This is a genomic window from Armatimonadota bacterium, from assembly GCA_031459765.1.
Taxonomy (GTDB): domain Bacteria; phylum Sysuimicrobiota; class Sysuimicrobiia; order Sysuimicrobiales; family Kaftiobacteriaceae; genus Kaftiobacterium; species Kaftiobacterium secundum.
In genome coordinates, this window is record JAVKHY010000009.1 from 56306 (window position 1) to 96762 (window position 40457).

The 40457-nt window shown below is 68.5% G+C and carries 38 protein-coding genes and 1 tRNA gene (1 of these 39 cut by a window edge); 9 read left to right on the top strand and 30 right to left on the bottom strand.

The window, feature by feature from the left end; all coding sequences use genetic code 11:
• The 5 genes from QN141_10595 to QN141_10615 form a co-directional block, all read left to right on the top strand.
• Positions 1-1530 carry the 3' portion of a BTAD domain-containing putative transcriptional regulator gene (locus QN141_10595; GenBank protein ID MDR7558925.1) on the top strand. The gene continues 585 nt to the left of window position 1, outside the view, so the window shows 1530 of its 2115 coding nt (coding positions 586-2115); its start codon lies off the left edge, out of view; its stop codon occupies positions 1528-1530.
• Between the two features lie 71 nt (positions 1531-1601).
• Positions 1602-1784, top strand: coding sequence for a hypothetical protein (locus QN141_10600; GenBank protein MDR7558926.1), 183 nt, complete (start codon positions 1602-1604; stop codon positions 1782-1784).
• 23 nt (positions 1785-1807) lie between these two features.
• Complete coding sequence (locus QN141_10605) at positions 1808-2581, top strand: rhodanese-like domain-containing protein (GenBank protein MDR7558927.1); 774 nt, start codon at positions 1808-1810, stop codon at positions 2579-2581.
• Between the two features lie 317 nt (positions 2582-2898).
• Positions 2899-3183: an AbrB/MazE/SpoVT family DNA-binding domain-containing protein gene (locus tag QN141_10610; protein ID MDR7558928.1), complete on the top strand. Its 285-nt coding sequence runs from the start codon at positions 2899-2901 to the stop codon at positions 3181-3183.
• On the top strand, positions 3167-3601 hold the full coding sequence (locus tag QN141_10615) for a PIN domain-containing protein (GenBank protein ID MDR7558929.1): 435 nt from the start codon (positions 3167-3169) through the stop codon (positions 3599-3601). The genes QN141_10610 and QN141_10615 overlap by 17 nt, the downstream gene beginning before the upstream one ends.
• A gap of 227 nt (positions 3602-3828) precedes the next feature.
• Here QN141_10615 and QN141_10620 read toward each other — a convergent pair.
• The 27 genes from QN141_10620 to QN141_10750 all read right to left on the bottom strand — a co-directional run bounded on the left by QN141_10620 (position 3829) and on the right by QN141_10750 (position 32507).
• A tRNA-Leu gene (locus tag QN141_10620) sits at positions 3829-3912 on the bottom strand.
• 23 nt (positions 3913-3935) lie between these two features.
• Positions 3936-4157, bottom strand: a complete 222-nt coding sequence (secG, locus tag QN141_10625; protein MDR7558930.1) for a preprotein translocase subunit SecG — start codon at positions 4155-4157, stop codon at positions 3936-3938.
• Positions 4158-4179: 22 nt separating this feature from the next.
• Entirely contained in the window at positions 4180-8622 is a 4443-nt protein-coding gene (gene gltB / locus QN141_10630; protein ID MDR7558931.1) for a glutamate synthase large subunit, read from the bottom strand.
• Positions 8623-8924: 302 nt separating this feature from the next.
• The gene (locus QN141_10635; protein ID MDR7558932.1) at positions 8925-9587 is read right to left on the bottom strand and encodes a histidine phosphatase family protein; all 663 of its coding nucleotides are present in this window, start codon (positions 9585-9587) and stop codon (positions 8925-8927) included.
• The gene (gene serA / locus QN141_10640) at positions 9584-11158 is read right to left on the bottom strand and encodes a phosphoglycerate dehydrogenase (GenBank protein MDR7558933.1); all 1575 of its coding nucleotides are present in this window, start codon (positions 11156-11158) and stop codon (positions 9584-9586) included. The genes QN141_10635 and serA overlap by 4 nt, the downstream gene beginning before the upstream one ends.
• A complete protein-coding gene (locus QN141_10645) occupies positions 11155-12318 on the bottom strand; it encodes an alanine--glyoxylate aminotransferase family protein (protein MDR7558934.1) in 1164 nt (387 codons plus the stop codon). The genes serA and QN141_10645 overlap by 4 nt, the downstream gene beginning before the upstream one ends.
• Positions 12319-12417: 99 nt before the next feature.
• Positions 12418-13176, bottom strand: a complete 759-nt coding sequence (gene tpiA / locus QN141_10650) for a triose-phosphate isomerase (GenBank protein ID MDR7558935.1) — start codon at positions 13174-13176, stop codon at positions 12418-12420.
• A gap of 11 nt (positions 13177-13187) precedes the next feature.
• Positions 13188-14369 (bottom strand): phosphoglycerate kinase, encoded by a 1182-nt coding sequence (locus QN141_10655; protein MDR7558936.1) that lies wholly within the window; start codon positions 14367-14369, stop codon positions 13188-13190.
• Positions 14366-15379, bottom strand: a complete 1014-nt coding sequence (gap, locus tag QN141_10660) for a type I glyceraldehyde-3-phosphate dehydrogenase (GenBank protein ID MDR7558937.1) — start codon at positions 15377-15379, stop codon at positions 14366-14368. The genes QN141_10655 and gap overlap by 4 nt, the downstream gene beginning before the upstream one ends.
• A 51-nt stretch (positions 15380-15430) precedes the next feature.
• Positions 15431-15808 carry a small basic family protein gene (locus tag QN141_10665; GenBank protein MDR7558938.1) on the bottom strand — a complete coding sequence of 126 codons (378 nt, stop codon included), beginning with the start codon at positions 15806-15808 and terminating at the stop codon, positions 15431-15433.
• A gap of 31 nt (positions 15809-15839) precedes the next feature.
• Complete coding sequence (locus tag QN141_10670) at positions 15840-16598, bottom strand: DUF881 domain-containing protein (protein ID MDR7558939.1); 759 nt, start codon at positions 16596-16598, stop codon at positions 15840-15842.
• A gap of 83 nt (positions 16599-16681) precedes the next feature.
• Positions 16682-17323 (bottom strand): V-type ATP synthase subunit D, encoded by a 642-nt coding sequence (locus QN141_10675; GenBank protein MDR7558940.1) that lies wholly within the window; start codon positions 17321-17323, stop codon positions 16682-16684.
• A 2-nt stretch (positions 17324-17325) separates the two neighbouring features.
• Complete coding sequence (locus QN141_10680; GenBank protein MDR7558941.1) at positions 17326-18738, bottom strand: V-type ATP synthase subunit B; 1413 nt, start codon at positions 18736-18738, stop codon at positions 17326-17328.
• Between the two features lie 3 nt (positions 18739-18741).
• Positions 18742-20514, bottom strand: coding sequence for a V-type ATP synthase subunit A (locus QN141_10685; protein ID MDR7558942.1), 1773 nt, complete (start codon positions 20512-20514; stop codon positions 18742-18744).
• Positions 20515-20524: 10 nt separating this feature from the next.
• Positions 20525-20845: a V-type ATP synthase subunit F gene (locus QN141_10690; protein MDR7558943.1), complete on the bottom strand. Its 321-nt coding sequence runs from the start codon at positions 20843-20845 to the stop codon at positions 20525-20527.
• A gap of 1 nt (position 20846) precedes the next feature.
• The gene (locus QN141_10695) at positions 20847-21875 is read right to left on the bottom strand and encodes a V-type ATPase subunit (GenBank protein ID MDR7558944.1); all 1029 of its coding nucleotides are present in this window, start codon (positions 21873-21875) and stop codon (positions 20847-20849) included.
• Complete coding sequence (locus QN141_10700) at positions 21876-22457, bottom strand: V-type ATP synthase subunit E (GenBank protein ID MDR7558945.1); 582 nt, start codon at positions 22455-22457, stop codon at positions 21876-21878.
• A 3-nt stretch (positions 22458-22460) separates the two neighbouring features.
• Positions 22461-22787, bottom strand: a complete 327-nt coding sequence (locus QN141_10705; GenBank protein ID MDR7558946.1) for a F0F1 ATP synthase subunit C — start codon at positions 22785-22787, stop codon at positions 22461-22463.
• Positions 22788-22864: 77 nt separating this feature from the next.
• Entirely contained in the window at positions 22865-24847 is a 1983-nt protein-coding gene (locus tag QN141_10710) for a V-type ATPase 116kDa subunit family protein (protein MDR7558947.1), read from the bottom strand.
• Positions 24848-24869: 22 nt separating this feature from the next.
• Complete coding sequence (locus tag QN141_10715; protein MDR7558948.1) at positions 24870-25223, bottom strand: V-type ATPase subunit subunit G family protein; 354 nt, start codon at positions 25221-25223, stop codon at positions 24870-24872.
• 124 nt (positions 25224-25347) lie between these two features.
• A complete protein-coding gene (locus QN141_10720) occupies positions 25348-26784 on the bottom strand; it encodes an NADH-quinone oxidoreductase subunit N (protein MDR7558949.1) in 1437 nt (478 codons plus the stop codon).
• 3 nt (positions 26785-26787) lie between these two features.
• Positions 26788-28281 carry an NADH-quinone oxidoreductase subunit M gene (locus tag QN141_10725; GenBank protein ID MDR7558950.1) on the bottom strand — a complete coding sequence of 498 codons (1494 nt, stop codon included), beginning with the start codon at positions 28279-28281 and terminating at the stop codon, positions 26788-26790.
• The gene (gene nuoL / locus QN141_10730; GenBank protein MDR7558951.1) at positions 28281-30218 is read right to left on the bottom strand and encodes an NADH-quinone oxidoreductase subunit L; all 1938 of its coding nucleotides are present in this window, start codon (positions 30216-30218) and stop codon (positions 28281-28283) included. Before nuoL ends, QN141_10725 begins: the two co-directional genes overlap by 1 nt.
• 2 nt (positions 30219-30220) lie before the next feature.
• A complete protein-coding gene (gene nuoK, locus QN141_10735; protein ID MDR7558952.1) occupies positions 30221-30532 on the bottom strand; it encodes an NADH-quinone oxidoreductase subunit NuoK in 312 nt (103 codons plus the stop codon).
• Complete coding sequence (locus QN141_10740) at positions 30529-31020, bottom strand: NADH-quinone oxidoreductase subunit J (GenBank protein MDR7558953.1); 492 nt, start codon at positions 31018-31020, stop codon at positions 30529-30531. Before QN141_10740 ends, nuoK begins: the two co-directional genes overlap by 4 nt.
• Positions 31020-32186, bottom strand: coding sequence for a complex I subunit 1 family protein (locus QN141_10745; GenBank protein MDR7558954.1), 1167 nt, complete (start codon positions 32184-32186; stop codon positions 31020-31022). The genes QN141_10740 and QN141_10745 overlap by 1 nt, the downstream gene beginning before the upstream one ends.
• Before the next feature lie 3 nt (positions 32187-32189).
• Positions 32190-32507 carry an NADH-quinone oxidoreductase subunit A gene (locus QN141_10750; protein MDR7558955.1) on the bottom strand — a complete coding sequence of 106 codons (318 nt, stop codon included), beginning with the start codon at positions 32505-32507 and terminating at the stop codon, positions 32190-32192.
• Between the two features lie 167 nt (positions 32508-32674).
• On the opposite strand from QN141_10750, the gene QN141_10755 reads away from it, so the two are divergent.
• The 4 genes from QN141_10755 to QN141_10770 all read left to right on the top strand — a co-directional run bounded on the left by QN141_10755 (position 32675) and on the right by QN141_10770 (position 34368).
• Positions 32675-33223 (top strand): Uma2 family endonuclease, encoded by a 549-nt coding sequence (locus QN141_10755; GenBank protein MDR7558956.1) that lies wholly within the window; start codon positions 32675-32677, stop codon positions 33221-33223.
• 207 nt (positions 33224-33430) lie between these two features.
• Positions 33431-33598 (top strand): hypothetical protein, encoded by a 168-nt coding sequence (locus QN141_10760; protein ID MDR7558957.1) that lies wholly within the window; start codon positions 33431-33433, stop codon positions 33596-33598.
• Positions 33595-33864 (top strand): hypothetical protein, encoded by a 270-nt coding sequence (locus QN141_10765; protein MDR7558958.1) that lies wholly within the window; start codon positions 33595-33597, stop codon positions 33862-33864. Before QN141_10760 ends, QN141_10765 begins: the two co-directional genes overlap by 4 nt.
• A gap of 219 nt (positions 33865-34083) precedes the next feature.
• A complete protein-coding gene (locus QN141_10770; GenBank protein ID MDR7558959.1) occupies positions 34084-34368 on the top strand; it encodes a hypothetical protein in 285 nt (94 codons plus the stop codon).
• Between the two features lie 992 nt (positions 34369-35360).
• On the opposite strand, the gene QN141_10775 is transcribed toward QN141_10770, so the two are convergent.
• From QN141_10775 to QN141_10785, 3 genes are all read right to left on the bottom strand, one after another.
• Positions 35361-36623 (bottom strand): RHS repeat-associated core domain-containing protein, encoded by a 1263-nt coding sequence (locus tag QN141_10775; protein MDR7558960.1) that lies wholly within the window; start codon positions 36621-36623, stop codon positions 35361-35363.
• A gap of 316 nt (positions 36624-36939) precedes the next feature.
• Positions 36940-37587, bottom strand: coding sequence for a hypothetical protein (locus QN141_10780; protein ID MDR7558961.1), 648 nt, complete (start codon positions 37585-37587; stop codon positions 36940-36942).
• 43 nt (positions 37588-37630) lie between these two features.
• Positions 37631-40457, bottom strand: a 2827-nt coding sequence (locus QN141_10785) for an RHS repeat-associated core domain-containing protein (protein ID MDR7558962.1), incomplete at its 5' end; no start/stop codon positions are given.

Genomic DNA, 40457 nt, shown 5'->3' on the forward strand with positions numbered 1-40457 from the left:
GATCTGCAGCTCACGAACCACGCAGGCAGCGTCGCCCTGCTGGCCCACGACCCCTCTGAAGCGGCTCGGTTGTACCAGCGAACGCTGGCGTCGTGGCGCGAAGGCGAAACGCAGGAACCCCGCATCCTGGCGCTGCTCGGTCTCGCCCGCGCGGCGCGGGCGCAGGGGAATCCGACGGAAGCGGAGAGCCTGCTCAATGCGGCATCCTCGAGTGCAGAGCGCTGCCGTTTTGGGAAGCTCCTTCCTGAAATCCGACTGGAACAGATCAGTGTACTGTACGCGCGGGGGGAGGCGGCCCACGCCGCAACCCTGCTCCCCGCCGTCCGTGAGGCGTTCTCCGAGTGGGGAACGCTTCCGGGGCTGGCGCGGGTTGCGCTCTGGGAGGCTCAACTGACCGCACCGCCGCCGGATGATCTCCTCCACATCGCCGTCACGCAGGCGGCCCAGGCGAAAGACGACCTGATCCCGTTCCTGGCGACGGAGGCCGCCTGGACCGCACCGCTGCTGCTCACGGCGCTCGGGCGAGGCGTTGAGCCGCACGCCGCGGAGAGCCTGCTGGTCGCGCTGGGGTCGGATGCGGTGGACGCCCTGGTGCGGGCGCTCGCCGATCCGCAGTTGCGGCTCCGGGCCATCGGCCTCCTCGGGGCGATCGGTGACCCGCGGGCGCGGCGGCCTCTGCTCCAGCTCGCCCGCAAGGACCCGCAGGTGCGGACGCTCTGCGAACAGGCGGTGGCCAGATTGCGCCCACCGGAACCGGTGACCCTTCGAATCTCACTCCTGGGCCGGTTCGAAATCCTGAGGAACGGCCGCCCCATCCCGGAGGCCGCGTGGAAGACCCACAAGGTGAAGGCCCTGCTGGAGTTCCTGCTTCTCCACCGCAGCCGGCTCGTCTCCCGTGACGAGATCATCGAAGCCCTGTGGCCGGAAGCCGACCCGCGGGCCGGTGACGTCCGCCTCAAAGGGGCCGTGAAGACGCTCCGCCAGACCCTGGAACCGCTCCTCGAGGGCCCGCAGTCGAGCTTCATCGTGCGCCGCGGATCCCTCCTCCGGTTCGAGAGCGCCGGGCGCTGCTGGATCGATGTCGACGAGTACGACCGGATGCGTGCCGAGGCCCAGGGCCACGAGGCGGCCGGGCGTCTGGCCGAGGCGGTGACCGCGCTCGAGCGGGCCGCCGCGCTGTATCGCGGCGATCTGCTGGAAGAGGAGCGGTACGCGGACTGGCCGGCCGCCGAGCGCGAGCGCCGCCGGGAGATCCAGATCGCGGTCCTGGAGACCCTGGCCGATCTGCACGCCCGACGGCGGGACTACCGCCGGGCGCTGGAGGCGATCGGGCAGGTGCTGGCCCTGGACCGCCTGCGCGAACCGGCCTACCGCCACTTCATGCGGTACGCCCTCGCCCGGGGCGACCGCCAGGCGGCGATCCGCGCCTACCTGACCTGCGAACAGCTCCTCCGGGAAGAATTGGGCGTCGGCCCGCAGCCCGAGACCGTCGCCCTCTACGAACAGGCCCGCGCCCTGACCCCGGCCTGAGGCATTTCACCCCAGTTTCACCGCCGTCTCCTATGTTCTCCCCGACCGGGTGGATTCCGGCGGAGGCGGCCATGGCAGGGGAGATTCAGTCCGCGTCGTTTGTCGTCCGGCTCAGGGTGGACCCCTCAGAACGCCGGCGCTGGTGGGGGGAAGCCCAGCATGTCGAGACCGGCGAGCGGATCGCCTTCCGCGACCAGGGGAAGCTCCTGGAGTTCCTGCAGCGGCACCTGCGGAAGCTGGAGGACACCCAATGAGTCGTCACGCGGAGGTGAGGAAGATGCGGTGGATTGCCGCAGTGTGCGCCACGATCGTCGGGATCGCCCTGACCGTGGGCGGGTTCGCCGGCGCCCAAACCGTCGCCACCATCATGGCGGCGAAGCTCCTGGAGCCGAACCAGAAGACGGTGGAGGTGTCGACCGAGGAACTCATCAGGATCCTCGCCGACGGGAGCGCCGTCGTCTTCGACGCGCGCCCGCACCTGGAATGGGCCATCAGCCACATTCCGGGCGCCAACAACGCGGCCCCCAAGCCGGGGGTCCCGATGTCCCAGTACGTGTCCGACGTCAACGAGATCCTGCGGGCCGTCAACGGCGACAAGACCCGCCCGATCGTCCTCTACTGCAACGGACCCTTCTGCGGCAAGAGCAAGCGGCTCGGGGAGGAGCTCCTGGCGGCCGGGTTCACCAACGTCCGGCGGTACCAGCTCGGGGCGCCGACCTGGCGGGCGCTGGTCGGCTACATGGAGATCGAGCTCAACGGCGTGCTCTACGCCTACCGGAACGACAAGACCGCGGTGTTTGTGGATGCCCGGTCTCCCGAGGAGTTCAAGACGGGGTCCCTCCCCGGAGCCAAGAACATCCCCCTGGCCGAGGTGAAGGCGGCGAAGGACGACGGTCGCCTGCCGATGGAGGACCACAACACGCGGATCATCGTCTTCGGAAAGGACAGCGCGCAGGCGCGGCCTGTGGCCGAGGCCATCGCCAGAGAAGCCTTCCACAACGTCACGTACTTCGTGGGGACGTTCAGCACGCTGCGGTCGGTAATCAAGTAGTACAACACCGCGGGGGGAGTCGCGGCAGCGGCTCCCCTGCGCGACTGTCCGCTCTAACGGCGCCGCGACCCGCTCACGTTGGGTCACCGTCGACCTGAGGAGGAATCCGAGGTTATCGGCTTTGGTGCCGGGAACCCGTCTCCGGTTCCATCCAACGTCCACCGCCTCACGCTCGGCCGCCTGTCATCCCCAGGAGTTCGCAGGAGAAAGGTACGCGTGGCCTCCCTGACGATCTCCCGAATCAGCCGTTCACCCCGGCTGGCTTTCGCCTGCCACTATCCCTTGAACAAGGAGATCATCCTTGCTAAAGTAAGGATATGGCAAAAGTCACATCCAAGCTTCAGGTCACCGTCCCCAAAACGGTCGCCAAGCACTTCGGGATCCGACCCGGAGACGAAATCGAGTGGGTGATCGCCGGAGACGCCATCCGCGTCCTGCCCGCCCGGACCCATCAGCCTTCCCGCGACCCTGCGGAGCGGCTTCGCCTCTTCGACCTGGCGACGGCGCGCCAGCGGAACCGCAACGCCTCGCTCCGGCTCAAGCCTGCACGCCAGCGGGGCTGGACCCGCCAGGACCTCTACGCCCGTGCCCGCCCTCGTTGACACGAACGTCCTCGTCTATCGCTTCGATCCACGGTTCCCTCGCAAGCAGCGGATCGCGACAGAGATCCTGAGGCGCGGGATTGCCGAGGACACGATCCGCGTGCCCCACCAGGCGATCGTCGAGTTCGTCGCAGCGGTCACGCGACCCCTCGCGCGCGGGAAGCCGCTCCTTTCCATCATGGATGCCACTCGTGAGGCCGAGGAGATGCTCGCTCAGTTTACCGTCCTTTACCCCGATGGGGCTCTCCTGAGAACGGCCCTCCGCGGGGCTGTCGCCTACCAGTTGCCCTGGTTTGATGCCCACCTCTGGGCCTATGCTGAACACTTTGGCCTCTCTGAACTCCTCTCGGAGGATTTCCAACACGATCGTCTGTACGGCAGCGTCCGAGCAATCAACCCATTCCTCCAGAAGCGCTGACGCCCCGGGCCGGGTTCATCGCATGGAAGCCGCAGCCGGCAAGGAAGTCGCCCAGGGTGGGCACAGCCGCGCCGGCTGAGATCCGCGGTGGGACAATCGTGGTTACAGCGGCCGGTCCGGAAGGGAGGCCTAAGGGTCAGGTCGCTTCCGAGAGATTGTGTCTCCCGCTGAGGACGGCGTGAAGGTCATTCACGAGCAGGAAGTACCCGAATGAAGCGGGTAGTCCGTGGTGCCGGGAGGGGGATTTGAACCCCCACGGGAATCCCATACGCCCCTCAAGCGTACGCGTCTGCCAGTTCCGCCATCCCGGCAGTCCTCTTCGATTATACCCGAGCTACCTGAGGTGGAACGCCAGGTACGTGGAGGTGATGACGAACAGGACCGAGACCACCGCGGTGATCCGGGTGAACAGCGTCTCGCGCGGCCGGGGACCGTGGAAGAGGCGGGCGCTGCCGCCGATGGCGCCGAGTCCCTCCCCCTTCGGGCCCTGGAGCAGGATGACCCCGATCACCAGGAAAGCCAGGATAAAATGGACCGTCAGAACGGCCGTCCCCACGCTTCACCTCCGTGGCAATTGCTTATCTTACCACAGAGGCCGGCGCCGGTGCAGGAGGGACCGGGACGGGGACCGCGGGGGCGACACGGCGGAAGTTCCCCGCGCTATGGGGCCACCGCTCGAGGATGGCCCGGGCCCGGGCGCTGCCGGTCAGGCGGTGGTGTGCGGCGATGAGGTCCGCCACCGCCGCCGCCTCGGCGGGGTCGGTCAGCGGCTCCACCCGGACGTGCTCGGGATTGCAGCGGAGGCGGAGGACGTCCGACTCGTCGAAGACATAGGCCACGCCGCCCGTCATCCCGGCGGCGAAGTTCCGTCCGACGTCGCCCAGGATCACTACCGTCCCGCCGGTCATGTACTCGCAGCCGTGGTCTCCCACACCCTCCACCACAGCCGTGGCGCCGGAGTTCCGCACCGCGAACCGTTCGCCGGCGCGGCCGGCGGCGAAGAGGCGGCCGCCGGTGGCGCCGTAGAGCACCGTGTTCCCGAGGATGACGTTGTCCTGCGTGGCTCCCGCCCACCCCGGCGCCGGCCTGATAACGATCTCTCCGCCGGCCATCCCCTTCCCCACATAGTCGTTGGCCTGTCCGGTAAGGTGCAGGGCGAGGCCCGGCACGCAGAAGGCCCCGAAGCTCTGCCCGGCCGCACCCTCGAACTCCAGGACGATAGCCCCCTCCGGCAGGCCCGCATCCCCGTAGCGGCGGGCGATCACTCCGGCCACGCCCGCCCCCACGGTGCGGTGGGCGTTTCGGATGCGGTACCGCCGGCGCACCGCTCCCTCCGTCGCGGCGCGCCTGCCGTCGAGGAGCGGGACGATCTCCTCCAGGATCTGCTCCTCCAGATCGTCACCGCCTGCCGGCGGATCGTTGCGGCTGCGGACGGCGCGGCGCGGACGGACCCGGCCGGGGTCGGGATCGCGGAGGACGAAGCCCAGATCCAGGCCTGCGGCCTTCGGATGGGACGTCGGGCGCGGGCGGAGCAGCTCCACCCGCCCGATGATCTCGTCCAGCGTGCGGGCGCCCAGGCTGGCCAGGATCTCCCGCACCTCCTGGGCCACGCCCAGGAGGTAGGCCATCACCCGTTCCGGCCGTCCAGTAAACTTCGCCCGCAGATCCTCCCGCTGGGTGGCGATGCCGACGGGACAGGTGTTGAGGTGGCACTGCCGGGCCATGACGCAGCCCAGGGCCACCACCGCCGCGGTGCCGAAGCCGAACTCGTCGGCGCCCAGCAGCGCGGCGATCACCACGTCGCGGCCGGTCTTCAACCCGCCGTCCACGCGCAGCCGCACGCGGCCGCGCAGGTCGTTGGCCACCAGCACCTGCTGCGTCTCGGCCAGGCCCAGCTCCCACGGCACGCCGGCGTGCTTGATCGAGTCCAGCGGGGAGGCCCCGGTCCCGCCGTCGTGGCCGCTGATCTGAATCGTGTCGGCGAAGGCCTTGGCCACGCCTGCGGCAATCGTGCCCACGCCGGATTCGGCCACCAGCTTGACGGCCACGCGCGCCGCCGGGTGGATGCGCTTCAGGTCGTAGATGAGCTGGGCCAGGTCTTCGATGCTGTAGATGTCGTGATGCGGGGGCGGGGAGATCAGCGTGATCCCCGGCTGGGCCCGGCGGATCGCCGCGATCTCCCGGCTGACCTTGTGGCCGGGGAGTTGCCCGCCCTCCCCGGGTTTGCTGCCCTGCGCCATCTTGATCTCCAGCTCGTCGGCGGAGAGGATGTACGCCGGCGTCACCCCGAAGCGCGCCGAGGCGATCTGCTTGATCCGCGAGTTGGCCCAGCCCTCGCCGTTGGACGGCCGCGGGTAGCGCGAGGGGTCCTCGCCGCCCTCCCCGCTGTTGGAGCGGGCGCCGAGACGGTTCGCGGCGACGGCCAGGGCGCGGTGGGCCTCCAGGCTGAGTGCGCCGTGCGACATCGCCGAGATGACGAAGCGCCGGACGATCTGCTCCGCAGGCTCGACCTCCGTCAGGGGGACGGGCGCCTGCGGCGCAAACTCCAGCAGGTCGCGCAACGCCGCCGGCGGGCGGTCGGTGACGAGCGCGGCGAACGCCTGTCGCGCGGCGTCGTCCCCGTGGCGCGCGGCGCGGTGGAGGGCTTTGACCACGTAGGGGTTGAAGGCGTGGAACTCGCCGCCGCGGCGGAACCGGATCTCGCCCGTCTCGGGCAGCCCATCCTCAGGCGGCCTGTCCCCATCCCTCCCGTCTCCGGAGGCGAACGCCTCGCGGTGGCGGGCCAGCAGTTCGGAGGCGATGGTCTCCAGACCGATCCCGCCGATCCGGGAAGGCGTTCCGGGGAAGTAGCGGGCGATCAGGTCGCCGTCCAGCCCGATCGCCTCGAAGATCTGCGCGCCGCAGTAGCCGGCCAGCGTGCTGATCCCCATCTTGGACATGATCTTCAGCAGCCCGGCTTCCGCGGCGCGCCGGTACGCCTGCCACCGTTGCTCGCGGTCGCCGTTGGCGGAGCCGGCGGTCAGGGCGGTTTCCACGAGCCACGGCACGACGGCATTGGCGCCGTACCCCAGCAGGCAGGCCAGGTGGTGGATCGTCCGGGCCTCCCCTGTCTCCGCGATCAGTCCGACCCGCAGCCGTCGGCCGGACCGGATGAGCGCGTGATGGACGGCCGCCACGGCCAGCAGCATCGGGATGGGGGCGTGCCCGGCGTCCACCCCGGCGTCCGAGACGACCAGGATGCCGGGCTGCCGGGCGACCCGGCAGGCTTCGGCGGCAACCGCCTCCACCGCGTCCTGGAGGGCGGCCGGCCCCGCGGCGACATCGACGAGCGCCGACAGCCGGTGCACCGGCAGGGGCCCCTCCTCGACGAGCCAGCGCACCTGCGCCGGAGTCAGGATCGGCGAGGGCAGCCGCACAATCGCTTCCTCTCCGGCCGGCCCCGGTTCGAGCAGCGGCGGCGCCGGGCCGAGGTGGGAGGCCAGGGACATCACCAGGCGCTCCCGCAGGGGATCGATGGGCGGGTTGGTCACCTGGGCAAACCGCTGGCGGAAGTAGGCGTACAGCAGGCGCGGCCTCTGGGACAGGACGGCGGGCGGCGTGTCGTCGCCCATGGAGAACACCGGGTCCTTCCCCTCTTCCGCCATCGCCCGCAGGATGTGCGCGACGTCCTCCACGGTGTAGCCGAAGACGCGCTGCAGCGTCAGCGAGGCGCCCGCAGGCGGATGACCGACGGGCAGGTCGCCGGGAAGGGAGACCAGATGCCTGCGCACCCACTCCCCGTAGGGACGACGGGCGGCGTAGTCGCGTTTGACCTCGCCGTCGCGACGCACGGTCCCCCGCGCGGTGTCCACGAGCAGCATCTGGCCGGGACCGAGCCGTCCGAGCTCCACGATCCGCTCCGGCGGGAGGTCGATCACGCCGGCCTCGCTGGCCATGATCACCAACCCGTCCGCGGTGCGGCAGAAGCGGGCCGGGCGAAATCCGTTGCGGTCCAGGGCCGCACCCACCACCGTCCCGTCGGAGAAGGCCAGCGCCGCGGGGCCGTCCCAGGGCTCCGTCAGGCAGGCGTGGTAGGCAAAGAAGGCGCGGACCTCCTCGTCCATCTCCGCCTCCCCTTCCCACGCCGGCGGAACCAGCATGAGCAGGACGTGGGCCAGATCGCGGCCGCAGACGGTGAGCAACTCCACGACGTTGTCGAGCATGGCGCTGTCGCTGCCGCCCTCCTGGAGCAGCGGGACGAACTCCGGCGGGAACCGGGCTTCCCGGGCGCGCGTCCAGGCGATGTTGCCCTGCAGGGTGTTGATCTCGCCGTTGTGGGCGATGGCCCGGAAGGGCTGGGCCAGGCGCCAGCTGGGGAAGGTGTTGGTGCTGTAGCGCTGGTGGAAGACGGCCAGCGCCGTCTCGTAGGCCGGATCGACCAGGTCCCGGTAGAACCGCGGAAGCTGCGGGGAGGCGAACAGCCCCTTGTAGACGACGGTCCGGCGCGAAAAGGAGGGGATGTACACCTCCAGCGCGGCCGAGGCGGCCTCGCGCTCGATCGCCCGGCGGCAACGGTACAGCAGGCGGTCAAAGGCGGCGTCGTCGAGCCCCGCCGGCCGGGCCATCACCACCTGCGCGATGTGCGGCCGGGTGGCGCGGGCGTAGGCTCCGAGCGCATCGGGATCGACCGGGACGTCGCGCCAGCCGACGAGACCGATCCCGGTCTGCTGGATAACCTCTTCGATGATCTGTCTGGCCTGGGTGACCCTTCCCGCATCCTGTGGGAAAAAGAGCATCCCCAGAGCGATGTCCGCGTCGGACGCGGGGAGGGACATCTCCCGGCGGAGGAGCCGGTAGGGGATCTGGGTCAGGACGCCGGCGCCGTCGCCGGTCTTGCCGTCGGCGGCGACGGCCCCCCGGTGCCGCATGCTGGCCACCGCGGTCAGGGCGAGGGACAGGATCTGGTGGTCGGCCCGGCCGCAGACGTCGGCGACGAAACCCACCCCGCAGGCGTCTCGCTCCGTCATCGGGTCCCTGTGCATCGTCTCCCGTCGCGGCGTCTCGCCGCAGCCCTCGAATAGACCGAAGCCCGAGAGGATGGTCCCTGGCGAGGAACCTCCCCCTCGGGCTTCTGTCCCGACGGTGTAGCCGGTCCCAAGACCGGCCTGCGCCGCTTGGACCAGCCCGCGCCGGGTAGGCGCGGCGGAACCCTAGGCGCACTTCCTCAAGAAAACACCACTATGAAGATGCCGCCGCTTGAACGAGCCGACGCCGACGCGCAGACTCAGCGCCGGCGTCGTGGCCGTCAGCTTACCGCATCTTGTAACACAGCGGGCCGAGGCTGTCAACGGCGGGATGAGCTCCGGCTCATCGCGCTCTTTGAACGGCCCTCCAGATCGGCCAGGTGTGCCGTGTCGTTGAGGGTCAACAGGCGCGCCCGCCCGCCCTCGTACTCGACCGTAGTCAGCGCGGCGTTGTCGATCTGCATCCGGCCGAGGTGGTCGTAGTCGAGACCGAGGGCCTCGGCGACGACCACTTTGATCACCACCTCGTGGGAGACCGCCGCCGCGATCTGCCCGACATGGCGGGCGGCCAGGGCGGCCACCGCGGCCAGGGCGCGCTGCCGGACGTCGAAGAGCCGCTCGCCCCCGGGCATCCGCACCCGGCCGGGCACGGAGGTCCACAGCCGGAGCCGATCGCGGTCCGAGGCGGCGACTTCCGCCAGGCTGCGACCCTGCCAGGCGCCGTGGTCGATCTCGATGAACTCCGGGACGGTGCGGACCGGCAGCCCGTGGGGGCGGGCGATGGCCTCGGCCGTGGCCAGGGCGCGGCGGAGGGGACTGGCATACACCGCGGCCAGGGCGAGATCCCCCAGGCGGCGGGCCAGCGCTTCGGCCTGGCGCTCCCCCAGTGCGCTCAACGGGACGTCGAGCTGCCCCTGGAGCCGACCCTCCGCATTCCAGCGGCTCTGACCGTGGCGGATCAGCAGGAGCCGGGCCGCGCTCATCCGTAGACGGGCCTGACGTCCACGATCCCGTCGATGCGCCGGAGCGCCTCCAGCAGCTCCTCCGGCACGGGATCGTCGAGGCCCAGCACCATCACCGCCCGTCCGCGCGGGGCGTCCCGGCCGACCTGCATCGAGGCGATGTTCACGTCGGCGTTGCCCAGCAGCGTCCCCACCTTGCCGATCATTCCCGGACGGTCCTCGTTCCAGATCCAGAGCATAAACGGCGCGGGAACGAGGTCGATCCGGTAGCCGTCAAAAAATACCACGCGGGGGTCCCTCCGACCGAACACCGTCCCGGCCAGGGTCCGCGCGTCGGCCGTCGTCACCACCCGGACCCGCAGGAGCGTACTGAAATCCCCGCCCTGCAGGTCGCGTCGCTCGCCGAGCGCGATGCCCCGCTCCTGGGCCAGGACGGTGGCGTTGATCAGGTTGACGGGCTCGTCGAGGATGGAGGCCAGCAGGGAGCGCAGAAAAGCGGCGCGCAGCCACTCCGTCTCCCAGGAGGCGATCTCCCCCTCGTAGGAGAGCTCCACCTGCCGCACCTGACCGCCGCCCAGCTGCCGGGCGATCCGGCCCAGCTGCCCGGCCAGCTCGAGGTAGGGCCCCAGACGCTGCCAGGTCTCCTCGGGAACGGTCGGCGCATTGACGGCGCCCCTGACCGGCCGTCCGGCCAGCGCGGCCAGCACCTGTCCGGCAACCTCGAGGCCGATGCGGCGCTGGGCTTCCGCGGTGGAGGCCCCGAGGTGCGGGGTCAGCACCACCCGGGGATGCGCGCGCAGGCCGCCCGGGCCCGGCGGCTCGTCTTCGAAGACGTCGAGCGCCGCCCCGCCGATGTGTCCCTCCTCCAGCGCCGCCAGGAGCGCCTCCTCGTCGATCAACCCGCCGCGGGCGCAGTTCACGATCAGCGCCCCGCGCCGCAGGCGGGCCAGCGCGGCGCGGTCGATCAGATGGCGGGTCCGCTCGGTCAGCGGCACGTGCAGCGTAACGATGTCGCTGCGCTCCAGCAGGTCTTCCCAGCTCACGAGTTCCACGTCGAGTCGTTCGGCGCGCTCGGCCGTGACGAACGGGTCGCAGGCGACGACCCGCATGCCGAAGGCCTGCGCCCGGCGCGCCACCTCGCCCCCGATCCTCCCCAGTCCGACGATGCCGAGCGTCTTGCCGTGCAGTTCGATCCCGGTGAAGCGCTCGCGCGACCAGTGGCCCGCCGCGGCCGCGGCGTGGGCGGCGGGAATCTTTCGGGCCAGGGCCAGCAACATCGCCAGGGTGTGCTCCGCGGTGCTCACCGTGCTGCTGTCGGGCGCGTTCAGGACCAGGATGCCCCGACGGGTCGCGGCCTCCACATCGATGTTGTCCACTCCGACTCCGGCGCGGGCCACGACCCTGAGGCGTCGGGCCTGGCGCAGGACCGCCTCCGTGATGCGGGTGCGGCTGCGGACCACGACGGCGTCCGCGTCGCGGATCGCCTCCGGCAGCGCTTCCGCCGTCAACCCGGCGGGGACGTCCACCTCCGCCTCCGTGCGGAGGAGGGCGACGCCCTCGGGATCGAGTCCGTCCGCGACCAGGATCCTCATGGCGCCGATACCGCGCGGGAAACCGGGTGGCCCATGGCCCGCAGCACCCCGGCGAGGGCCTCCAGTCCCCGCTGCAGATCCCGCGCGTCCACGGCGCCCATGTGGCCGATGCGGATGATCCGCCCCTCCAGCCGGCCCTGTCCCCCGGCGAGCACGACCCCGTGCTCCTCGCGGAGGCGTCGCAACAGCGTCCGGGCATCCACGGTTTCCGGCACGCGAACCGCGGTGACGGTGTCGGAGGCCCAGCGCGGCGGGGGCAGCACCTCGAGTCCGACGCGGGCGACTCCCTCGCGGACCATCCGGGCCATCCGGCGATGCCGCTCCACCCTGGCCGGCAGACCCTCCTCGAGAATCATCGGAATCGAAACGGCCAGGGCGTAGATGGCCGGCACCGCGGGCGTGAAGGGCGTGAACGCGGTCGGCCCGGCACCGAGCGCGTCGCGGGCGCGTTCGAAGGAGAAGTACACCCTCGGGGTGCGGGACCGGCGCGCGGCCTCCCAGGCCCGGCTACTTACGCTGATGAAGACCGCGCCCGGCGGGCCCATCAGCGCCTTCTGCGAGCCCGCCACGACGACGTCCAGCCCCCAGGCATCGGTGCGCAGCTCCAGCGCGCCGAGCGAGCTGACCGCATCGACCAGGAGGAGCGTCCCCGTGGGACGCACCACCCCGGCGAGGGCGGCGAGGTCGTTGGCCACGCCCGTGGAGGTCTCGTTGTGGGTGACCAGGACGGCCGCCACCGGCGCGTGACGACGCAGGGCGGCGGCCACGGCGTCGGGCTCGATGCCCGTCCCCCACGGCGCTTCCAAGGTGATGACCTCGGCGCCGTAGGTCCGGGCGATCTCCGCGAAACGGTCCCCGAACGCCCCGCAGGACAGGGCCAGGACGCGGTCTCCGGGCGAGAGGACGTTGGCGACCGCCGCCTCCAACCCTCCAGTGCCGGAAGCGGCGAAGGGGAGCACCGGGGACGCCGTCTCGTAGATGCGCCCGAGGCCTTCCAGCACCTCCCGCAAGATCCGGCCGAAGGCCTCTCCCCGGTGGTTGACCATCTGCGCGGCCATGGCTTCCCGGACCTCCGGCGGGAGCATCGTTGGACCGGGGATGAGGAGGAGTTCGTGGCGGTCAGACGCATGCTTGTTCGGACTTCGATCGAGGATGGCCACGCGCGGCGAGACCTCGGGAACGAATTTTCCCGATATCTTATGTCAGAGGCCGCCGCCGTGGCAACAATGTTCGTGTTTTTCTGCTGGAGTTGGGAGGTTTCAGGGGACCGCGGCCCGGATGATGGCGACGAACTTGACCGGATCCAGGCTGGCCCCACCGACGAGCGCGCCGTCGATCTCCTTCTGCCGGGTGAACTCCGCCGCGTTGTCGGGGGTGACGCTGCCGCCGTAGAGAATGCGGGCCCGCGACGCCGCGGCCGGACCAAACCGCCCGGCGAGGGACCGGCGGATGAGTCCGGAAACACGGTTCGCCTCCGCGCCGGTGGCGGAACGTCCCGTCCCGATCGCCCAGACCGGTTCGTAGGCGATGACCAGGCGCTCCGCGTGCGCCGGCTCCACCCCGGCGACGCCGGCTTCCGTCTGGTGCAGGACGACCCGATCGGTCCGGCCGCCGTCACGCTCTTCCAGGCGCTCGCCCACGCACAGGATCGGCACGAGGCCGTTGGCAAACGCCGCCCTGACCTTGCGGGCGGCGGTCTCGTCGGTTTCGCCGAACTGCTGGCGACGCTCGGAGTGGCCGATGATCACGTAGTGACAGCCCACGTCGGCGAGCATCATCGGGGAGATCTCGCCGGTAAACGCTCCCTGGATCTCCCAGTGCATGTCCTGCGCGCCCAGCCGGATCGGCGAGTCGGCCAGGGCGCGGGAGACATCCGCCAGGGCCGTGAACGGCGGACAGACGGCGACCTCGACGCCCGGGGGGAGTCGTTCCCGGCGCAGGGCGGCGACCAGCGCCAGGGCATCCCCCACCGTCTTGTGCATCTTCCAGTTGCCGGCGATGAGCGGCGTGCGGGCCACCGGTGCGGCCCTCACTTGTCCTGGAGCACCGCCACCCCGGGCAGCTCGCGGCCCTCCAGGAACTCCAGGGAGGCTCCTCCGCCGGTGGAGACATGGCTCAGGCGGCCGGCCAGACCGAACAGCTCTACCGCCGCCGCCGAATCCCCGCCGCCGACGATGGTCACCGCCCGGGACTCGGCCATGGCCTGGGCCACGGCGCGGGTCCCCTCGGCGAACGCCGGGAATTCGAAGACGCCCATGGGGCCGTTCCACATCACCGTCCCCGCGCCGAGGATGATGCGCCGGTAGGTCTCGGCGGTCCGGGGCCCGATGTCCATGCCCATCCAGCCTTCCGGGATGGCCTCCGCGGGAACCGTCCGGCGCAGGGCGTCTTCGGCGAACCGATCCGCGGCCACGACATCTTCAGGGAGGTGGAACACCACCCTCCGCTCCGCCGCCTCGCCCATGAGCGCGCGCGCCAGGTCCACTTTGTCCGCCTCGACCAGCGAAGCCCCCACCGTCGCTCCCCGGGCGGCCAGGAAGGTATAGGCCATGGCCCCGCCGATGAGCAGGGCGTCGGCTCTGGTGAGGAGGTTGCGGATCACGCCCATCTTGTCCGAAACCTTCTTGCCGCCGAGGATGGCCACGAAGGGCCGGGTCGGGGACTCCAGCGCGCGCGACAGGTAGGTGAGCTCCTTCTCCATGAGGAACCCGGCCACCGCGGGCAGGTAGCGGGCCACGCCCACGGTGGAGGCGTGGGCCCGATGCGCGGTGCCGAAGGCGTCGTTGACGTAGAGGTCGGCCAGCGAGGCCAGCGCCCGGGCGAAGGCGTCGTCGTTGGCCTCTTCCCCCGGGTGGAAGCGCAGGTTCTCCAGGAGCACCACGTCGCCGTCTTTCATCGCGGCCACGGCGCGCTCCACCTCCGGACCGATGCAGTCCGGCAGCTTGGGGACGGGAATGCCCAGCAGCTCGCTCAGCCGTGCGGCCACGGGATCGAGCCGAAGCTCGTCTCTGACCCGGCCGCCGGGCCGGCCGAGGTGCGAGGCCAGGATGACCCGGGCGCCGTTGCGGCGGAGGTGGGTGACGGTGGGGAGGGACTCGGTGATGCGCCGGTCGTCGGTAATCCGGCCGCCGTCCAGGGGCACGTTGTAGTCCACCCGGACGAGGACGCGCCGGCCCCGCACCGGGACGTCGCTGACGGTCTTCTTGGTCACAGGCCCCGCTCGGCCATGTAGTGCGCCAGATCCGCCACCCGGCAGGCGTACCCCCACTCGTTGTCGTACCAGGTCATCACCTTGACGAAGTCGTCCGTGAGCACCGTGGTGAGGGGCGCGTCCACCACCCCGGAGTAGGGACTCTGCTTGTAGTCCATGGAGACGAGCTCCTCTTCGCTGTAGCCCAGGTAGCCCTTCATCTCCTCCTCGCTGTAGCGCTTGTAGGCGGCGTTGATCTCCCGCGCCGAGGCCGGCTTCTCCAGCTCACAGACCAGGTCCACGATGGACACCGTCGGCGTGGGCACGCGGAGGGCGATGCCGTGCATCTTCCCCTGCAGCTCCGGCAGGACGAGGAAGATGGCCTTGGCCGCGCCGGTTGTGGCCGGGATGATGTTCAGGGCCGCGGCGCGCGCCTCCCGCAGGTTCTCCCCCACGACATCCAGGATGCGCTGGGTGTTGGTATAGGAGTGGACGGTGGTCATAAAGCCGCGCCGGATGCCGAACTCGCGGCTCAGGACCTTGGCCGTTACGGCGAGGGCATTCGTCGTACAGGAGCCGTTGCTGACGATGGCGTGCTTCTTTGGATCGTAGAGCGTGTGGTTCACGCCCATGTTCACCGTGATGTCCTCGCCCTTGCCCGGGGCGCTGATGATCACCTTCTTCGCCCCGCCCTGCAGGTGGCCGCGGGCCTTCTCCGCCTGGGTGAACCGGCCGGTGGACTCGATGACCAGCTCCACACCGGCCTCCCGCCAGGGGATGGCGGCGGGCTCCCGTTCGGAGAACACCTTCACCGTCCAGTCGTTGATCAAAAGTTCGCCGTTTCTGGTCTCCACGCGTCCCGGGAACCGGCCGTAGTTGCTGTCATAGCGAAACAGGTGGGCGTTGGTCGCCAGGTCGGCGATGTCGTTGATCGCCGTGACCTGCAGCGTTTCCGGGTAGCGCTCCAGGATCGCGCGCAGCGACTGGCGCCCGATACGCCCGAACCCGTTAATCCCCACGCGAACCGGCATGCTGGATCCCTCCCTGACCTGGTGTTGCGAGCCTGCCTTTCGGGCCCGGCCTCAGCGGGTGACCTGCCCCGCCGCCTCCCGCTGGCGCGCGCCCCGCCAGTACCGCTCCAGCAGGTCGCGCCGGATGAATCCCACGTTGCCGAAGATGCGGATGCTGAAGGCGATCACCGCGCCCAGATAGATGTCCACGCCCAGGAGATCTCCGATCGCCGTGAGCAGCGCCGCCAGCACGGTGTTGGCGAAGAAGCCCGTGATGAAAATGGAGAGGTCGAAGCGTTCCTCCAGCTGCGCCCGCAGACCGCCCAAAATCGTGTCGATGGCGGCCAGGATGGCGATGGCGGTGTACTTCACCACCCCCAGGGGAATCTCCACGGACACCAGAAACCCCAAAATGATCCCCACGATCAGTCCGGCGATGGGCAGCCACATCGCTGTGTGTCCCCCTCCGGGCCGCGGCCCGTCATTCAAAGGGCCCCGTCGGACGGGCGTACGTAAAGCGGTAGGACCCCCGGTACGCCGGAACGCCCACGAGGACGCCCTTCGTGATCTTCACCGGAAAAGCGAAGGCGCGCAGCGCCTGCACCACCCCGTCCGGCCGCTCCAGGTAGGCCAGCATCTCGTCGGGCGGCCCCACGGCGATGACGCGGTACGGCGGGGCCAGCCGCTTGGCGTTACAGATGATGGTCGTGCCGACGCAGTTCACGCCGGTCGTCGAGATGATGCGCTCTCCGTTCACGGCCACGGCCTCCGCCCCGCCGGCGAAGAGGTCGTTGATCACGCCCTGCAGATCGGTGTAGTGCAGGATCACGGTGTTCGGATCATCGCCCGGCCGCAGGGGCAGCGGGCTGTCGTCCAGCTCCACGATGAGGCCCGGACCGGCGATGTGGGTGTGGCCGGCCAGGGCCCGAAGCCGCTCCAGTTGCCGCCCCAGGACCTCCAGCTGATCCCGACCCTGCGCCGCCCCCTGCTCGTAGGCGTGCAGCTGGCTGCGCAGCTGGACGATCTGCGTCTCCAGCGCAGCCCGCTGGCGCTCCATCTCCCGGAGCATGAACCCCAGTTCTTCCAGCCGCTGGGACGGCAGGCGCAGTTGCTGACGGATGAGGAGTTCGTTGCGGATCTGGGTGACGGCGAGAAACGCGACCGCGGCAAGAATGACGGCCATCGACACCTGCAGGCGCGTGACCCGCCAGGGGCGGGCGGAGGAAGGAAACCAGGCCATGGTGAAACCGCCGGCGCTGCCGCCGCGGACTCTTGCTTCAAGTATAGGGGGCGTGCGGAAAACCGGTCAACGTGCGGGGCCGCTCACCCGGTGCGCTCGCGGGCTTCCAGTTTGGCCTTGATGCGTTTCAGGCGGAAGACGTCCTCGCGGGCGCGCTGCTCCAGCACCGAGGCGATGAAACGGATCTCCCCGCGCAGGCGGGGGATGACCACCTGCTCCAGGGCGTTGACCCGCCGCGTGGTCTTCTTGATCTCCTCACCGATCTTCTTCAGCTTGATCTCCGTGGCCGCCACTTCCAGAATCGCCCGCAGGACCTCCTCGAAGTTGGCCGCGCTTTCCACGGTGCGGGCGCTGGTCGTGGCCGGGTTGTGGCCGCGCTCCAGCAGGCTGCGGCGGACCTCGCGCACCTCGACCTCCGGAATCTTGGTCCCCCAGACGTTGCGCACCTCGATGTCCACCAGCATCTCCCGCCGGTCGGCGAGCGCCGCGGCCTCCAGGGCCTCGCGGCCCTCCCAGGCCTTGGCCAGGGCCAGCAGGATGTAGGCCTCCTTCGCCGCCGCGGCCAGCCGCTCGCGGGCCGCCAGGGACTGGCGCACGATGTTGAAGAAGTCCGCCACCAGGGCGTCGCGCTTGCGCTTGAGGAGGTCGACGCCCTGGACGGCGATCTGCGCCTGCTGCTTGCGCTGCAGCAGGTTCATCCGGGTGGGGCTGACGGTCTCGGGCATGGCTACAGGCGCCGGCGCTCCTCCCAGATCTCCTCCATCAGTGCGCCGTAGTACTTGTCGATGTGGTCCTGCTTGACCCGCTTCAGCTCGCCCTTCGGGAACATGGACAGCAGCTTCCAGGCCAGGTTCAGCGTCTCCTCGATGGTCCGGTCGGTCTGCCCCTGGTTGAGGAACTGCCGCTCGAACTCGTCGGCGAAACGGAGATACAGGCGGTCGCGGTCGGTCAGCGCTTCCTCGCCGATGATCGCCACCAGCCGCCGCAGGTCCACGCCGTTGGCGTACGCGGAATAGAGCTGGTCGCGCAGCCCGCCGTGGTCCTCGCGGGTGCGGCCCTTGCCGATGCCGTCGTTCATCAGGCGGCTGAGACTGCGCAGCGGCGTGATGGGGGGGTAGATGCCCAGACGGTGCAGCTCGCGGCTGAGGATGATCTGCCCCTCGGTGATGTAGCCGGTCAGGTCGGCGATGGGGTGCGTGATGTCGTCGTCGGGCATGGTCAGGATGGGCAGCTGGGTGATGCTGCCCTTGCGGCCGTGGATGCGGCCGGCCCGCTCGTAAATCGTGGCCAGGTCGGTGTACATGTATCCCGGATAGCCGCGGCGGCCGGGAATCTCCTCCCGGGCGGCGCCGATCTCGCGCAGCGCCTCGCAGTAGTTGGTCATGTCCGTGAGGATGACCAGCACCTGCATGTCCAGCTCGAAGGCCAGATACTCCGCCGCGGTCAGGGCGACGCGCGGGGTGATGAGCCGCTCGATGGCCGGGTCGTCGGCCAGGTTGAGGAAGACCACCGAGCGCGCCAGCGCGCCGGTGGACTCGAACTGGTCGATGAAATAGGCGGCTTCGCGCTGGGTGATGCCCATGGCGGCGAAGACGACCGAGAAATCTTCCGCCGCGCCCAGCACCTTGGCCTGGCGGGCGATCTGCGCCGCGATCTCGTTGTGGGGCAGGCCGGCCCCGCTGAAGATGGGCAGCTTCTGGCCGCGCACCAGGGTGTTCAGGCCGTCGATGGCCGAAATGCCGGTCTGGATGAACTCCCGGGGGCGCTGGCGGGCCACCGGGTTGATCGGCGCCCCGATGATGGGCAGGCGCTTCTCCGGGATGATGGGCGGGAGCCCGTCGATGGGCTCGCCCAGGCCGTTGAAGCGCCGGCCGATGATCTCGCGGGAAACCCCCAGCCGCGCCACATCCTCGCGCAGGCTGATGCTGGTGCGGGCCAGGTCCAGCCCCGTGGTCTCTTCGAAGACCTGGATCACGGCGTTCTTCTCCGAGACCTCGATGACCTGACCGCCGCGCACCGTGTCGTCGGGCAGGTGGATGTTCACGATGGCCCCGTAGCTGAGGTCCTTCGCCCCCTCGACGAAGAGCAACGGCCCCGAGATGTAGGAGATGGACTGGTAGCGCTTCGTCGTCAGTTCCATCGCTCAACCCTCTCCGCCGGCCACGGCCGGCTCGGCCGGCTTGGCGCCGAAGGCCTCGGGCAGCCGCCGCAGCCATTCCTCCAGATAGACGTCGAACTCTTCCTTGGGCACGTCCTTCATCCGGGCGATCTCCTCGATCTGCTTCAGGTTGAGGATGTCGTCCAGCAGCATCCCCCGCTTGAGGGCGGCGAGCGCCAGGTCGTAGAAGTGGAGGATGGCCTTCAGGATGCCGTAGGATTTGCGCAGCGGGCAGTGGGCGTCGTCGGTGAAGGCGTTCTGCTGCAGGAAGTCCTCGCGCAGCATCTTGCCGGCCTCGATCACCATGCGCTGGTCGTCCTGCAGCGCGTCGGGTCCCACCAGCTGGACGATCTCCTGCAGTTCCGCCTCGCGCTGCAGCAGGGCCCCGGCGCGGTCGCGCAGCTCCTCGAAGTCGGCCGGCATGTGCTCGCGGTACCAGGGCTGGAACAGGTCGGTGTACAGGCTGTAGGAACGCAGCCAGTTGATCGCCGGGAAGTGGCGCCGGCTGGCCAGTTTGTCGTCCAGGGCCCAGAAGGTCCCGGTGATGCGCAGGGTGGCCTGCGTGACCGGCTCGCTGAAGTCCCCGCCGGGCGGCGAGACGGCGCCGATCACGGTGATCGACCCCCGCCGCTCGGGGCGGCCCAGGCAGACCACCCGCGCCGCCCGTTCATAGAAGGCGGCGAGGCGGCTGCTGAGGTAGGAGGGGTAGCCTTCCTCCGCCGGCATCTCCTCCAGGCGGGAGGAGATCTCGCGCATCGCCTCCGCCCAGCGGCTGGTGGAGTCGGCCATCAGGGCCACCTTCAGCCCCTGGTCGCGCCAGTATTCGGCCAGCGTGATCCCGGTATAGACCGAGGCTTCGCGGGCGGCCACGGGCATGTTGGAGGTGTTGGCGATGATGATCGTCCGCTCCATGAGCGGCCGGCCGGTGCGCGGGTCCTCCAGCTGGGGGAACTCGTCCAGGACGTGGGTCATCTCGTTGCCCCGCTCGCCGCAGCCGACGTAGATGATGACGTCGGCGTCGCCCCACTTGGCCAGGGTCTGCTGGGTGATCGTCTTGCCCGAACCGAAGGGGCCCGGGATGGCCGCCGTGCCGCCCATGGCCACGGGGAACAGCACGTCCAGTACGCGCTGCCCGGTGATGAAGGGCTCGCGGGGTTCCAGGCGCTGGCGGACGGGCCGGGGCTGCCGCACCGGCCAGCGGTGCATCAGCTGCAGCTCCGTCCCGTCCCGCAGGCGGGCCACGGTCTCCGTGACGGTGACTTCCCCGGCCCTGATCTCCGCCACCTCGCCGCCGGCCGCCGTGGGCGGGACGAGGATCTGGTGCTTGAAGTTGAACTCCTGGACCCAGCCGATGACGTCGCCGGGGCCGACCACCGCCCCGACCTCCACCGACGGCTGGAAGACCCACCGCTTCTCCCGATCCAGCGCCGGCACGGTGGCGCCGCGGGCGATGAAGTCGCCCTTCTGCGCCCGCACGCCTTCCAGCGGCCGGAGGATCCCGTCGAAGACGCCGTGGAGCAGCCCCGGGCCGAGTTCGACGGTCAGGGGACGGCCGGTGCTCTCCACCGGCTCGCCGACATAGAGGCCCGAGGTGTCCTCATAGACCTGGACGAAGGCCGTGTCGCCGTCGAGACGGATGATCTCGCCCAGCAGGCCCTCCTTGCCGACGCGCACGATGTCGTACATCCGCGCGCCGGTCATGCCCCTGGCGATCACCGCGGGACCGGCGATTTTGACGATGGAACCCGTGATGGCCATAGCCGTCCTCCTACCTCAACTTCACATAGAAGCCGATGTGCTCTTTCACCAGCCGCGCAATATACGCTTCGCCCGTTTCCACCTCGGCCCTGGCCGCGGGGAAGGGCACAAGGATGGGCAGGTCGCGGTCCCGCATCAACCGGGCCCGTTCCTCCTCCGTCCCCTCAAGCAGGGCTTCGTTGACCGCGATCAGGCCGTAGTCCAGTGTCAAAAGCGTCCGCAGGTGCTCCAGGGCGGCCCGCGGGGAGTCGGCCTCCCGCACCTCCACGCCGGCCAGCCGGAACCCGGTGGCGGTCTCCGGGTCGGTGATCACGGCCATGCGGTACGCCATCCTAGACCACCACCATCTCGCGGCGCACCACGTCGCGCGGAATGCCCAGCGGCTTGCTGCGGGCCAGCAGGCGCAGGTTCTTGACCTCATTGTACTTGAGGGCCAGGTAGGCGACGACGATGTCGATGCCCAGCGGGTCGCCCAGGTACAGGCGGGTCTGGGCCCGGATCAGGGCCAGGTCCAGCTCGCGCTCGAAGGCGGTCAGGTCGCCGCCCGCGGTCTTGACGGGGAACCCCTGGACCCGCAGCCATTTCATGCCCTGCTCCGCCGTGCGGGCATCGGCCAGCAGGAGGAACACCTCCTCGGTCACGATGCGTCCGCCCGGGATGAAGAACCGGATCTTCGCCTCCGCACCAATCTCCGCCCCCTGGAGCTTCAACGCCGTCTTGACGTTCGTCGCGTCGAGTTCGGCCTCCAGCAGAGCGCGCACCACCTGCTGGCTGTGGCCGCGCCCGCGGGCCACCTGCAGGCCGTGCTGCACGTAGAACCGTTCCAGGCGCAACTCCAGGGCGAACAGGTCTTTCCCCTCCGCGTACTCGCTCAACCCCGCCGCCAGCGGTTGGGCGAAGACGTGCTCCAGCCCGCTGAAGGCCCCCACCACCGCCGGGATGTCGGGTTGCCCCGTCAGGTCGCGCAACGCGGCCTCGTTCAGGCTGCCCGCAGGCATCAGATTCGCGGCAATCTCCTCTCCGCTCGTCCCGCGGTGCTTGCCCCGCAGGATGACCAGCAGGTTCATCAGATCCCACCGCATCAGCACGATCTCGATCAGCGCGCGGGCCGTGCCGTCGGCGAAGGAGAGGATCTTCGTCGTGGTCTGGTAGAAGTTGCGGGCCAGCGCGGCGTCCACCGCCTGCAGCGCGGGAAAGCGGGCCAGGGCCTCCTGGAGGTCCCGGGCGTAGGGCGTGGTGTTGAGGGCCTGGAGAAAGGCGTCCAGCGTGGGCAGGACCAGCAGTTCCTCCATCCGCCCCGGATCCAGCAGGCGGCTGCGCATGGCCCGCACCCGGGCGTTGATGTACGGGAAGTCAGGCACTCAGCGCCCCCACAACACCCTGGCCACCTCCGACGCCAGCACCGGCTTGATGCGCTCGATCCGCGAGGACAGGGTGTTCTCCACCACGAACCGCCGGTCGAGGGTGGCCACGCGCACCCCGCCGCTGACGTCCGGCGCGGCGGCCACCTCAGCGTCGATCCCCAGCTCTTTGACCAGTTGCCGGGCCAGCTCCCGATCGTCCGGATGGACCTCCACCACGAGCCGTCCGCTCATCCCGGCGGCCGCCTCGCGCAGCAGCGCCCGCAGCGCCGCCGCGTAGCGCGCCCGGTCCTGCCGGATCCGCCGCAGCTCCTCTTCCGCCCGGCTGAAGACCTCGGCCAGAGCACGGTCCTTGGCCTGCAGGACCAGCGCCGCGGCCCGCACCTGGGCGCTGCTGGCGGCCCGGGCCAGCGCCGTCCGACGCTCGCTCTCCGCCCGCGCGCGAGCGGCCTGCAGGTGCTCGGCGGCCTGGCGGCGCGCCTCCGCCGTGATCTGCTGGGCGCGCTCCCGCCCCTCGGCCAGGATGCGCTCGATCTCCGCGGCGGACTCTTTCTCCAGAATGGCCAGCAGCTCGGAACTCATCCCCTAGATCTTGCCGATGACGAAGAAGGCCACCAGGAAGCCCAGGATGATCATCGTTTCGGGCAGGGCCAGGAAGACGAGCATGAGGCCGCCGATCTCGGGCCGCTCCGCAATCGCGCCCGCCGCCGCCGCGCCGATGCGCGACTGGGCCCAGGCCGTGCCGATGGCGCCGAGCCCGACGCTGATCGCCGCGGCCAGCCCCAGCAGGCCGGCCCCCGCGCCGCGCGGAGGAGCCGCGGCCGTCTCCTCGGGCGCGGCCAGCGCCGCCGCGGCCAGGAGCAGCGTGGCGGTCAGGGCCAGCATCAGAACCAGCACCGCGTTCTTCACCATCCTCACCTCCCGAACTGTCTGTCTTCCACCGGTTGCCGCCAGGCGCGCGGGCCGGGTGAAGTCTGGGGCACCGTCACTCACGCCTCCGACGACTTCTGGAACGGCCGGTACCGCCGTCCCGTCTCCTCATGGAACTTGAACTTGCTGAAGAACTCCACCCAGTGCAGACGCGCCGGCTGGATGACGTGTCCGATGATCGTGAAGACGAAGAACAGGGCCTGGAACAGCGCCCCCACGAACACGCTCATCACGACGCCGACGCTGCCGGCCTGGGCCCCCAGCTGGTTGGCGGCGTTGGCCAGCGCCGCCGCCGCCAGGCCGAAGGCCATGAGCCGGGCGTGGGACAGGATGTGTCCGAAGGCGGACGTACTCTCCAGCAGCCACAGGAAGCGCTTGATGGGATCCCGTTCCACCAGCAACGACAGCAGCGCCACCCCGATGGCGGCCGCGAAGACATAGAGCCCGATGGACCCGAGGGAGGCGGGCAGGGTCCCGCCGCGGGCGCCCAGGAAGAGCAGCAGGCCGGCGGTGCCCAGCATGATCACCGCGGCCTCAAAGACCCCGACCAGGTGCCGGTGCCGGAGCGCCTGAACCAGGTGCACGATCAGGCCGAAGAAGATCATCAGCACCCCGGCGGCGATGATGAAGAGGAAGTAGCGGTTCGTCTCGTGCACCCGGTTGAAGAGCGGCTCGAGGTGGAACAGCGTCTCCGGCAGGTTGCCGAAGCACTCCGCGTAGATCACGCCGAAGGCCACCGTCCACAGCGCCGCGACGCGGATGAGGAACGAGATGTCCGCCAGCAGCGGTGGCGGGAAGCGCAGGCTGAGGAACCGGATCTCCAGGGCCTGCCCCGCCCGGGCCCGGTTGCGAAAGGCCCAGCCCAGGAGGAAGAACAGCAGGCCGTAGCCCACGTCCCCGATCACCAACCCGACGAAGATGGGGAAGGTGATCGCCATGACGGGACTGGGGTCCCAGGCCCCGTAGCGCGGCGGGAGGAACAGCGAGAGCAGTCGCTGGAACGGCCGCACGAACCCCACGTTATCGAGCATCACCGGCACCCGCTCCGGCGCGTCGTGGGGGTCGGCCGGCTGGTCGTAGACGGCCAGGTCGCTGCCGAAACGCTGGCGCAGCCGACCCCGGATCTCGGCCACCTTTCGGGTCGGCGCCCAGCCGTGCAGGATGAAGGTGTACCGCGACTGCGCGAGCTCGGGCACCACCTTCATCTGCCCCAGCCGGTCCGCCAGCACCGCCCGGGCGCCGGCGACCCAGGCGCGGTGAACCCGGGCCAGCCCGGCGATCTCCCGGTCGATACGTGCGATCTCCTGCGGGGCCTCCGCTTTCCTCCGCTCCATCAAAGTCAGGGCCTCGGACGCTGGCGCCCCGGCAAAGCGCGCCGGCAGGCGCAGTTCGCTCACCCCGGCGCGGGAGAGCACGGGGCGGATGAGGTCGGCGTCCTGTTTGCGGAAGGCCGCCACGACGCCGATTCGGTTCTCGTCCACAACGCGGCTGACCACCTCCACCCGGCCCTCGGTGGCCTTGATCAGCTCGTTGCGAATAGCCGTGGCCACGGTAAGGTCCCGGGTGTTCAGGAGGAAGCCGAGAGACTCCAGGGTCCTGCTGCCGGCCAGGGCGTTCAGCAGCGGCGACAGCGCCCGCACCGCGCCCTCGTAGGACGCGATCAGGGAGAGCTCCTCCTCCAGTTCCAGGCGGGCCCGGGTCAGGTCGCGCACGTGCTGTTCGATGCCGGCCAGCCGGGCGTCGAGGTCTTCGGTAGAAAGGCCGGCGACCTCGACGGGATTCGCCGCGCCGCCGTCCGCGGCCGCGCCGCCCGCTGCGGGAGCGGGCAGCAGCGTGAGCAGACCGTCGGCCCGCGTCACCGCCCGCTCGAGCCGCTGCATCCGCTGTCTCTCTTCCTCGGTCAGCTGGAGGGGCTGGACGGGGGCTTCTTCGGACTCGATATGGTCGATGTGCAGCGCGCCGAGGTTCTGCACCTCCTCGATGACCGGCCCGAGGAGGCGCTTCGGCCCCAGCACAACGATCCGCGACATCTCGACGATCATGAAAGCCCCGCTCCGGGAAGGCTCAGGAGAGGCCGCCCGCCACGCGCGACACGACGAGTTCGACGGCCAGCGGAAGGCGCTCGGCAGCCCGCGCCGCCACCTGCCCGGCCTCCGCCTCCGCCTGGGCCAGGCGCTGCCGGGCGGCGGCCTCGCTCTCGCGGGCGATCTCCGCCCGCGTCTGCTCCTCCAGTTGCGCCGCCTCGCGGCGGGCCTGGTCGAGGATCGCCTCCGCCTCGCGCCGGGCCTCCTCGATCAACCGGCCTGCCTGGTCGCGGGCCTGCGCCACCCGCTGCTCGAGTTCCTTCTCTTTCGCGGCGATGAGTTGCAGAAGGTTCTCGTCCGCCCGTCCCGCGTGGCCGCCTCTGGCCGTCATCATGTCACCTGGAGTCGACGTGGAACGCCCAATCCCGACAAAACCCAGGACCACGGCGTCCGCCGCGATCCTGGGCCGAAAACCGGGGCCATCATATCAGACGCGGGGAAACAGCGTCAACCGCCGACTACAACCGCAGGAGCAGGGTGGCGTTCCGGGCCAGGTCGATCAGGGGCTGGGGATACAGACCGATGAGCAGGGTGCCCAGCCCGGCCAGGCCCAGGGCGACCTGCAGGGCGGGAGGCTCCGGGATGGGCGCCTCGCTGGGGGCGGGCAGCACGTACATCGCCCGGATGACCCCCACGTAATAGAAGAGGGAGATCACGCTGTTCACCACGCCCACCACGGCCAGCCAGAGCAGGCCGGTCTCGATGGCCGCGGCCAGCACGTAGAACTTGCCGACGAACACCGCCGTGGGCGGGATCCCGGTCAGCGACAGCATGAACACCGCCATGAGGAAACTGGACACCGGGGCGCGGCGGGCCAGGCCGGCGTAGTCGGGGATCTCGTCGGTGCGCAGCCGGGCGCCGATGAGGACGGCGACGAAGAACGCCCCCAGCTGCGTGAAGGTGTACCCCAGGAGGTAGACCAGCAAGCCGGGCGTGCCGAAGTGCCCGCGAAAGGCCGCCACCGCGATCAGGATGAAGCCGGCGTGGCTGATGCTGGAGTAGGCCAGCATGCGCTTGATGTTGCGCTGCGGCAGGGCCAGCAGGTTGCCCAGGGTCATCGTCACCGCGGCCAGGAGGGAGAGGAGCAACACCCAGTCCACCCGCGCCGGGTCCACGGCCAGGAGCAGCACCCGCACCAGGGCGGCGAACCCCGCCGCCTTGCTGGCCACGGAGAGAAAGGCGGCCACCGGGGTGGGCGCGCCTTCGTAAACGTCGGGCGTCCACTGGTGGAAGGGCACCATGGAGATCTTGAAGCCGAAGCCGGCCAGCATCAGCGCCACGCCCAGGTACAGCGCGGGCAGGGGAGCGGTCCGGAGCCGTCCGGCGATGTCGTAGAGGTTGGTGCTGCCGCTCAGGCCGTAGACGATGGAGAAGCCGAAGAGCATCACCGCCGAGGCCGCGGCGCCGAAGAGGAAGTACTTGATCCCCGCCTCGTTGCTCTTCGGACTGGCCTTGAGGAATCCGGCCAGGACGTAGCTCGTCAGGCTGACGTACTCGATGGCCAGCGCCAGCAGGATGAGATCCGTGCTTGCCGCCATGAGCACCAGGCCCAGCGCGGTGAACACCAGCAGGGCGTAAAACTCGCCTTCGAACCGGCTCTGCAGCGTCTCCAGCGACGCCAGGATGACCAGCGCCGTGGCCACGACGGTGACGATCTTGAAGAACACGGCGAACCCGTCCACGGCGTAGGTCCCAAAGAAGACGGTGCGGGGAGGCCAGTCCAGCATGGCGGCGATGGGCAGGAGGGCCAGGAGCAGTCCGCCCGCCGCCACGCCCCCGGCCCAGGCCTTGCGGCCCGGGGGAAGCCCCAGATCCAGCAGCAGCACCAGGAGGCCCAGCCCGAGCAGCCAGAGCTCCGGCCCGATCGCCCAGAGGTCGGACGGTGCGGGGGTCATGGCCTAGGGCACCGCCCCGACGAGGACGGCCATCGCGGCGTTGATCACGTCCAGCAGGGGCCGGGGGTAGATGCCGAAGATCAGCATCAGCGCGGCCAGGGGCACCAGGGCCACTTTCTCCCGCCCGTCCATGTCGGGCAGGTGCGCCCAGCGCTCGTTGAACGGTCCCAGGAAGATGCGCTGGATCGTCCACAGGAACATCGCCGCGCTGAACACCACCCCGGTCACGGCGACGGCGGTGAGGTAGGGGAAGACGCCGAAGGAGCCGACGAAGATCAGGAACTCGGCGACGAACCCCATCAGCCCGGGCAGGCCGAGGGAGGCCAGCATCGCCATCGTGGTGATCCCCGTGTAGACCGGCAGCCGGGCGCCCAGCCCGCCGAACTCGTCCACCCCGCGGGTGTGGGCGCGGTAGTCGTAGAGCACGCCGACGATGAGGAACAGCGCCCCGGTGATGATGCCGTGGGCCACCATCTCAAAGACCGCCCCGTTGAGGGCCGTGGTCGCGGCCTGCGCCTTGGTCGGGTCGCCGACGGCCGCGGCGGCGGCGGCCGTCCCCAGCATGACATAGCCCATGTGGTTCACCGAGCTGTAGGCGACGAGTTTCTTCAGATCGGTCTGGGCCATGGCCACCAGCGCGCCGTAGACGATCCCCAGCAGCGCCAGTACCGCCACCGGAACGGCGTACTGCTTGAAGGCCTCCGGCAGCATGGGCAGGCTGACCCGCACGAAGCCGTAGGTTCCCATCTTCAGCAGGATGCCGGCCAGGATCACCGACCCGGCGGTGGGCGCCTCGACGTGCGCGTCGGGCAGCCAGGTGTGGAAGGGCCACATCGGCACCTTGATGGCGAAGCTGAGGAAGAATCCCCAGAAGGCCAGCGCCGCCAGCAGGGGCGAGCGGGCCAAAGGCTGCTGCCGGATCAGTTCCAGCATCCCGAAGGTGCGCGGGTCGCTGTTGAAGTACAGGAGCAAAATGGCCAGCAGCATGGCCAGCGAGCCGACCAGCGTGTAGAGGAAGAACTTGATCGCCGCGTACTCCTTGCGCGGTCCGCCCCAGATCGCGATCAGGAAGTACATCGGGACCAGCGTGATCTCCCAGAAGATGTAGAAGAGGAAGAAGTCCAGGGCGACAAAGACGCCGTTCATCCCCGTCTCCAGGAGGAGGAACAGGAACAGGTACTCCTTCAACCGGTGGTCGATGCGCCAGGAGTACACGATGGAGAGCAGGCTGAGCAGCGTGGTCAGCACCAGCAGCGGCAGGCTCAGCCCGTCCACCCCGAGGTGGTAGTACACGTTGATCGCCGGGATCCACTGGTAGAGCTCCTGGAACTGCATCCCGCCGCCGACCTGGTAGCCGGCGATGAGGACCAGGCTGAGCACGAAGGAGGCCGCCGCGGCCAGCAGGGCCACGATCTTCATCAGGGCGTGGTTGGTCTTCGGCAGGAGCAGGATGAGCAGCCCCCCGGCCAGCGGGATGAAGGTGATGAGGCTCAGCATCAGCGCAGAATCCCTCCAATCACGAGGACGATCACCCCGAGGGCGATGACCAGCAGGTAGTTCTGCGGGCGGCCGGTCTGGACATAGCGCAGCACGGCGCCCAGGCGCCCGGTGATCCAGCCCACCAGGTTGACCAGCCCGTCCACGACGTAGAGGTCGAACAACCGGTACAGGCGGGCGAACCAGACGAAGACGATGCCCACGGCGTTGACCGCGCCGTCGATCACGTAGAGGTCGAAGACCCTCAGCCGGCGGGCGATCCAGATCACGGGACGGACCACGGTCCACTGGTAGAACTCGTCCCAGTAGTACTTGCGCACGAGGAGCACGTACAGCGGCCGGCCGATCCGCCGCAGGGTGGTCGAGGGCACCCACCGCCAGTGGTAGACGACCGCCGCGACCAGAAGGCCGGCCAGGGCCGCGGCCGTGGAGAGGCCGGCCACGGCGGGATCGAAGGCCGCCCCGCTCTCCACACCGTGGCCGCCTCCTTCAAAGCGGACAAAGTGGCCGAAGGCGTGACCCAGGAACGGCGCGCCGACCAGCCCGATCCCCGCGGCGAAGACGGCCAGGATGACCAGGGGGACCGTCATCACGGCGGGCGACTCGTGGGGATGGGCATGGTGGCTGCGCAGCGTCCCCCCGAAGGTGTAGAACAGCATCCGGCCGACGTAGAACGCCGTGAGGAACGCCGTGACCTCGCCCAGGACGAACAGCGCCCGGTTGTTGTGGAAGGCCTCCAGCAGAATCTCGTCCTTGCTCCAGAACCCGGACAGCGGCGGCACCCCGGCCAGGGCCAGCCCGCCGATCAGCATCGTCCAGTAGGTGGTGGGCATGACCCGGGCCAGCCCGCCCATCTCCTTCATGTCGTTGGTGTGCATGGCGTGGATGACCGAACCGGCGGCCAGGAACAGCAGGGCTTTGAAGAAGGCGTGAGTCATGAGGTGGAAGACGCCGGCCGTGTAGCCCAGCACGCCCAGACCCAGCATCATGTAGCCCAGCTGGCTGATGGTGGAGTAGGCCAGGACCCGCTTGATGTCGTCCTGCACGATGCCGATGGTCGCCGCCATGAAGGCGGTGAGCCCGCCCACCCAGGCCACCACGGTGAGCGCGGCGTGGTCGGGACTGCCGAAGAACAGCAGGTAACTGCGCGCCACCAGGTAGACCCCGGCGGCGACCATGGTCGCGGCGTGGATAAGCGCGGACACGGGCGTGGGCCCCTCCATCGCATCGGGGAGCCAGACGTGCAGGGGCAGCTGGGCCGACTTGCCCACCGCCCCGCCGAAGATCAGCAGCGCGGCCAGGATGAGCAGCGACCCGCTCAGCTGTCCCGCCTCCACCGCCTCGAAGATGCCGTCGAACTGCAGCGTGCCCACCGTGAAGAAGAGGAGCAGGATCCCGATGAACATGAAGGTGTCGCCGACGCGCGTCGTGACGAAGGCCTTCAGCGAGGCGCGCGCCGCGGCCGGCCGCTCGAACCAGAACCCGATCAGCAGGTAACTGCACAGCCCCACGCCCTCCCACCCGATGTACAGCAGGAGGAGGTTGTCGGCCAGGACCAGGGTCAGCATCGAGGCGGCGAAGAGCGAGAGGTAGGCGAAGAAGCGCGGGTAGCGCGGGTCGCCGTGCATGTACCCGACGGAGTAGACGAAGATCAACGAGCCGACCACCGTGACCACAAGCAGCATCACCGCGGTCAGCGGGTCGATCTGGTAGCCGACCTCCAGGGCCCGGTCGCCCAGCACGGCCCAGACCAGACCGGCCCGGTAGGAGGCCCCGCCCAGGACCTGGGCCAGGACGCCGAGGGAGAGGACGGCGTCGATCACCAGGGCTCCGATGGCGACATACGCTCCCTGCCCCGGCAGGGCCCGGCCGAAGAAGACGATCAGCCAGAAGGCCAGGAAGGGGAGCAGCGGGATGAGCCAGGCGTAGGCCAGCATGCTCACCACTTCATGAGGTTGATCTCATCGACGTGCACCGTCTCCAGGCTGCGGTAGGCGGCCATGACCAGGGCCAGCCCCACCGCCGCCTCGCAGGCCGCCAGGGTGATCACCACCAGGGCGAAGATGTGCCCGTTCACGGCGGCCGGGGCCACGTAGCGGTTGAAGGCCACCAGGTTGATGTTGGCGGCGTTCAGCATCAGCTCGATGCCCATGAGGATGGCCACGGCGTTGCGCCGCGTCAGAACGCCGTAGAGGCCCAGGCAGAAGAGCAGCGTGCTCACGACCAGGTAGTGGGTGAGACCGACGGTCATTCCTCTCGCCTCGCGATCACGATCGCCCCGATCAGCGACAGCAGCAGCACCAGGCTGGTGACCTCGAAGACCAGGACGTAACCGGACAGGAAGGCGCCGCCGATGGCCGCGGCGTTGTAGGCCGGCGGCTGCCCGCCGGTGACCGGCCAGGGGGTCCGGAAGAGCACCACCAGGATGAGGAAGGCCAGCCAGAGGGCGGCCGTGGCGCCGAGGGGCACCTGCTCGTTGATCTGCCGCACCCCGGTGCCGGAGCCGCCTTCGGTGAGCATGATCACAAAGAGGATGAGGACCGTGATCGCGCCGGCGTAGATCAACACCTGGATCCCGGCCACGAACTCGGCCTGGAGCAGAATGTAGAAGCCGGTCACCCCGAGGAAGGTGGGCACCAGGGACAGCGCGCTGCGGACGATGTTCCGGCTGGTGACCACGATCACCGCGGGGATCAGGATCACCAGCGAGAGGACGATGAAGGCGGCCAGTTCGCCCATCAGCGGGCCACCGTCAGCAGCAGCCCCGTGAGCAGGATGTTCAGCAGGCCCACCGGCAGCAACACCTTCCAGGACAGATTCAACAGCTGGTCCAGCCTCAGGCGGGGATAGGTCCAGCGCATCCACATCAGGAAGAAGACCAGGGCAAACAGTTTCACGAAGAACCAGACGATCGAGGGGAGCACCGGCGACCGGCCCAGCTCGATCCCGAGCACCATCAGCCCGCTGACAACGGCGGCAAGCACGGCCAGGGCCAGGATCGGGCGTACCAGCAGCGCCCGGCGCAGCGCGGAGAAGCGGATGAAGGCGGCCAGGGCCAGGGCGCCGACGCCGAGCAGGGCCCACACCCACTGCGGCAGGTTGGGTTCCAGCCAGCCGCCCAGGAAGAGGATCGCGGCCATCGCCGACATGGCGTACATCTCGGCGTACTCGCCCAGCTGGAAGAGGGCAAAGCGCATCCCGGTGTACTCGGCGAAGTAGCCGGCGACCAGCTCCGACTCCGCCTCCGGCAGGTCGAAGGGCACGCGGTTCACCTCGGCCGTGGCCGCGGCCAGGAAGAGCAGCGCGGCGACAAACCCCAGGGGCGGCACCTTGAAGAGGAACCAGCCGCCCCGCTGGGCCTCCACGATGCCCACGGTGGAGAGCGTCCCGGCGAGCATCGCCGCCCAGAGCAGCCCCAGGGCCAGGGGGATCTCGTAGCTGATCATCTGGGAGGCCGAACGCAGCCCGCCCAGCAACGCGTACTTGTTGTTGCTGCTCCAGCCCGCGATGAGGATGCCGATCACGGTAAGCGAAGCCATGGCCGCGAAGTAGACGACGCCGATGTTGATGTCGCGCACCACCAGCACGCGGCCGAACCCCGTCCCGAAGGGGATGACCACCCAGTCCAGCAGCCCGGCCACGGCCACGATGAGCGGGGCGGTGTTGAAAATCATCACATCCGCCCGGCGCGGGGTGATGTGCTCCTTCTGCAGGAGCTTGATCGTGTCCGCCACGGTCTGCAGCAACCCCCACCGGCCGACGTGCAGGGGGCCGTAGCGGACCTGGATCCAGCCGCTGATCTTGCGCTCCAGGTAGACGCCATACATGGCGCCGACGACGGCCAGAAAGGTGAAGATGACAATCGCCAGGAGCGCGGCCTTGACGATCTCAAGGAATACGGCCACCGCTCACACCCACTCCAGCGCGCCCTTGCGCCAGGCGTAGGCCAGCCCCACGAGGAGGATGCCGAGGAAGAGGACCATCTCGTAGAAGGCGAAGGCGCCCAGCTGCCGGAAGACGATGGCCCACGGGTACAGGTAGATCACCTCGACGTCGAAGACGACGAAGACCAGGGCGAACAGGTAGTACCGGACGTTGAACTGCGCCCAGGCCTGCCCAAAGGGGACGACCCCCGATTCATAGGTGAGCTGCTTCTGCGGAAGGCTCAGGCGCGGGGCCAGCAGCCAGACCACGATGAGCGGGACCACGGCCAGGATGACGCCCATGACCGCGAACACACCCACGTAGAGCCAGTCCAGGACCACCTTGGGCATTGCCTGAAGCGACCTCCGCAGGCAAAAACGCCAATCTGCCCAATTCGCAGGGCACCCGGAGGACTCCTTGCAGGCGGCTCCTCTCCGCCAGCGCGATATGCTACAGTCGTAGACAGACCATGAGCGTGCGCGCCAAGCTGTGGACCAGAGAGGAGTATGACCGGCTGATTGCCGTGGGGGCCCTGCGCCCGGAGGCCCGCGTCCAGCTCATCCAGGGAGAGATTGTCGAGATGACGCCCCAGAGCGCCGCCCACGCCACAGCCCTACGCCGCGTGCAGAAGGTCCTGGACGCAGTGTTCAGCGCGGGCTACGACGTCCGCGCTCAGCTCCCGCTGGCCCTGGGGGAGCTCTCCGAGCCGGAACCCGACATCGCCGTCGTGCCGGGATCGCTGGAGGACTACCGCGCCCACCATCCGACGACGGCCGCCCTGGTGGTAGAGGTCGCCGACACCACGCTGCAATTCGACCGCACACGCAAGCAGGAGATCTACGCCGCCGCCCGGATTCCCGAGTACTGGATCGTCGATTTGGTGGACGCCGTCCTCGAAGTCTACCGCGATCCCCAGGGCGCCTCCTACCGGACCGCGATGCGCCTGACCCCCGGCCAGCAGATCACTCCCCTGGCGGCGCCCCAGGCGTCGGTGGACATCGACGCCCTGTTCCCCTGACCCACCTGCTTCCCCCACCGGTTGAAGGCGTCCCAGCGGAAGCCCTGGCCCGCTGAGCGGCTGAGGAGGTTTTCGGTAGCCGCCCAGTCAGACGGTTCAGATGTGATAGGCGCCAGCTCCCCGCGCTGTCGGTCTGGGTGAGGTGGTTGCCGTGGGTGTCATAGGCGAGGACCGAAGTACGAATACAGCCGCCGTCCGGCCAACGGGGTGAGCCGCGCAGGTGTCGGACGTGTCGTCGCGGCCGCGGCGCTGGTGGCGGCCCTGGCCCTGGCGCTGCAGGCCCGGCCACTGTCCCCGCCGACGACGGCTGAAGCCAGGGACTGGTACTTCCAGTCGCACGCCCGGCTGTCGGAGATTCATCGGAAGAGACGTTGACGCTGCACCGGCTGGGCTTGGTCGATCGCCTGGGCACGAGTGTGCTGACGATCAATGGCCTGGAGTCCGTTCTGGCCCTGGTCGAGAAGCGGGTGGGAGAGGTGGATCGCTGGACCACCAGCGATCAGAAACACCGTTGGCTGGCGACCGCGCTGCTGGCGATCGAGCCGCGCCTGCGTCGGCTGCGCGGCTACCAGGCGTTGCCGTCGCTGCGAACGGCCCTGAAGCAGGAACTCACGAAGGCAACAGGAGGGATGGTGGCATAATGAGCGCTGGGAGTTGCTCCCGAATTTTCAACGAGAATCGGGACACCCTCGCCGGGAGGGCGCTCGCTGCATTGTCGCAACCTTGCCGGATCAGGGTGGGCTGGGCATCATCCTCCAGCTCACCCGGGGAGAGCATGCTGCGGAGGGAGGCCCGAACACACGGGTAGTAGAGAAGATCGCTGATGGAGTATGGGCTGCCTCGGATGCCTGGGATTCATCGTGCTAAGTCTCCTCGGGCTGCTCGTCCTCGGCCCGGTTGGCTTCCTCATCGTCGCGTTCGGGTACGTCATCTGGTACTTAGCCTCGACGCGGGGCGAGATTCGCCGGCTGCGCGACGAGAGGATGCAGGAGGCATCACAGGGCAAGGAAACGCGATCGGTGCTCGGCCCTCCCACTCTCGGCGATCAGGCTGACGAGCTAGCTCTGGCGGCGCGCAAGAAGCTGCGCGAAGACGCCTCGGCCATGTGGGCGAAGGCGAAAGGGTGGTGGGCGAAGAGGCGATGAGCGCGCTCCTGCTCTTTCGACATGCACTGCATGAATCTGTGCCGATCCCCGGGATCATAGGACCTGACCGGAGCCTATCAGCGGCAGCATATGAGTAGCGGATCAAAGAAGAGCGAGAATGATGGTGCCAGTGGGATAGTGCGGCAAGCCGAGCGCCTTCATTAGAACTTCACCGACGAGACGCCTCGCGGGACTCGAACAGCTCGCCAGCAGACGGTGATCTGCTGCTTCGTCTGGTCAAAGCCTTCGTTGCGCGACCTCAAGACTATGATGAATGACCATGGGCCAATCCCTGGGATGGCCCTCATTGCGCAAATCACGGTGACTGGTGCGCAAAGACGCAAATTGGGAGGTTTTGAGAATGTCCATCATATTCGTCGGAGGAAGGCGTGCAAGATTACCTCCACCACAAACATAACCTCCAGGCCTCCTCGATGGCCTCCTATCTCCACGTGATGAAACTTTCAGCAGGACCATTACCACGGTCTTCGAGGAAAGGCCATCGCTCTGAGGATTAGAAAACGCCTGAGCATGGCCGACTGTACGGGAGCTTGATGTCGAACTCGGCCATCTGCCAGGCGCTTCCTAATAGCCTTCCTCTCCAGCTCAACGGGCAGTGCCACCTAAGTGAGGTCATGTTCCTACTTTCTCTGCCTTCGCGCTGCCCTCTCCTTAAAGAACTGGTCCCACCCGAAGAGTCCTAATCCGTAGATGACAGCCAATACGAAACAAAGGAGCGTGAATCTCAGTATGAGATCGGGGTCGGCACGCACAACGTAACGCATGATAAATGCGAACCATAGGGGAGCAAACAATATCATGCCCACGATGTATTGACGAAGTCCCCAGCCCCTTTTTCGACCTGCCCAACTGACGACCTTCACCATAAGCCACATTGGGAGTACTGCGATGATTATCCATATGACTGCTACCAGAATCACAGGAGGCAAATCAACTCCTCTCTTCGGATTCTCAATGAATCAATGAGACTCTCAACGACGGCCCCTATAGTAGGGTAACGAAATGCCCCCCCATCCAAGCGTTCGCGCGATGATGGTTGCGGCTGCATACGCACCTTCTTCAAAGAACTTGAAGTTAGTGAGCGAACGGGCGGGAATACCCGCCCCACCTACGATTATGCTGGCGCCGCTCCAGGCTAGGGAGAAATTCCGTTGCGTCGACGAGATCTGACCCTGACGGTATTGGGCTTCCGTGAAGAGCATGCTCGCTGCGGTGAAGACCATAGATGCACCCCCGAGAGCAACAGCAACGTCGGGTCTTCCGAACGCGAGTGCCCCAACGGCCAATGTTCCGGTGATTCCAGCAATCCATGCTGTGACCCTTGCTCCTGTCTCCGGGGTGGCGGACCGTTCAAGCTCATCGAGTATTGCCTTCACATAATCAGCGATCTTCACCACTCCGTCCTTCGCTGCCGCCAGTAGACCTTTGACAATCTCCTGCCGCCGTTGGTTCAGAGCAGCAAGATCTGGAGTCGTACCCGCAGGATCAACGTAAAGGAGCGGATTGTTGGCGACATAGGCATAGAAATTCAAGGATTGAGGTTCGAACGGCTTGTCCGTCATTGGATCTTCGCTCAGCCATCGTCCCAGGGAAGGTGCGTAGAACCGCGCCCCCATGTGGTAGAGCCCCGTCGCCTGATCCAGCTCGGCGCCAGTGAACCGATAGTTGCCTCCATTCCACGTCCCACTGGACGAACGCAGGTTTCCCCAGGCGTCGTAGAACAGGCTCGCCAACGGCGCCCCGGCACTGTCGGTAAGGGCCGTCAGCCCGCCCAGCCCGTCATGGGCGAAGTACCGGCGGGTCCCGTTGGCCTCGCGGCGGGAGAGCAGGTTCCCGAAGATGTCCCGGTCCAGCCGCGCCTTCAGCGCCCCCGCCCCGGTCGTCTCCCAGATCGGGCGGATCCCGTCGTAGTAGTAGACCGTCACCCCATCCGGCCCGCTGCGGCGGACCTTCAGGCCGTCCCCGTTGTAGCGGTAGCTCACCGTCCCGCCTGACCCGCTGGCCTGCGTCAGGCGGTTGAAGGCGTCCCAGCGGAAGCTCTGGCCCGCCGAGGTGCTGCTCAGGTTCCCGTTGGCGTCGTAGCTGTAGCTCACCCCTCCGGCCTGGATCAGCCGGTTGTTCCCGTCGTAGCTGTAAAGCGTCGTCCCGCCGGGCGCCGTCTGGCTCGTGCGGTTCCCCACCGTGTCAATGATGCCCGAACCTTGACCCACCCCGATGCTTGAATTCTGACCCACCCCGTCGGCCTGCGTGATCCGGTTCCCGTTCGCATCATAGGTGTAGGTGAAGGACTGGAAGACGGCGCCGTTCGGACGCCGGTGGGTGATCGAGGCCAGCCAGTGGTTCGCCAGGTAGGTGTAGTCGGTGCGGGTGCCGTTGGGCTGAACGCTGTCCGAAGGCCTGGGAGTCGTAGTACGGAGAACCCCCGTTCATCTCTCATGCGCTCGCGCAATCAACTCGTCTATCCGGTGAAAAGAGCAAGATGGGAGAGACGGCTGGGATCAAGCGGTAACCACTCGGAGCACCCCGCGCCGAGGGGACTGTCACTAGCAGCTATTCGCGTACTCCCACCATCACCCGAGCCGTCAATGTATCGATTACGTGCTTGGCGCCCATCTGCTTGGCGCGTTCGCCCTCATCCAACTGGTCAGTAATGAAGTAATCACATTCCCCGCCCAGGCCCTCAAGGACTATCCCACCGGCTTCTCTCACGGCCGCGGCACCGGCAATGCGGGTCATCTCCGGAACTGTCGAGCCAAAAACGAACGTCTGGCCTTTCACAGGAAGTCTCCATATATCACGCCGAGTCCGTTTGAGCGCCTCCTGCTCCTCCCGGGTCAACAGCTCGTCCCCGCCCCCCAGCCAAAGTTCCGCAACCCGGATCGCCTTTGTCTGCCACGTGTCGACGTACCGAGGGACCATATCCACAAGCACCTCCCGCGCAAGACGGCCCAGACCCTCTACGTCGAGCTCGATGAAGAACTGGTCGGGCATGATAATGCGGGGTTCCGAAACGTAGTCAACTCCCTCACCTTCGCGGGTGAACAGCGAATTGAACTTCTCGGCGATTTCCTGGCTAAGACCTTCCAGAGCCTGTTCGACCTCCGGCGAGATGGCCCCCTTCATGCGGCCGCGGATACGCAACCAGTCGTCAGTACCTTGCACAACTCCCAGCAGAGGCCTCGTCAGGAACACCCTCATCGTTGCTATTCCTCTTTGTGGTGCGCCTCACCGACCCGCTGCGTCACGGATTCGCGGGTGCCGGGGCCCGAATCAGGTTTGGGTTCGACCAGGCAACGGCTAGCAGAGCCAATACGGCTGCAGCAAAGACTGGGTCCCAGCCATTCTGGTTGGCGAGGATTTCTGCGGCGTTGTACTTTGACACCAGTTCATAACCAATAATCCCCTCGGACCCTCTGGTACCTAGACTATAGAGCCTGAGATCGAAGAGCCAGTTGAAGCTTACCGCTTCACCTCTCGGCTGCCAAGTCGTTCCCGGTTTTCCACCCACGGACTCTGCATATCTCCTCACCTGCCTGGAAGCATCCTCTAGTTTCCCTGCATCGAAGAGGTGAGACACTGGCTTTAGCTCGTAAACCTCCCTCACTCCGCCAATTGTCATCATCATGTCAAGGCGGCCGGTCGAAACTCGATACTCTGTTTGGACGTCTGTGCCCCCGTACCTCGGCGCAACCACGTTCCTGAAATGCCTCTCCACCGCCCCGTGGACGAAGATCCCTAGGATTGCTTCGAGTGGGTACGGGCGTAGGCCGGTCGGGTCAACCAGACCGGTTGGAGAGTTCCAAGCGTAGGCGTAGGCATTGAGCGCGGCGGGATTGAAACTATCGTTCTGGATTGGATCCTCGCTCAACCACCGGCCGATTGCGCTGTCGTAGAACCGCGCCCCCATGTGGTAGAGGCCGGTCGCCGGGTCCAGTTCCGCTCCCGTAAACCGGTAGTTGCCTCCGGTCCACGTCCCGCTCGAGGACCGCTGGTTCCCCCAGGCGTCGTAGACCAGGCTCGCCAGCGGCGCCCCGGCACTGTCGGTGATGGCCGTCAGCCCGCCCAGCCCGTCATGGGCGAAGTACCGGCGGGTCCCGTTGGCCTCGCGGCGGGAGAGCAGGTTCCCGAAGATGTCCCGGTCCAGCCGCGCCTTCAGCGCCCCCGCCCCATCGGTCTCCCAGATCGGCCGGATCCCGTCATAGTAGTAGACCGTCACCCCATCCGGCCCGCTGCGGCGCACCTTCAGGCCGTCCCCGTTGTAGCTGTAGCTCACCGTCCCGCCCGACCCGCTGGCCTGCGTCAGGCGGTTGAAGGCGTCCCAGCGGAAACTCTGGCCCGCCGAGGTGCTGAGGAGGTTCCCGTTGGCGTCGTAGCTGTAGCTCACCCCTCCGGCCTGGAGCAGCCGGTTGTTCGCGTCGTAGCTGTAAAGCGTCGTCCCGCCGGGCGCCGTCTGGCTCGTGCGGTTCCCCACCGCGTCATAGGCCCAGGCCCAGCTCCCGTAGGTCCCCGGATAGACCGCCCCGGTGAGGCGGTTCAGAGCGTCATAGGTGAAGGTCGTCGTCCCGGTCCCGTCGGCCTGGGTGAGGCGGTTCCCGTTCGCATCATAGGTGTAGCTGAAGGACTGGAAGACGGCGCCGTTCGGACGCCGGTGGGTGATCGAGGCCAGCCAGTGGTTCGCCAGGTAGGTGTAGTCTGTGCGCGTGCCGTTGGGCTGGATGAGCGCCGTCCGGTTCCCCGCCCCGTCGTAGGCCACCTGCCAGGTGAGCGTCCCCACCGCCATCTGCGTGAGCCGGTTGGCCGCGTCATAGCCGTAGGTCATCGTCGACGTCCCGTCCGGGTAGGTCAGGCGGGTGCGGTTGCCGGCCCGGTCGTAGGCGACCTGGACGCTGCGGCCGTCCGGATAGGTCGTCCGGGTGAGCCGGTCCAGGCTGTCGTAGGCGAAGGTCGTCGTCCCCCCGGCGTCGGTGAGCTTCGTGCGGTTGCCGTTGGCGTCATAGAGGTAGGAGACGGTCAGCCCGCCCGCGCTCACCTGGGTCAGGCGGTGGGCCTGATCGTAGGAGTACGTGTGCGTCGTCCCCTTGCGGTCCCGCATCGAGACGCGGTTCCCGGCGGCGTCATAGGTGTACGCGGTGCTCTGGCCCAGGGCGTCGGTGACCTGCGTGAGCCGGTTCGCCGCATCGTAGGTGAAGGTCGTGGCGGCGGTGCGCGCGTTAGTGACCCGGGTCAGATTCCCCACCGCGTCGTACTCGTAGCGGGTGACCCCGTTCAAGGGGTCGGTGATCGCAATCAGCCGGTCCCGGGCATCGTAGGCAAAGGTCGTGGCCTGGTTCCTGGCATCGTACGTCCGGGTGCGGTTGCCGTTGGCGTCGTACTCGTGGCGGATCACGTGGCCCAGCGGATCGGTGACGCTGGTGGGTAGCCGGCTGGCGTTGTAGGCTGTGGTCCACGTTCCGCCGTTGCCGTCGGTCATCGTGACCTGGTCATCCGCCGCGTTGTAGCCGAAGGTCGTCGCCCCACCCGCCGGCGGCGTCACCGTCTGCACCTGCCGCCGCGCCGTGTAGGCGCAGGTCGTGGTGTTCCCGCGCGGGTCGACCACCGACGCGACCCCGCCCCAGGCGGTGTACGTGTACTGGGTCAGCGCCTCCTCCGCCGTCCCCACGGCCCGGCGGACGCCGGTCAGGTTGTGCTGGGCATTGTACGTGTAGTCCGTCCGGATCCCCCGGGGATTGGTCACGCTCAAGAGGTTATCGTTTGCATCCCAGCTGAGGGTCGTCGTCAGGTTGAGGGATCCTGCGGCCCGCACGATCTGCAGGGGTTTGTTGCGGTCGTTGTAGACCACCGTCGTCCGCCGGCCCAGGGAGTCGGTCGCCGCCGTCACGTTGTGCCGGGCATCGTAGGCGTACTGGGTGACGTGCCCCAGCGGGTTCGTCACCTTGACCACGTCGCCCCCGCTGATCTCATAGGTTGTGGCCTGGCCCCGGGCGTCGGTCACCACCGTCCGGACCACCGGGTAGGGCGCCGTGGTGGCGTGGGTGTAGGCATAGGTGGTCGTCTCGCCGTTGGGCCCC

Coding starts and splice junctions, on each gene's coding strand:
- QN141_10680 (MDR7558941.1), bottom strand. CDS start 18,738: ATGGAACTGACGACGAAGCGCTACCAGTCCATCTCCTACATCTCGGGG.
- QN141_10720 (MDR7558949.1), bottom strand. CDS start 26,784: ATGACCCCCGCACCGTCCGACCTCTGGGCGATCGGGCCGGAGCTCTGG.
- nuoK (MDR7558952.1), bottom strand. CDS start 30,532: ATGACCGTCGGTCTCACCCACTACCTGGTCGTGAGCACGCTGCTCTTC.
- QN141_10600 (MDR7558926.1), top strand. CDS start 1,602: ATGGCAGGGGAGATTCAGTCCGCGTCGTTTGTCGTCCGGCTCAGGGTG.
- QN141_10665 (MDR7558938.1), bottom strand. CDS start 15,808: ATGTGGCTGCCCATCGCCGGACTGATCGTGGGGATCATTTTGGGGTTT.
- nuoL (MDR7558951.1), bottom strand. CDS start 30,218: ATGCTGGCCTACGCCTGGCTCATCCCGCTGCTCCCCTTCCTGGCCTTC.
- QN141_10700 (MDR7558945.1), bottom strand. CDS start 22,457: ATGAGTTCCGAGCTGCTGGCCATTCTGGAGAAAGAGTCCGCCGCGGAG.
- QN141_10780 (MDR7558961.1), bottom strand. CDS start 37,587: ATGAGGGTGTTCCTGACGAGGCCTCTGCTGGGAGTTGTGCAAGGTACT.
- QN141_10755 (MDR7558956.1), top strand. CDS start 32,675: ATGAGCGTGCGCGCCAAGCTGTGGACCAGAGAGGAGTATGACCGGCTG.
- QN141_10605 (MDR7558927.1), top strand. CDS start 1,808: ATGCGGTGGATTGCCGCAGTGTGCGCCACGATCGTCGGGATCGCCCTG.
- QN141_10670 (MDR7558939.1), bottom strand. CDS start 16,598: ATGGCCTGGTTTCCTTCCTCCGCCCGCCCCTGGCGGGTCACGCGCCTG.
- QN141_10710 (MDR7558947.1), bottom strand. CDS start 24,847: ATGATCGTCGAGATGTCGCGGATCGTTGTGCTGGGGCCGAAGCGCCTC.
- QN141_10740 (MDR7558953.1), bottom strand. CDS start 31,020: ATGGGCGAACTGGCCGCCTTCATCGTCCTCTCGCTGGTGATCCTGATC.
- QN141_10675 (MDR7558940.1), bottom strand. CDS start 17,323: ATGCCCGAGACCGTCAGCCCCACCCGGATGAACCTGCTGCAGCGCAAG.
- QN141_10635 (MDR7558932.1), bottom strand. CDS start 9,587: ATGAGCGCGGCCCGGCTCCTGCTGATCCGCCACGGTCAGAGCCGCTGG.
- QN141_10690 (MDR7558943.1), bottom strand. CDS start 20,845: ATGGCGTACCGCATGGCCGTGATCACCGACCCGGAGACCGCCACCGGG.
- QN141_10705 (MDR7558946.1), bottom strand. CDS start 22,787: ATGGTGAAGAACGCGGTGCTGGTTCTGATGCTGGCCCTGACCGCCACG.
- QN141_10685 (MDR7558942.1), bottom strand. CDS start 20,514: ATGGCCATCACGGGTTCCATCGTCAAAATCGCCGGTCCCGCGGTGATC.
- QN141_10750 (MDR7558955.1), bottom strand. CDS start 32,507: ATGGGCGTCATCCTGGCCGTGGTCCCGCTCATCGTGGTCTGGCTGCTG.
- gap (MDR7558937.1), bottom strand. CDS start 15,379: ATGCCGGTTCGCGTGGGGATTAACGGGTTCGGGCGTATCGGGCGCCAG.
- QN141_10715 (MDR7558948.1), bottom strand. CDS start 25,223: ATGATGACGGCCAGAGGCGGCCACGCGGGACGGGCGGACGAGAACCTT.
- QN141_10725 (MDR7558950.1), bottom strand. CDS start 28,281: ATGCTGAGCCTCATCACCTTCATCCCGCTGGCCGGGGGGCTGCTCATC.
- gltB (MDR7558931.1), bottom strand. CDS start 8,622: ATGCACAGGGACCCGATGACGGAGCGAGACGCCTGCGGGGTGGGTTTC.
- serA (MDR7558933.1), bottom strand. CDS start 11,158: ATGAGGATCCTGGTCGCGGACGGACTCGATCCCGAGGGCGTCGCCCTC.
- QN141_10610 (MDR7558928.1), top strand. CDS start 2,899: ATGGCAAAAGTCACATCCAAGCTTCAGGTCACCGTCCCCAAAACGGTC.